This window comes from Kouleothrix sp. (genome assembly GCF_046328425.1).
In the GTDB taxonomy this organism is placed as follows: Bacteria; Chloroflexota; Chloroflexia; order Chloroflexales; family Roseiflexaceae; genus Kouleothrix.
Genome location: NZ_JAXLWP010000023.1, coordinates 57,517 through 115,187, shown reverse-complemented (window position 1 = coordinate 115,187; position 57,671 = coordinate 57,517). Strand labels below are relative to the sequence as shown.

47 protein-coding genes and 3 tRNA genes (2 of these 50 only partly in view) are annotated in these 57,671 nt (G+C 65.7%); 30 read left to right on the top strand and 20 right to left on the bottom strand.

Annotation, left to right across the window (positions count from 1 at the left end):
* The 4 genes from U0177_RS20545 to U0177_RS20530 all read left to right on the top strand — a co-directional run.
* On the top strand, positions 1–1,572 hold the 3' portion of the coding sequence (locus U0177_RS20545; RefSeq protein WP_409572536.1) for a GAF domain-containing protein. It extends 1,374 nt beyond the left edge of the window; 1,572 of the gene's 2,946 nt are visible here — the last part of the coding sequence; its start codon lies beyond the left edge, outside the window; its stop codon occupies positions 1,570–1,572.
* Between the two features lie 471 nt (positions 1,573–2,043).
* Positions 2,044–5,307, top strand: a complete 3,264-nt coding sequence (locus tag U0177_RS20540) for an excinuclease ABC subunit UvrA (RefSeq protein ID WP_409572535.1) — start codon at positions 2,044–2,046, stop codon at positions 5,305–5,307.
* A 174-nt stretch (positions 5,308–5,481) separates the two neighbouring features.
* Positions 5,482–6,414, top strand: coding sequence for an AIM24 family protein (locus U0177_RS20535; RefSeq protein WP_409572534.1), 933 nt, complete (start codon positions 5,482–5,484; stop codon positions 6,412–6,414).
* A gap of 106 nt (positions 6,415–6,520) precedes the next feature.
* Positions 6,521–7,411 carry an AIM24 family protein gene (locus tag U0177_RS20530; RefSeq protein WP_409572533.1) on the top strand — a complete coding sequence of 297 codons (891 nt, stop codon included), beginning with the start codon at positions 6,521–6,523 and terminating at the stop codon, positions 7,409–7,411.
* An 87-nt stretch (positions 7,412–7,498) separates the two neighbouring features.
* Here the strand turns inward: U0177_RS20530 and U0177_RS20525 are convergent, their stop codons facing one another.
* The 4 genes from U0177_RS20525 to U0177_RS20510 all read right to left on the bottom strand — a co-directional run bounded on the left by U0177_RS20525 (position 7,499) and on the right by U0177_RS20510 (position 12,508).
* A complete protein-coding gene (locus U0177_RS20525; RefSeq protein ID WP_409572532.1) occupies positions 7,499–8,203 on the bottom strand; it encodes a hypothetical protein in 705 nt (234 codons plus the stop codon).
* A gap of 195 nt (positions 8,204–8,398) precedes the next feature.
* Entirely contained in the window at positions 8,399–10,933 is a 2,535-nt protein-coding gene (locus tag U0177_RS20520; protein ID WP_409572531.1) for a S8 family serine peptidase, read from the bottom strand.
* Between the two features lie 347 nt (positions 10,934–11,280).
* The gene (locus tag U0177_RS20515; RefSeq protein ID WP_409572530.1) at positions 11,281–12,024 is read right to left on the bottom strand and encodes an EI24 domain-containing protein; all 744 of its coding nucleotides are present in this window, start codon (positions 12,022–12,024) and stop codon (positions 11,281–11,283) included.
* A gap of 241 nt (positions 12,025–12,265) precedes the next feature.
* A complete protein-coding gene (locus U0177_RS20510) occupies positions 12,266–12,508 on the bottom strand; it encodes a hypothetical protein (protein ID WP_409572529.1) in 243 nt (80 codons plus the stop codon).
* Positions 12,509–12,778: 270 nt separating this feature from the next.
* Between U0177_RS20510 and U0177_RS20505 the strand changes: the two genes are divergently transcribed.
* Positions 12,779–12,864, top strand: a tRNA-Leu gene (locus U0177_RS20505).
* A 33-nt stretch (positions 12,865–12,897) separates the two neighbouring features.
* Positions 12,898–12,974 (top strand) — tRNA-Pro (locus tag U0177_RS20500).
* Positions 12,975–13,014: 40 nt separating this feature from the next.
* Here the strand turns inward: U0177_RS20500 and U0177_RS20495 are convergent.
* Together U0177_RS20495 and U0177_RS20490 are read right to left on the bottom strand one after the other, a co-directional pair.
* A complete protein-coding gene (locus tag U0177_RS20495) occupies positions 13,015–13,239 on the bottom strand; it encodes a helix-turn-helix domain-containing protein (protein WP_409572557.1) in 225 nt (74 codons plus the stop codon).
* A 205-nt stretch (positions 13,240–13,444) separates the two neighbouring features.
* Complete coding sequence (locus tag U0177_RS20490; RefSeq protein WP_409572528.1) at positions 13,445–14,308, bottom strand: tyrosine-type recombinase/integrase; 864 nt, start codon at positions 14,306–14,308, stop codon at positions 13,445–13,447.
* 222 nt (positions 14,309–14,530) lie between these two features.
* On the opposite strand from U0177_RS20490, the gene U0177_RS20485 reads away from it, so the two are divergent.
* The 3 genes from U0177_RS20485 (at position 14,531) to U0177_RS20475 (ending at position 17,356) form a co-directional block, all read left to right on the top strand.
* Entirely contained in the window at positions 14,531–15,553 is a 1,023-nt protein-coding gene (locus tag U0177_RS20485) for a DNA-methyltransferase (RefSeq protein ID WP_409572527.1), read from the top strand.
* Positions 15,554–15,561: 8 nt separating this feature from the next.
* Positions 15,562–16,185 (top strand): hypothetical protein, encoded by a 624-nt coding sequence (locus tag U0177_RS20480; RefSeq protein WP_409572526.1) that lies wholly within the window; start codon positions 15,562–15,564, stop codon positions 16,183–16,185.
* 607 nt (positions 16,186–16,792) lie between these two features.
* Positions 16,793–17,356, top strand: a complete 564-nt coding sequence (locus tag U0177_RS20475; protein WP_409572525.1) for a hypothetical protein — start codon at positions 16,793–16,795, stop codon at positions 17,354–17,356.
* Positions 17,357–17,467: 111 nt separating this feature from the next.
* Here the strand turns inward: U0177_RS20475 and U0177_RS20470 are convergent, their stop codons facing one another.
* The 3 genes from U0177_RS20470 to U0177_RS20460 all read right to left on the bottom strand — a co-directional run bounded on the left by U0177_RS20470 (position 17,468) and on the right by U0177_RS20460 (position 18,440).
* Positions 17,468–17,638: a hypothetical protein gene (locus U0177_RS20470; protein WP_409572524.1), complete on the bottom strand. Its 171-nt coding sequence runs from the start codon at positions 17,636–17,638 to the stop codon at positions 17,468–17,470.
* A gap of 27 nt (positions 17,639–17,665) precedes the next feature.
* Positions 17,666–17,869, bottom strand: coding sequence for a helix-turn-helix domain-containing protein (locus U0177_RS20465; RefSeq protein WP_409572523.1), 204 nt, complete (start codon positions 17,867–17,869; stop codon positions 17,666–17,668).
* A 94-nt stretch (positions 17,870–17,963) separates the two neighbouring features.
* On the bottom strand, positions 17,964–18,440 hold the full coding sequence (locus tag U0177_RS20460) for a DUF2975 domain-containing protein (protein WP_409572522.1): 477 nt from the start codon (positions 18,438–18,440) through the stop codon (positions 17,964–17,966).
* A gap of 338 nt (positions 18,441–18,778) precedes the next feature.
* Between U0177_RS20460 and U0177_RS20455 the strand changes: the two genes are divergently transcribed.
* The 9 genes from U0177_RS20455 (at position 18,779) to U0177_RS20415 (ending at position 30,811) form a co-directional block, all read left to right on the top strand.
* Positions 18,779–20,044 carry a TolB family protein gene (locus U0177_RS20455; RefSeq protein ID WP_409572521.1) on the top strand — a complete coding sequence of 422 codons (1,266 nt, stop codon included), beginning with the start codon at positions 18,779–18,781 and terminating at the stop codon, positions 20,042–20,044.
* A 261-nt stretch (positions 20,045–20,305) separates the two neighbouring features.
* Positions 20,306–20,929 carry a diguanylate cyclase domain-containing protein gene (locus U0177_RS20450; protein WP_409572520.1) on the top strand — a complete coding sequence of 208 codons (624 nt, stop codon included), beginning with the start codon at positions 20,306–20,308 and terminating at the stop codon, positions 20,927–20,929.
* Positions 20,930–21,233: 304 nt separating this feature from the next.
* Positions 21,234–22,535, top strand: a complete 1,302-nt coding sequence (locus U0177_RS20445; protein ID WP_409572519.1) for a glycosyltransferase — start codon at positions 21,234–21,236, stop codon at positions 22,533–22,535.
* A gap of 600 nt (positions 22,536–23,135) precedes the next feature.
* The gene (locus tag U0177_RS20440) at positions 23,136–25,064 is read left to right on the top strand and encodes an ATP-binding cassette domain-containing protein (protein WP_409572518.1); all 1,929 of its coding nucleotides are present in this window, start codon (positions 23,136–23,138) and stop codon (positions 25,062–25,064) included.
* A complete protein-coding gene (locus tag U0177_RS20435) occupies positions 25,061–26,143 on the top strand; it encodes a sulfate ABC transporter substrate-binding protein (RefSeq protein WP_409572517.1) in 1,083 nt (360 codons plus the stop codon). The genes U0177_RS20440 and U0177_RS20435 overlap by 4 nt, the downstream gene beginning before the upstream one ends.
* A gap of 21 nt (positions 26,144–26,164) precedes the next feature.
* Positions 26,165–27,001, top strand: a complete 837-nt coding sequence (gene cysT / locus U0177_RS20430) for a sulfate ABC transporter permease subunit CysT (RefSeq protein WP_409572516.1) — start codon at positions 26,165–26,167, stop codon at positions 26,999–27,001.
* A complete protein-coding gene (locus U0177_RS20425) occupies positions 26,991–27,875 on the top strand; it encodes a sulfate ABC transporter permease subunit (RefSeq protein ID WP_409572515.1) in 885 nt (294 codons plus the stop codon). The genes cysT and U0177_RS20425 overlap by 11 nt, the downstream gene beginning before the upstream one ends.
* Before the next feature lie 196 nt (positions 27,876–28,071).
* Positions 28,072–30,069 (top strand): ATP-binding protein, encoded by a 1,998-nt coding sequence (locus tag U0177_RS20420; RefSeq protein ID WP_409572514.1) that lies wholly within the window; start codon positions 28,072–28,074, stop codon positions 30,067–30,069.
* 67 nt (positions 30,070–30,136) lie between these two features.
* A complete protein-coding gene (locus U0177_RS20415) occupies positions 30,137–30,811 on the top strand; it encodes a response regulator (protein ID WP_409572513.1) in 675 nt (224 codons plus the stop codon).
* A 40-nt stretch (positions 30,812–30,851) separates the two neighbouring features.
* On the opposite strand, the gene U0177_RS20410 is transcribed toward U0177_RS20415, so the two are convergent.
* Both U0177_RS20410 and rfbB read right to left on the bottom strand, forming a co-directional pair.
* The gene (locus tag U0177_RS20410; RefSeq protein WP_409572512.1) at positions 30,852–31,775 is read right to left on the bottom strand and encodes an RluA family pseudouridine synthase; all 924 of its coding nucleotides are present in this window, start codon (positions 31,773–31,775) and stop codon (positions 30,852–30,854) included.
* Positions 31,776–32,035: 260 nt separating this feature from the next.
* The gene (rfbB, locus tag U0177_RS20405; RefSeq protein ID WP_409572511.1) at positions 32,036–33,049 is read right to left on the bottom strand and encodes a dTDP-glucose 4,6-dehydratase; all 1,014 of its coding nucleotides are present in this window, start codon (positions 33,047–33,049) and stop codon (positions 32,036–32,038) included.
* A gap of 1,055 nt (positions 33,050–34,104) precedes the next feature.
* Here rfbB and U0177_RS20400 point away from each other — a divergent pair.
* Both U0177_RS20400 and U0177_RS20395 read left to right on the top strand, forming a co-directional pair.
* The gene (locus tag U0177_RS20400; RefSeq protein WP_409572510.1) at positions 34,105–35,082 is read left to right on the top strand and encodes a decaprenyl-phosphate phosphoribosyltransferase; all 978 of its coding nucleotides are present in this window, start codon (positions 34,105–34,107) and stop codon (positions 35,080–35,082) included.
* 48 nt (positions 35,083–35,130) lie between these two features.
* A complete protein-coding gene (locus U0177_RS20395) occupies positions 35,131–35,946 on the top strand; it encodes an isopentenyl phosphate kinase (protein ID WP_409572509.1) in 816 nt (271 codons plus the stop codon).
* On the opposite strand, the gene U0177_RS20390 is transcribed toward U0177_RS20395, so the two are convergent.
* Positions 35,943–36,620: a double zinc ribbon domain-containing protein gene (locus tag U0177_RS20390; RefSeq protein ID WP_409572508.1), complete on the bottom strand. Its 678-nt coding sequence runs from the start codon at positions 36,618–36,620 to the stop codon at positions 35,943–35,945. The genes U0177_RS20395 and U0177_RS20390 overlap by 4 nt on opposite strands.
* Positions 36,621–36,864: 244 nt before the next feature.
* Here U0177_RS20390 and U0177_RS20385 point away from each other — a divergent pair, with 244 nt between their 5' ends.
* Positions 36,865–37,914 (top strand): SPFH domain-containing protein, encoded by a 1,050-nt coding sequence (locus U0177_RS20385; protein WP_409572507.1) that lies wholly within the window; start codon positions 36,865–36,867, stop codon positions 37,912–37,914.
* 326 nt (positions 37,915–38,240) lie between these two features.
* Here U0177_RS20385 and U0177_RS20380 read toward each other — a convergent pair whose 3' ends face one another.
* From U0177_RS20380 to U0177_RS20370, 3 genes are all read right to left on the bottom strand, one after another.
* The gene (locus U0177_RS20380; RefSeq protein ID WP_409572506.1) at positions 38,241–38,627 is read right to left on the bottom strand and encodes a response regulator; all 387 of its coding nucleotides are present in this window, start codon (positions 38,625–38,627) and stop codon (positions 38,241–38,243) included.
* A gap of 238 nt (positions 38,628–38,865) precedes the next feature.
* A complete protein-coding gene (locus U0177_RS20375; RefSeq protein WP_409572505.1) occupies positions 38,866–39,300 on the bottom strand; it encodes a response regulator in 435 nt (144 codons plus the stop codon).
* Between the two features lie 395 nt (positions 39,301–39,695).
* Complete coding sequence (locus U0177_RS20370; RefSeq protein WP_409572504.1) at positions 39,696–39,854, bottom strand: hypothetical protein; 159 nt, start codon at positions 39,852–39,854, stop codon at positions 39,696–39,698.
* 409 nt (positions 39,855–40,263) lie between these two features.
* Between U0177_RS20370 and U0177_RS20365 the strand changes: the two genes are divergently transcribed.
* The 8 genes from U0177_RS20365 (at position 40,264) to U0177_RS20330 (ending at position 50,437) form a co-directional block, all read left to right on the top strand.
* On the top strand, positions 40,264–42,084 hold the full coding sequence (locus U0177_RS20365; RefSeq protein ID WP_409572503.1) for an alpha-amylase family glycosyl hydrolase: 1,821 nt from the start codon (positions 40,264–40,266) through the stop codon (positions 42,082–42,084).
* A gap of 118 nt (positions 42,085–42,202) precedes the next feature.
* Positions 42,203–43,210 carry a LacI family DNA-binding transcriptional regulator gene (locus U0177_RS20360; RefSeq protein WP_409572502.1) on the top strand — a complete coding sequence of 336 codons (1,008 nt, stop codon included), beginning with the start codon at positions 42,203–42,205 and terminating at the stop codon, positions 43,208–43,210.
* A gap of 101 nt (positions 43,211–43,311) precedes the next feature.
* Complete coding sequence (locus U0177_RS20355; protein WP_409572501.1) at positions 43,312–44,304, top strand: LacI family DNA-binding transcriptional regulator; 993 nt, start codon at positions 43,312–43,314, stop codon at positions 44,302–44,304.
* 178 nt (positions 44,305–44,482) lie between these two features.
* On the top strand, positions 44,483–45,955 hold the full coding sequence (locus U0177_RS20350; RefSeq protein WP_409572500.1) for an ABC transporter substrate-binding protein: 1,473 nt from the start codon (positions 44,483–44,485) through the stop codon (positions 45,953–45,955).
* A gap of 210 nt (positions 45,956–46,165) precedes the next feature.
* Positions 46,166–47,005 carry a carbohydrate ABC transporter permease gene (locus tag U0177_RS20345; protein ID WP_409572499.1) on the top strand — a complete coding sequence of 280 codons (840 nt, stop codon included), beginning with the start codon at positions 46,166–46,168 and terminating at the stop codon, positions 47,003–47,005.
* A 1-nt stretch (position 47,006) separates the two neighbouring features.
* The gene (locus U0177_RS20340) at positions 47,007–47,921 is read left to right on the top strand and encodes a carbohydrate ABC transporter permease (RefSeq protein WP_409572498.1); all 915 of its coding nucleotides are present in this window, start codon (positions 47,007–47,009) and stop codon (positions 47,919–47,921) included.
* 247 nt (positions 47,922–48,168) lie between these two features.
* Entirely contained in the window at positions 48,169–48,714 is a 546-nt protein-coding gene (locus U0177_RS20335) for a DUF6174 domain-containing protein (RefSeq protein WP_409572497.1), read from the top strand.
* Positions 48,715–48,754: 40 nt separating this feature from the next.
* Positions 48,755–50,437, top strand: coding sequence for an alpha-glucosidase (locus U0177_RS20330; RefSeq protein WP_409572496.1), 1,683 nt, complete (start codon positions 48,755–48,757; stop codon positions 50,435–50,437).
* A gap of 66 nt (positions 50,438–50,503) precedes the next feature.
* Here U0177_RS20330 and U0177_RS20325 read toward each other — a convergent pair whose 3' ends face one another.
* Positions 50,504–51,154: an MOSC domain-containing protein gene (locus U0177_RS20325; RefSeq protein WP_409572495.1), complete on the bottom strand. Its 651-nt coding sequence runs from the start codon at positions 51,152–51,154 to the stop codon at positions 50,504–50,506.
* Between the two features lie 200 nt (positions 51,155–51,354).
* Between U0177_RS20325 and U0177_RS20320 the strand changes: the two genes are divergently transcribed.
* Positions 51,355–53,853, top strand: a complete 2,499-nt coding sequence (locus tag U0177_RS20320) for a glycoside hydrolase family 3 C-terminal domain-containing protein (protein ID WP_409572494.1) — start codon at positions 51,355–51,357, stop codon at positions 53,851–53,853.
* 226 nt (positions 53,854–54,079) lie between these two features.
* On the opposite strand, the gene U0177_RS20315 is transcribed toward U0177_RS20320, so the two are convergent.
* From U0177_RS20315 to U0177_RS20300, 4 genes are all read right to left on the bottom strand, one after another.
* Positions 54,080–54,155, bottom strand: a tRNA-Arg gene (locus U0177_RS20315).
* Between the two features lie 35 nt (positions 54,156–54,190).
* The gene (locus U0177_RS20310; protein ID WP_409572493.1) at positions 54,191–54,775 is read right to left on the bottom strand and encodes an ANTAR domain-containing response regulator; all 585 of its coding nucleotides are present in this window, start codon (positions 54,773–54,775) and stop codon (positions 54,191–54,193) included.
* A gap of 135 nt (positions 54,776–54,910) precedes the next feature.
* Entirely contained in the window at positions 54,911–55,978 is a 1,068-nt protein-coding gene (locus U0177_RS20305) for a serine hydrolase domain-containing protein (RefSeq protein WP_409572492.1), read from the bottom strand.
* 6 nt (positions 55,979–55,984) lie between these two features.
* Positions 55,985–57,671: the 3' portion of a right-handed parallel beta-helix repeat-containing protein gene (locus tag U0177_RS20300; protein WP_409572491.1), read on the bottom strand. Its footprint extends 26 nt past the window's final position; 1,687 of the gene's 1,713 nt are visible here — the last part of the coding sequence; the start codon falls outside the window, past its right edge; its stop codon occupies positions 55,985–55,987.

Genomic DNA, 57,671 nt, shown 5'->3' with positions numbered 1-57,671 from the left:
AATGCGCAGCTGTTCGACACCGAGCAGCGGCGGGTGCGCCAGCTTGGCCACGTCAACTCCATGTCGGTGGCGATCACCGCCCAGCTCGACGCCAGCGCCAACTTACGCATTGCGGCGGCGGCCGTCGCGGCGATCTTCGGCATCGAGCAGTGCGGCATTGTGATGCTTGGCGACGAGCGGCGCGGTGGCCTGCGCGTGGTGACGCACAGCGCCCAGCCCGCCAGCTCCGGCGCGCAGTTGCGCTTCCCGCTGCCGCTGCACGACTTGGCCGCGCTCGACATCCGCACTGTCCAGGTGATCGGCGCAGGCACTCACGACGAGCAGCTCGCGCCGGTGCGCGAGCTGCTGGCACACGGCCACATCGATACGCTGGTGCTGGCGCCGCTGCTCAACGCCGGCCGGCGCATTGGCACGCTGGTGCTCGACCTGACCGGCCGCGCGCGCCAGTTCGGCCAGGCCGAGCAGACGCTGCTCGAGACGGTGACGAGCCTGCTGGCGCAGGTGCTCGAGAACGCCAGGCTGTACCGCGAGGTGGCCGAAGAGCGCAGCACGCTCGACGCGGTGCTGGGCGGCGCGGCCGACCCCATCCTGCTGATCGGCACCGACGACCGGCTGCTGCTGGCCAACCGCGCCGCGCACGAGCGCCTGGGCATCCAGGATCACGCCGAGCAGCAGCCGATCGACCGGCTGATCGGCCAGAGCGATCTGCTGCACGCGCTCAGCGGCCAGCGCAACGGCCACGGCCCGCACCCGCTGAACGAGGTCGTGCTGCCGCAGGGCGAGACGTTCAGCATCAGCGTGGCGCCGGTGCGCGGCGCCGACGACGAGCTGATCGGCCGGGTGACGGTGCTGCAAGATATCACCGCGATCAAAGAGCTGGAGCGCCGCGAGCAAGAGCGCCTGCGCAGCGTGTTCCGCCGCTACGTCTCGCCCCAGGTGGTCGAGGAGGTGCTAGCCGGCGGCGGCGACATCGGCGCGCCAGTCGAGCGCGACCTGGTGGTGATCTTCGCGGACATCCGCGGCTACACCGCGCTCACCGAGGGCCTGCCGCCGCGCGTGCTGGTCGAGCAGGTGCTGAACCGCTACTTCACGGCGATGACCGACGCGCTGCACCGCCACGGCGGCACGATCGACAAATTCCTGGGCGACGGGCTGATCGGCGTGTTCGGCAGCCCGATCGTGCGCGACGACGACGTGCAGCGCGCGCTGCTGGCGGCCGTCGACCTGCAGCGCGCCTTCGCCGAGCTGCGCAGCCGCTGGCGCAGCGAGCTGCGGCGCGACATCGGCATGGGCATTGGCATCGCGTATGGCCGCGCGGTGGTGGGCAACATTGGCTCGGAGCAGCGCATGGATTATACGCTGATCGGCGATGTCGTGAACACCGCCAGCCGCCTGAACGGCATTGCCCACGCCGGCCAGATCATCGCCACCGGGCAGCTGATCGACGCGCTGCCGCCGCACTGGCACGCGCCATGGCCCATCCGCAAGAGCGAGCCGGTGCACCTCAAGGGCAAGCAGGAGCCCGTGCCGATCTACGAGATCGAGTACGAGGCCAAGGAAAACGCGCACTAAGAGCAGCTATCACACCTCCGAACCGGGTTTGACGAAAGACGGAAGACGAAGGACGGCGCTGTTTCGTCTTCCGTCCTTCGTCCTGAAACAAGGGAAGGCGAAAGACGGCGCTGTTTCGTCTTCCGTCCTTCGTCCTGAAACATCGGATCGAACCTGCGGTAGCCTGCACTAAGGGTCTCGGAAAGTCCACATCATCGCCTAAGCCCCCACACCACCTCGCAATGTCGGCTGCAATCAGGGCCGAATCTTTCCGCATTTTCTGCTAGACTCTAGCAGGCCAACCGCGCGGCGGATGCGTCCAAAGCGCGCGCGGCTGCGTAGTACCATGCGGCGCCAGGCAGCTTTGACGGCTTCCAGCGCCAGTGCTATACTTGTTTCTCGCACACCCGTTCAGATTTACGACGCCGCATCGGAGCGCAGGCGCCCGCAGAAGCGGCGTTTTATCTTGTAGAAGAGCCAGGAAGAGCAGCTATGTCGAAGGACAAGATCGTCATCAAAGGCGCCCGCGAGCACAACCTGAAGAATGTAGACATCGAGATCCCGCGCGATCAGCTCGTAGTGCTGACGGGCGTCTCGGGCTCGGGCAAGTCGTCGCTGGCCTTCGACACGCTCTACGCCGAGGGCCAGCGCCGCTACGTCGAGTCGCTCTCGGCCTACGCGCGGCAGTTCCTGGGCCAGATGGAGAAGCCCAAGGTCGACTACATCGGCGGGCTCTCGCCGGCGATCGCGATCGAGCAGAAAAGCGCCTCGAAAAACCCGCGCTCGACGGTCGGCACCGTCACCGAGATCTACGACTACATGCGCCTCTTGTTCGCGCGGGTGGGCAAGCCGCACTGCCACCAGTGCGGCCGCGAGGTCGGCTCGCAGAGCGCTGAGCAGATCGTCAACCGGGTGCTGACGCTGCCGGCGCAGACGCGCTTCATGGTGCTGGCGCCGCTGGTGTCGCAGCGCAAGGGCGAGTACAAGGACGTTTTTGCCGAGGCCAAGGCCGAGGGCTTTGTGCGCGTGCGCGTCGACGGCCAGATGATGGATCTGAGCCAGGAGATCAAGCTCAATAAAAAGGTCAAGCACACGATCGAGGTGGTGGTCGATCGCCTGGCAATGCCGACAAAAGATGGGAGACGAAAGACCAAAGCTGAGTCATCCGCTGCAAGTGACACATCTTCGTCCTCCGTCCTCCGTCCTTCGTCCCTCAAGGGCAAGGCGCAGGAGGTCGAGCAGGACGAGTGGGGCGCGTTCGTGACACGGCTGACCGACAGCATCGAGCAGGCGCTGCGCGTGGGCGAGGGCATGGTGCTGATCAGCATTCAAGCCAGGAGCCAAGAGCCGGCTGATGCCGAGGCAAACGGCGATCGGTCTGCGGCGCTCGGCGCTGCTGCGGCCGAGGAGTGGCTGATGAGCGAGGAGAACACCTGCACCAGCTGCGGGATCTCGTTCCCCGAGCTGTCGCCGCAGATGTTCTCGTTCAACGCGCCGCAGGGCGCCTGCCCCAGCTGCAGCGGCCTGGGCACGCGGCTCGAGCTCGACCCTGAGCTGCTGGTGCCGAACCCGGCGCTGACGCTGCACGACGGCGCGGTGCCCTACTGGGGCGAGCTGCGCAAGAAGAAGGACTCGTGGGCCTACCGCTGCCTGCAGTCGATCGGCCGCCAGTATGGCTTCGAGCTCGACACGCCGTGGGAGCAGATGCCCGAGCGCGCCCGCCAGGTGATCATCCACGGCAGCGGCAAGGAGAAGGTGCGCTTCAGCTGGAGCGACTCGAGCGGCTCGCGCGGCGAGTTCATGCGGCCGTGGGAGGGCCTGGCCAGCGAGATCACCCGGCGCTACCACCAGACCGACAGCGACTGGACGCGCGAGATGTACGCCTCGTACATGAGCGAGCAGCCCTGCCCAGCCTGCCGCGGCGCGCGGCTGCGCCCCGAAAGCCTGGCCGTTACGGTCGGCGAGCTGAGCATCAAGACGGTGTGCGAGCTGAATGTGAAAGAGGCGCACGACTGGGCACTGAGCCTTTCCGGAGATGACGAAGGACAAAAGACCAAAGACGAAGGTATGCGCAATCGAAAGGAATCTGATTCTATAGGTAGCAATGGCCACGGAAACGGCCAGCTGCTCGATGCATCCTTTGCCCTTCGTCCTGCGTCGGCCGGCCCGCTGACGCCCTACCAGCTCGAGATCGCCGGCGAGATCCTGAAAGAGATCCGCGAGCGCCTGGGCTTCCTGCTGAACGTCGGCCTGCACTACCTGACGCTGCACCGCCCGGCGCCGACGCTCTCGGGCGGCGAAGCCCAGCGCATCCGCCTGGCCTCGCAGATCGGATCGGGGCTGGTGGGCGTGATGTATATCCTCGACGAGCCGAGCATTGGCCTGCACCAGCGCGACAACCGCAAGCTGCTGAATACGCTGATCAAGCTGCGCGACCTGGGCAACACCGTGATCGTGGTCGAGCACGACCTCGAGACCATGCAGGAGGCCGACTACCTGATCGACTTCGGCCCCGGCGCCGGGGTGAAGGGCGGCGCGGTGGTGGCCGCCGGCTCGCCCAGCCAGGTGGCGCAGGTGCGCGAGTCGCAGACGGGCGCGTACCTCGCCGGCAAGCTCGAGATCGCCATCCCGGCCACGCGCCGCACCGCACGCCTGCTGGGCGACCACCCGGAGGTGGCCGATCTGCGGCCGCGCGGCAAGAAGGCGCCCAAGGCCGCGAAGCTGCCCGACAGCCCGGAGTGGCTCGAGATCGAGGGCGCGACGATGAACAACCTGCGCGACGTGAGCGTGCGCCTGCCGCTCGGCACGTTTGTGTGCATCACCGGCGTGTCGGGCTCGGGCAAATCGTCGCTGATCACCGAGACGCTCTACCCGGCGCTGGCAAACCGCCTGAACAAGGCCCAGCTCAAGCACGGCCCGTACCGCGCGCTCAAGGGCCTCGAGTACCTCGACAAGGTGATCGACATCGACCAGCAGCCGATCGGCCGCACGCCGCGCTCGAACCCGGCCACGTATGTCAAGCTTTTCGACCTGATCCGCGACCTGTTCGCCAAAACCAACGAGGCCAAGCTGCGCGGCTACGAGGCCGGGCGCTTCTCGTTCAACCTGAAGGGCGGGCGCTGCGAGGCCTGCGAGGGCAACGGCGAGAAGCGCATCGATATGCAGTTCCTGGCCGACGTGTGGGTGCGCTGCGACGTGTGCAAGGGCAAGCGCTACAACCGCGAGACGCTGCAGGTGAAGTACAAGGGCAAGAGCATCGCCGACGTGCTCGAGATGGACGTGCAGACGGCGCTGGAGTTCTTCGACAGCGTGCCGCGGATCAAGCGCATCCTCAAGACGCTGCACGACGTCGGGCTCGACTACATCGCGCTCGGCCAGCCGGCCACCACGCTCTCGGGCGGCGAGGCCCAGCGCGTGAAGCTGGCCAAAGAGCTGGCGCGCGTCGCCACCGGCCGCACCGTCTACATCCTCGACGAGCCGACCACCGGCCTGCACTTCGCCGACGTGCAGCGGCTGCTTGAAGTGCTGCACCGCCTTGTGGACGCCGGCAATACCGTGGTGGTGATCGAGCACAGCCTCGACGTGATCAAGACCGCCGACTGGCTGATCGACATGGGGCCGGAGGGCGGCGACGGCGGCGGCATGGTCGTCGGCGAGGGCACCCCCGAGCAGATCGCCCGCGTCGAGGGCTCGCACACCGGCGAGTTCCTGCGCGAGATCTTGCTGGCCCCCCGCGCCGAAGAGATCGCCGCCTGACGATATCTGCCGGGCTTGGGCCGCGCCGCCGCTGTTGCCTCACAGCGGCGGCGCTGCATACGGCCGCGCCGCCGCGCCTCATCCGCCGCTTAGATTCTGCTCATCTCCACTTTATCTCCCACCCCTAGGCTCACGATCAGGAACATTCGCGCCCGCAACCGACCGGAGGTCTCGATGAAGCATTGCCCGAGCTGTGGCCGCCCAGCAGACGACAGCCAGAAGTTTTGCACATTCGACGGGGCGCTGCTCGCCGCCGCGCCCGCCCCAGCGCCCCAGGCGCGCCCCGCGCCCGACCCCCTGGAGCCGATCCAGCGCATCCAATGCCAGTGGTGCCAGTCGATGAACGAGAAGACCGCGCTGAACTGCCGATCGTGCGCCGCGCCGCTCGACATCGCCGACCTGGTGAGCGAGTCGGGCTGGCGCGAGGCGCCGCGCATCCGCGACATGGCCGAGATCCACTTTGGCAGCAGCACGTGCCAGGTGGAGGGCGAGATCGTGCCGGTGGCCGAGCTGAGCCTGGCCCACGGCGACGGCGTGTTCTTTGAACACCACGTGCTGCTGTGGAAAGACGACAACACGCCCATGGGCGTGCTTCCGCTGCAGGGCGGCATGAAGCGCGTGCTGGCGGGCATGCCGTTTATCGTCAGCGTGGCGCAGGGCCCTGGCCGGGTGGCGTTCTCGCGCGACCAGACCGGCGAGCTGGTGGTGCTGCCGCTGCACCCCGGCATGGAGCTCGACGTGCGCGAGCACGCGTTTCTGCTGGCCTCGCACCATATCAACTACTCGTTCGTGCGGGTCAAGGGGCTGCGCAATATTTTGTTCGGCGGCCAGGGCATGTTCATGGATCGCTTCGTGACGTCGAACGAGCCGGGGCTGCTGATCCTGCACGGCTACGGCAATGTGTTTGAGCGCACGCTCAAGCCCGGCGAGAGCATCCTGGTGGAGCCGGGCGCGTTTCTGTACAAAGACGCGACCGTGACGATGGATGTGCAGCCGCAGCAGCTGACGACCGGCTGGTTCGGCGGCCAGAGCATGAACCTGGCGCGCATGACCGGCCCCGGGCGCGTCGGCATCCAGTCGATGTATGTTCATCATTCGACGGAGTGATTGTCGTTTCCTTCACCCTCTGCGCCCTCCCCGCGACGCGGGGAGGGCGCAGGGCGAGGCGCACGCAACGCCGGCTGTGCAAGCTACGTAGCGAAAAGAGCCAGCATTGACAGCATCAAGAACATACACCTGCCCCTGGTGCAATACCGTCAGCGATGGCACGGCGCTCAGCTGCCCCGGCTGCGGTGTCTCGGTCGACGTGCGCAAGATCGTCACGCGCTCGGGCTGGACCGAGCTGCCCGGCCGGCGCGACATGGCCAAGATCCAGTTCGGCGACTCGTTCTGCCAGATCGAAGGCACGTACGTGCCGGTGGCCGACATGAGCCTGGCGGCGGGCGACAGCGTGTACTTCGCGCACCACGTGCTGCTGTGGATGGATACGCAGGTGCAGATCGGCGCGCTGCCGCTGAAGGGCGCCTGGAAGCGCATGCTCGCCGGCCTGCCGATCATCATGGCGCAGGCCCAGGGGCCGGGCCATATCGCATTCTCGCGCGACGCGCCGGGCGAGCTGATCGCGCTGCCGCTCCAGCCGGGCCAGGCGATCGACGTGCGCGAGCACCTGTTCCTGGTGGCGACGAACCACGTGACCTACGACTGGTTTCAGAGCAACATCTGGTTCACCACCAAGAACGGCGACGAGACCGAGACGCACTACCCGCTGGGCATGTTTATGGATCGCTTTGCCGCGCCGCAGCGGCCGGGCCTGCTGCTGCTGCACGCCGGCGGCAACGCCTTTGTTCGCACGCTCGCGCCGGGGCAGGCGATCCTGGTGCAGCCAAAGGCGCTGCTCTTCAAGGACCCGACGGTGCAGATGCAGCTGCACTTCGAGTACCCCGGCACGGCCTCGTGGAGCCCGTGGATGTCGTGGAGCCACCGCCACCTGTGGCTGCGGCTGTTCGGGCCGGGCCGCGTGGCGGTGCAGTCGGCCTACGAGCCTGGCGAAGACAACGGCCGCACGATTGTGCGCCACTCTGGCGCGTCGCAGCGCCAGTGGTGAGCAGCTCGGCGCCGCGCTCGCCTGCCGCAAAACAACAAAGACCTCGCTTCCCTTACGGGAGCGAGGTCTCGGTTTATACCACCCCTGTTAGTTATTGTGCCGCCGAATATAGTCGAGCACGCTCTGCGTCGCCGGGTCGGCCGGGGCGGCGCCAAGGCCGCTGTGCTGGCGGATGTAGCTCAGCACGCTCTGCGTCGCCGGGTCGGGCGCGACAGTGGCAGCGCCCGGCGCCAGCAGCAGCGCCTGGTGCGCCTGGATGTAGCTCAGCACGCTCTGCAGCGACGGATCGGTGGGCGTGGTGCTGAAGCTGCCGTGCTGGCGGATGTAGTCGAGCACGCTCTGCGTCGCCGGGTCGTTCGCTACCACAGGCAGCAGTGCCTCGTGCGCGCGGATGTAGCCCATCACGCCCGGCGCGGCCGGGTCATTCGCCACCGCAGGCAGCAGTGCCTCGTGCGCGCGGATGTAGCCCATCACGCTCGGCGCGGCCGGGTCGTTCGCCACCGCAGGCAGCAGTGCCTCGTGCGCGCGGATGTAGCCCATCACGCTCGGCGCGGCCGGGTCGCTCGCCACGGCAGGCAGCAGTGCCTCGTGCGCGCGGATGTAGCCCATCACGCTCGGCGCGGCCGGGTCGTTCGCTACCACCGGCGTCGCCGGCGCGACGCGGCGGGTCATCGAGTACGAGATGCCCAGCGCGACCGCGACGATCAGCACAAGTACGGCCAGCGCCTCGAGCAGGTGGCGTCCGCGCGATGTGCGCAGCAGCGGCGGGTTGAACTGCATGTTCGTTTTCATAGGGCTGTCCTTTCTTCCACGTGTGCGATTTCGTTCTAGCCCTATTACACCACGCGCGGCCGGCCGAGTGGGGCAGCTTAGCAGGACAAAAAGCAGTACAAAAAAACGCCCGCGCGCGGCCAGCCGAAACAAGCGCACAAAAATGGGGGCGGCACCGCCGCCCCCGAGCACAGCCCCAGCCGATTGAAAAGACGCTCAGCGCCGCGCCAGCGGCACGTACACCAGCGCGCCGCCGGCCGCTGCCACCCCCTTCACGCGCACGCTCACCGGCGCGCCATCGCCCTGAAGGTCGGCGCCGTCGGCCGCGTGGTAGTCGGCGTTGACAATCGGCGCGCCGGCTGGGGCATCGGCATCGACGCGCACCACCAGCGTGCGCAGGATCGTCGCCCCGGCCGCGAATGGCGCGACCGACCACTTCACCGTCTTGTTGCTGAGCTTGCCGCCATTCGAGGCGCTGACAAAGCTGGTGTACTCGGGCAGCGCGTCGCTGATGGTGGCGGCCTGCGTCACCGCGCGGTTGGCGCTCAGCGAGAGCGTATACGTAATCAGGGCGCCGGGCGCCACCTCGACCGCCGGGCTGGCGCTTTTGCTGATCATCAGCTGGCCGGCATTGCTGAGCGCGCCGCCCACGGCCAGCGCGTAGGGCTGGCTTTTGATCGGCACGTTGTAGCCCTTCACCTGGATGGTGTAGCGGCCTACGGCGGGCTTCTCGATCACCAGGCCCTCAACATTATTCAGGTGATCGCCGCTGCCGCCATTGCCGAAATAGGTAGTGTTGCCGGGGCCGGTCACTACCAGGTCGAGGTCGTTCACCAGCTGGCGCTTGGCGGAAAGCGAGGCGGGCGGATCGCTCCAGGCTAGCATGATCCGCAGCGGCTGCGAGCTGTCGAGCACGTCGAGCGAGCGCGCCGCCGACGAGGTGTAGTCGACAGTTTCGCCGGTGCCAATGCCCTGGGTGTGGTCGTCGACCCAGAGCGTGTAGGGCGGGGCGGCGGAAAGAAAGGCCAGATCGGCGCGGCCCCAGCCCTCGGCGTTGTTCGGCCGATCGGCGGGGATCTCGAGGTACTTGCCGGTGCCGTACTGGCCGGGCGCAATGTTGGCGGTGGTGTTCAGCAGCACCGCCTTCACAGCGGCGGCGGATGGGCCGGCGATGCCGCGCATAGTAAGCCACTGGCGCACCAGCGCGCCGGCGCCGGCCACCATCGGCGTCGACATCGAGGTGCCACCGGAGTAGACGTAGTCGCGGTTATACTCGCCCCACAGCGCGCCGGCGCTGGCGTCGTGCGAGCGGTTCGAGATGATGTTGGTGCCAGGCGCGACGAGATCGGGCTTGGTGCGGCCGTCGTCGGCCGGCCCGCGCGAGGAAAACGCGGCAAGGCCGCTGGCGTTGTTCGACACGGGGTCGGAGGCGATCGGATCGGCCGAGAGGCAGAAGTTCTTGCTGAAGTAGACCCACAGCAGCTGGCTCGCGCCGCCGCTGGTGCGGTCGCCCTCGGATGCGCCGACGGTGACGACGTTCTTGGCGGTGCCGGGCGCGAGCAGCGAGTCGGGGTCGACGACGCCGTCGCCATTGAAGCAGAAGTTAAACTCGCCGCTGGGCGTACCGTCGCGGCCCTCGTTGCCGGCGGCGAAGAAGATCGCCATGTCGGGGTGCTCCCACACGAACTGGTCGGTGCGCTGCGATGCCGAGGGGTAGCCGCCATACTCGGCGGCCAGGTCGCTGGCCGGGCCAGTCGTGTCGCCCCAGCTATCGCTGTGCAGGCGCGCGCCGTCGCCGTAGGCCTGCGCGAACAGCTTGTAGTAGTCGGGGTCGAGGCCGACCAGGTGATTTTCGGCATCGGTCTCGAAGGCCTGGATGACGATGCCGGCCTCGGGCGCGACGCCCGCGAACGAGCCGGTGTAGCTATGCTGGGCCGGCTTGGCGCCGGACTGCACGCCCGCGCCCACGGCCGACCCGGCCACGTGGGTGCCATGGCCGAGCTGGTCGGCGAGGTCGCCATTCTGGGCCATCACGTGGGCGGCCACCAGGCGGCCGGCGAAATCGGGGCTGAGCGTGGCCGCGCTGCCGGTATCGAGCCCCGAGTCGGCGATCGCGATCGTCTGGCCGGCGCCATACAGGCCGCGCGCCTGCCAGGCATTATCGACGTGCATGATCTTGCGCGCGACATCGTTGAGCAGGCGCGGGCTGCCGGCCGGTTCGATCCAGCGCGCGGCCGGCAGCGCGGCGAGCCGCAGCAGCGCGGCCGCGTCGGCGGGGGTATCGGGGCGCAGCGCGGCGGCGCGCAGCTGGCTGCCAAGCTCCTGCTCCTGGCCGGGCCAGGGCAGCACGCGCAGCGCGCCAAAGCCGCCCGCGCCCGCGGCAAGCGCGCGCAACAGCGCGGGCGCCAGCTTATCGGCCGCGGTGAATGGCTGCCGCGCATACACGTGCGGCACGCGCGCGGCAGCGTCGAGCTGCTCGGGGGTGCCGCGCACCAGGTAGGCGAAATCAGGCAGGTATTCGAGGATCGCCGCGCCGGTCGCCTCGAGCGCGGCGCGGTCGGCGGTGGCGATCGGGCCGGCGAACTGGATGATTGCGTAGCCGGCTACGGGGCTGGCCGCGAGGCCGGGCGCAGCCGCCAGGACGCCGGTGCGTTGAAGGTCGAGCTGCGGCCCGCTCGCCGGCCGCGCGGCGACGGCGGCAGCCGAGAGCACAAAAAGGGCAATAATGGAGAACAAACGAAAAGCGCGCATGCATCCTCCCGGCAGGCGTCACAGGTTGCGACAGCACGGCATATCAATCTGGTACAAGCGGCACGTAGCGCTCATGCTACACATATGCGTAGCCGTGCGCCATAGCCCATAGATCCTAATCTGAATGCCCCAACAAAAGATGTGCGCGATGAACGAAGTGTGATCATACCACATCCGGCTGATCGCTTGGATTATGGTGGGGGTTCGGGGCGGCTTCGCCGCCCGCGAATTTCTTTCTTGTGCGGCGCCCGGCTTTGCCGGGCGCCGCACAAGAAAACACAAGTAATCAAACGGAGTTGGTATAAGGAGCTTGGTACGAGGCGCGGAGGGCCTGCGCGGGCGCCGCGTCAGCGCAGCTCGTGCATGGCGTCGCAGAACAGCAGGGTGCCAGCCGCGACACACAGCGGGATGGCCAGCAGGTTGATCAACGGGATGCTGACGAGGCCAAGCGCCACCAGGCCGAAACCAGCGGTGGCGGGCAGGTGGCGGCGGATCGCGCCGAGCTTCGCGCGGAAGCTCAGGCGGCGGCGCTCAAGCGGGTAATCGAGGAAATCGAGGCAGGCGATCGTCGCGCCAAGCGCGATACCGCCGGCGGTCGCGAGGATCTGGCCAGCCACCGGGACAAAGCTCAGCAGCAGCAGGGCGGCGCCGATTGGCAGCACCAGCAGCAGCTTCTTCAGCTCGAAGGCCAGCGCGCGCCCAAGGTCGCGCAGCGCAGCGCCGGCGCCATCATCGGCGGCGGGCAGCACGCCACGGCGCGCCAGCTCGATCTGGTCGGACATGCGGGCGTACCAGGGCGCGCCCAGCACCACGCCAAAGCGCACCAGCACAAACGCCGTGCCGACCAGCAGGCCGGCCAGCAGCAGCAGGCGCAGCAGCGCGCCGAACGCGGCGGCCCAGGCCGGCAGCCCCACTACCATGCCGTCGATCGCGCGCAGGCCGGCGAACAGCAGCGTGGCGTAGAGCGTCGCGCCGACTAATAGGTTCACGACGATCGGCACCAGCACATAGCGCCACAGCCGTGGCGTGCGCCGCAGCAGCGCAAGCGCGCGCAGCGGGTAGGCAAATCCGGAGATCAGCGCTTGAATCATACGCCTCAGGCATTCTTATAGCAATCCTATCGGATTGATCAAAGGAAGGAGATTTTCTTCGGGGGCTGCGCCCCCTGGCCCCTGCTGAGCATCAAACATGAAAAAGTACCGCTCTGCCGAAGGCGAAGGGTGCACGTGCGTAGCTCCTGCTCAAACAACAGCGGGCAGAGTAGCTCTGCCCGCTGAGACGACCGCCAGCCGCGCAGTGTTGCGGGCCGGTTCCGGTGTTTTTGAACGGCGCCTAGATCCCCGAGCCGTACGGCTGCTCGTAGCTGGTGTTGTCGGCGGCGGTGGTGTCGTCGATGCGGCGCGTCGCGCCGGTGGCGGGGTAGCTCGTGCCGGTGGAGAGGCCGCTGTCGGCCAGGCGGCCGGGGATATTCTGCTGGCTGAGCCAGCCCTGGATCTTATCGCGGTTGCGCCAGGCGTACAGGCCGCCGGCCGCTAGCAGCGCCATGAGCGCGCTCGATCGATTTTTTGGAAACATTACTTTAGCTCCTCGTGTGGGCCGGCGGCGCGTCGCACCACGGGCCGGCTTCGGCGATCAGCGCCCGCGCGATACGGGCATACCCTGCCTATGCACGAAGCGTACCACCGCCGGGGTGCGTGCAGAGTCGGCCCTCACCCCCCTTCCCCCCCTCTCCCGCGCGCAGGGGAGCGGGTAGGGAGAGGGGTCGACAGACGTTGCACGAGCCCTGAACAGCGGCCGAATGAGTTTGACTTTAGCGCGGCTCTCGGCTATAATATGCCCCGCGACGCCGAAGTGGCGGAATGGCAGACGCGACGGTCTCAAAAACCGTTGAGGGCGACCTCGTGTGGGTTCGACTCCCACCTTCGGCACCATTCGCCTGTCCTTTAGCATCGCGTAGGTTTAATCGGGGCGTGGCTCAGCCTGGTAGAGCGCAGCGTTCGGGTCGCTGAGGTCGGTGGTTCGAATCCACTCGCCCCGACCATCCTGAAAAAGGAAAACCCAACACGCTGTTCTGTGACTTCTCACGGCAGCAGAACAGCACCGGTTGACGGCCTGGCAGCACTAGCGGCCGGGCCGTTAGCTTTTTTTGCGGGTCGCAACCCGCGTTGGAGAAATGACTCCCAATCCGAACGTCGTACCCGATAATCCCGGCCTACCCTTTCAGCCGGTAGCCACCCCTTCCGGCACCAGCTGGTTACGGTCGGGCGTTTTACATTACGCTCTTTCGCAATGTCAGCGGTGCTCATCCACTCGGACAATTAGGGCTCACCTCCTTTGGTTCAAAGGGATTGCTTAGATTACGCTGCTTAATATACCGTGCGCCTGTAAGTATGTCAACCACTTGACGCGCTAGGAGGGCTTTTGCGAGTCGGGCCGCTATTCCTACCCTACTTTCCACCAGCAGCCCCAACAGCGGCCCGTTCAGCGAGCCAGGCGGGATGTTTTCCGTGTTTACCAGTCGTGGATGTCGGGCAGCTGCTCAACTGCCTCGCGCAAGTCCTCGACTGCCGCTGATACATAGATCTCGGTTTGGCGTACCTGGGAGTGGCCGAGTGACTTTGACACAGCGTACAGATTGCCTGATTTTCGCAGCGTCCACGTTGCAAATGTGTGCCGTAGCATGTGGGTTGTGAACTGCACGCCGCATTTGGCCGAGATCCGGGCCACAATCTTACCCGGCCGGGCTGGGCGCAGCGGCTTCCCATCCAGCGAGAACACCGGCGCGTTGTCGTCGAGCGCCTGCAGCTCGCGCCAGGCCGATAGCACATCGGCCAGGGCGCTATGCATTGGCACGGATCGACCTTTGCCCATCTTGGAAAGCCGGATGTTGATCACCAGGCCAGCCAGGTCAACAGCCGACCAACGCAGGTTGGCCAGCTCGCAGGCGCGCAGGCCTGCATACAGCCCAGTCAAAATAAGGGCTTCATCGCGGCGCGTGCCTCGGCTCTCTCGGGCTTGTAAAAACGCGATGACCCTTTTCACTTGCTCAAGACTTAATGCACGTGGTAACGGCTCCGGCTTTTTGGGTGTTTTGAAACATGCCGCCGGAGAGAGGGAAACATAGCCGGATTCAACGGCCCAGCGAAAGAACGTGCGCAGAGAACAAAACATGTTCGATCGGGCGCTATGGCCTCGATCGGCTTTCAAACGCGCATACTGGCGCAGCTGCGGTGTTGTCAGCTTTTGCCAGTCGAGCGTTTGCGCGCTGACCCAGCGTTGTAGCCGTGCTAGCTCTTGGCGGTGCTTTTTGATTGTCCAGTCCGCACGGCCAGCGAGCTGCAGATCGGCTAGAAACTCTTGGATCGCTTGCTCCATGTCACCCTCCGATGTGTAGGCACGAATACACACGGGATGACAGTGTAAGCGAAAATCGCGCCGCCGGCGCCACCAGGTGCAAATGCATTCCGCGCTTTGGTCTGAGCAGAGTTATTTTTACAGTGCAGTTCTACCTGTTCAGTGTACCAAACAAATTGTATAATATGATTACATATATCTAGGAAACAGGAAAGAATCGCTCAAGATAATGAGGCGGTAATCATGACAGTAGCTAAAAAGCTAGGAAAAAAGCCAAATTACAACGGCCATATTGACGTGAAAACTGAAACTTTTAAGTTACCAGCAGAGGACAACACACCTGAGGGTTTACAGTTGTTACTCTCGGCTAACTCAAGATTTAGGACACAGCCTTGGCCTAGTCCTTATAACGCAACTCATCACCAAATTCATCTTGGAGATGCGCGATCTCTTGATTGGATAGCAGATGAATCAGTTCATTTAATTGTCACATCTCCACCTTATTGGACATTGAAACAGTATAAAGAAGGCCGCGAAGGTCAACTCGGCGATGTACAAGATTACGAACAATTCTTGGTGGAATTAGACAAGGTATGGAGGCATTGTACACGAATTCTTGTACCAGGTGGTCGTATATGTTGCGTAGTTGGTGATGTATGTGTACCTCGGCGTAAAGGCGGAAGACACTTCGTCTTACCTTTACACGCTGATATTCAAGTTCGAGCACGAAGTCTTGGGCTCGATTGTCTTACACCTATATTGTGGCATAAAATTGCGAATGGTTCCACAGAGGCTGAAGGAAACGGAGCTGGATTTTATGGTAAGCCATACCAACCGGGCGCTATTGTAAAGAATGACATAGAATATATTCTTTTTTTACGCAAAGGTGGTGCTTACCGATCTGCTAGCCCTTTGCAGAAAGCCTTGTCCATGCTCAACAAGGAAGAAATGCAAAATTGGCTACGCTCTATTTGGCAAGATATACCGGGAGCATCTACACGATATGGACATCCTGCACCTTATCCTGTTGAGCTTGCCGAGCGCCTCATTAAAATGTTCTCTTTTGCAGGTGATACTATCCTAGATCCGTTTTTAGGAGTGGGTTCTACAGCAATTGCTGCTTTACGCAATGGTCGTAATTCTATGGGTAACGAAATTGAGCCTGCATACTTAGAAATAGCACGCTCAAAACTCCAACAGGAGATTTTAAAGCAACGTCCATTTGGAGCTACGGATGCCACTCTAGAATTATTTAACAAACAATAGGCAATTCTATGAATCTCGAAAACGCTATCGATCTGATTATTCTTAAGCGGCAACGTGATGCTACTAGATTAGCACCTTTAGCGGATTACGCAAAAGAAAAACTACAAGAGTATGGATTACCAGGAGTTCGTGGTGGTACAGGTGGAGAACTTCTAATTGCTGGTCTTGCAAGAAAGAAAGCTTGGGATGTAGCTTATAACTTTTCAGGAAAAGACCGACTAATAATATCTTTAAAATCCATATGGGCTAATCCTGGTGGTACGGTTCCAAATCGAATCGATGATTTAATGGGCGAAACTGCAAACGTTCAGCAAATGTCACCCGAGATCGTCACCGGCTATATCCTTCTTTTCGACTCACAAGTCGATACTATTCGACGAGAAGATGGCCTTTACTGGTCGGCTTTCTTCGAAAAGGCGATTAAGAGAATTGCAATTCGAAAAGCTCCTTTATGGAATCAGGGTCTATTAGAAGGTGCTTTGTTCATCAAATTTGACTCTAAACAATCATTTGGCAAACGAATTCTTGAACCAGAAAAGGTATCTCACGAGGAAGACGCCTTTTTTCTATCTCTCCTAAAAGAATTGAAGCTACGCGAACCTGCTATACCATTTTCGAAAACTATATTGTAACTGCAAACTCGTCTCAACTCAAAGGACTCGGTGTTCGGGTAGCTATCAATGCGGAACAGATCATCGGCGCCCAGCGTGACTATCTCATCATCAAGATGATCTAAAAGTGTCAAGATTATCGCACCACAAGATTATTTCTTACAGTACAGGCATAGCTGTAATCGACCAGATCTGTAAAACAATTGCTTCATACAACCCGGTTTTCGTAGCTCTGAGAGGGTCGTTTTTAGGGTTCAAAACAACATTTGTTACAGCTATGTTGTTTTGAAATATTTACATTTGAAGGCAAAAGAATATGTATATCGAATGAAAAGAAATATAAAATTGACAAATAAAGGTAGCCCGAAACATCATAGATCAACCTGCTCGATTAGATATATACAACCTCGACTCAATGATTAACAAAATCGTTTTATTCATAAATAATGCGAACGAGTAAAAACCATTAAAAACACCCGAATATATCCCGCGATTTAACAAACAAATTACTCAATATAACAATAAAACTCAACATTAAATGAAATATTTCAGAGTATCCTATTTGCATCAATGAATCGTGATTATAATCATAATTGCTTACTAATTCCATAATTAGGAGCATTTCGCAATGCTTGATATTAGTAGACTTGAGAAATTAATAACTCTTCATAATACGAGATTATTTGAACTTAAAAAGCGACTAGCAATACAAGGCATAGAATCCGATCCAGCCATTCGAATTGAAATAACAGAAATAGAAGAAAAAATTCTTCAACTTAATTATGCAATTTCATCACTAAATTCGGATAAAAACAGCTCATCCTTAAAAGGACTTTCTATTGAGGATATCATAAAAATATCTGAGGTTGTATCAAAAAACTTAGCTAGGGATAAAATAAACAAATGGTCAGATGAATATACACAAATAGAGCATAAGAGGCAAAATCATCGTATTATCACCGTCTTTACAACACTGTATTTTACGTTTTTAATTTCAAGTTTTCTCAGTGCCATTTTCTTCCTATTTACAGGTGAAGGAATAAAAGATAAATTCATGTTAATGATAAGCACCTTCTTCACCGCCTATCTTCTAAGCACTTTAAGGAGCGTCATAGATATGTCCAAAACAAATATTATTGACCGAGATTTATTTATAGACACCTCAATAATAGAACCAATAAATTACGATTAAAGTAATTGTCCAGTAACAAAACACCCCTATGATTTTTAGAATTAGTAAAATAGAGTAGAATTAGATGCACAGTAGTATATCAACGAGTACATAGGCACATCGCAATTATAATCACACCACAACAGAAGGCGGGCACAGCTCCACACGAAACGGCGCGGTGTTCGGGTAGCTGTCGATGTGAAACAGATCGCCGGCGCCGAGCGTGATTGTTTCGCCGGCCGCGGCTGTCAGCGGCGCGCGGTTGAGCTGTGTGAACACGCGCACCTCGGCCGTTGGCGTCACCGTCCAGCCTCCCGGGCTGCAGGCGCGCTATTGCTTATATTCCAGAATGTCCCCCGGCTGACACTCTAGAGCGCTGCAGATCGCGTCCAACGTCGATAGACGAATGGCTCGTGCTTTCCCATTTTTGAGTATCGAAAGATTCGCCATCGTGATGCCGACCTTCTCGGCAAGCTCGGTGACGCTCATTTTCCGCTTCGCCAGCATGACATCGATGTTAATAATAATTGCCATAGTGCTCTCGTTAGCTGCTATTTCCGGCGTTTCGGCCTGGCGCCGGCGCTGGGCCTTGGCGGCAGTACGCTGGAGCGCTGGCTTGAAGCATCGGCTACACCGTTAAATCATTCTCGGATTTTATATCCACGGCGTTCTGCAAAATCTGCTCAAACAGCGCCGCCGCAGTGGCAATCACGATCGAGCCGAAGGTGATCAGGATGCCTATGAAAACTCCACCGGCCCGGTCATCGCTACTGCCGAGCACGATGAATAGCTCTCCTACCACAACAAAACCAATAATCGATATCGCGCAATATTTGATCGTTCGCAGCGCCTTCACGGCCGGCTGCGAGAATACCTTATTTTGTGCGGCGTACCCCAGCACCTTGAATGCGTGGTAGAGCGCCACAAAAAATGGAATAGACGCGATATATGCGTACGCCAGGAAAGGATCGTTGAAGTATACCTGGAAGGTGGTGGCGTGGGCGTTCCTGCCCTCGATCTGCGGTTCCCAGAGCATGAGCGCAACAGCAGCAATGCCGATGAGGATAATAACGAGCTGAAGAAAGAGCGTCGAGCTTCGTTTCATAGAGCGCACCTCACCCTGTGGTAGATGCTCGTATCCTACCAGAGCGTTTATCGTTTGTCAATATATTATTATCGTTTTACAATGGCCGCCTATGGCAGCGCGGTACTCTCGATGCTTTTGCGTGCAGGCAGGCGCGAGGCAGCCGGCGCCCCAGAGCCGTAGGGCATACCGAACGCCAACCGACGCGCGATGGCCGGACTACGAGCCGGCCGTTTTGTTTTGCGCCGATGCGCAGGAACCTTCCGCGCGGCTGTTTCGTCTGTATCGGTGAAGCGCAACCTCGCAGATTGGCAGCCAGTCGATTCCGCGACGCCGGCTGATCCACAGGAAAGGGAAGTATGCCTACGCTACCAACACTCATATCGCGCGGGCGCCTGCTCGCCGCACTGCTTATCGCCGGGGTGCTGGCCGGCTGCGGCGCGCCAAGCGCTGTGGCGCCTACCGCTGCCCCGGCGGCCACGGCCGCGCCCACGGCCGCAGCGCCAACTGCCGAACCCACCGCCGCGCCGGCGCCTGAGCCTACTGCCGCCGCAGCGCCAACCGCCGAACCCACCGCCGCGCCAGCGGCCGGCGTGCTGCCCGCGCCGCTGTACGTTCTGAACAGCCAGCAGCAGATCGTGCGGCTGGAGGCCGACGGCAAAACTTCGGCCCAGGTGACGAACGAGGACGCGCCGATCAGCGGCTTCGCGGTGTCGCCGGCCGACAGCACGCTGCTCTACGTCGTCGGCCAGCCTGTGCCGAACAAGCTGGTGCGCGCCGACGCGCACGGCGGCGCGCGCGCCGAGCTGCTCACGGGCCAGGTATCGCAGCCGGTGTGGTCGCCCGACGGCCGGCGCTACGCGTTTAGCTGGGGCGACGGCCCGCAGGGCGCCGGCGTGTATAGCGCCGAGGCCCAAGGCGGCGCGCCCAAGCTGCTGGTGGCCAACCTGGCGCGCGCCAAGGATGGCTCGAAGCCCGGCCAGCTGCGCACGCCGATCGCCTGGTCGCCCGATGGCCAGCGGCTGCTGCTGATGACCGCGCCCGACAACGGCCCCGACGCGCCGGGCGGCGACATTGGCGTGGTGGGCATGGCGGTAGCCGGCGGCGACGGCGCGCTGACCGAGCTGGTGCGCCCTGGCGGCGACCCGCACAGCTGCTACAGCGCAGCCTGGAGCGCCGACGGCGGCCAGGTCTACTGCGCGAGCTACGGCATGACCGGCGGCGCGCCGGCGCTGTGGCGCATGCCATCGGCCGGCGGCGAGCCGGGGATCTTGATCGCCTCGGAGGGCACAAACCAGGCCGACGTATTCAACCCGATCGCGGTGAACGATCAGCTGTACGCGTTTGTCGGCGTCACCGCCGACGCGAGCCAGCCGATCGCCTACCACATGCAGCGGCTCGACACCCAGAGCGGCAAGGCCAGCACCGTGCGCGCCGAGGCGCTCGACATCGACGCGGTGCTGTGGTCGCTGTGGGCGCGCGACGGCAGCGGCGCGGTGACGCAAAAGCCCGAGCCGGGCGGCAGCAGCGGCAACACGCTGATATGGACTCCCGCCGAGGGCGCGCCGGTGCAGCTGGGCATCCGCGGCGCCGGCACGCCGCAGTGGGGCGCGCCCGGCAGCTAGCGCGGCCAACGAGAAGCCCGATCGCCCAAGCCCCTTTCCGGCAGTGCCGGGAAGGGGCTTGTTTGCGCCCCCCGGCCCTAGGCTTTAGGGACTATGAGCTCGACATATTGACTCTTTATTTAGTATATGATATATAGTATATCGTTATATATAACTCACGCAGCCGGCTGGCTCAGCCTCCGCAGAGCGGCACGACCCTCGTGTACCGTGCGGGAAGACCGCGCGCAGTGCACGGGAAAACCACACACAAGGGAGAACATTATGACAACTCAGGCCGACACGCTCAGCGACCTCCCGAACCGCAACGCGCTCAACCAGGCGCTGAAGCAGCAGATCGAGGCGGGCAACCCGGTGGCACTTGCCTTGCTTGACATCGACTCGTTCAGCGAGGTCAACTTGGATTTCGGCCAGAGCACCGGCGACGCGGTGCTCCGCACGCTGGCGGGCATCCTCAGCGCGCAGCAGCCCGGCCAGGCATACCACTTCTCGGGCGACGAGTTCGCGCTGGTGCTGCCGGCGCACTCGCTCGAGCAGGCATTTTTGCGGATGGAGGGCCTGCGCCAGCTGGTGTACGGCAACGAGCGCTTCGCGCTGGCCGACGGCCGCAAGCTGGCGATCACAATTGGCGTGGCGCAGTTCCCGCGCGACGCCAAAGACACGCGCGGGCTGGTGCAGGCGGCCGACGCGGCGCTGGCAAGCGCCAAAGAATCCGGGCGCAACCAGGTGAGCCTGCCGCCGAACGAAGAAATGGTGATGAAATCGTGCTACTACGCGGCCTCGAGCGTGCGCCGGCTGAAGCTGCTGGCCGAGCGCCTGGGCCGCAAAGAGTCGCCGCTGCTGCGCGAGGCGCTCGACGACCTGTTTCGCAAGTACGATGTGCCGTAAACCAGCTGAAAACTATCTCGGCTAAGATCTCGTATAATAGGTACGGCGTACGCGATCAGGCCCAAGGGCTCCGAGCAGTTGCTGCCGGACACCACGGGGGCGGCACCGGCAGGGCACTGCCCGCCAGGCCCCGCGTAGCGCCCGTGCCAGAATGGCGCGAGGCCACACGCCGCGACCGGGCGAATATGTAACGCCAGCGCGGCGGCCGAGACTATTCCAACATACCCGAATGATGCAGCGCTGCGCCACCGGCGGCCCGCAAGGGCCGCCTGGCAAATTGCGGCTTATGACAATCAGGAGAACCATGCGAATCGCGATGTTGAGCATTCACAGCAGCCCGATTGCCGCGCTGGGCGGCAAGGAGGCCGGCGGGATGAATGTATATGTCCGCGAGCTGAGCCGCGAGCTGGGGCGTCGCGGTATCGCCGTGGATATGTTCACGCGCAGCCAGGACCCATCCGCGCCTACCGTCGTCGACCTTGGCAGGAACGTGCGCGTGATCAACCTGCACACCGGCCCAAGCGCGCCCTACGACAAAAACTGGGTGCTGACCTACCTGCCCGAGTTTGTGAGCCGGGCGCGCTGCTTCGCCGACGGCGAAGACCTGACCTACGACCTGATCCACAGCCACTACTGGCTCTCGGGCGAGGCCGCGCTGGCGCTGCGCCGCAGCTGGGGCGTGCCGGTGGTGCATATGTTCCATACGCTCGGCGCGGTGAAGAATACGATCGCGCGCGGCGCCGAGGAGCGCGAAACCGCCCAGCGCGTGGCGATCGAGCGCGGCCAGATCGCCGCGATGGATACGATCGTCGCGGCCACGCCGCTCGACCGCCAGCAGATCATCGCGAGCTACGCGGCCGACGCCGAGCGCATCCGCGTGGTGCCGTGCGGCGTCGACCTGCGGCACTTCCAGCCGCGCGATATGGCGGCGGCGCGCGCCGAGCTGGGGCTGCCGGCCGCGCCGCACCGCCTGGTGCTGCTGGTCGGCCGGATCGAGCCGCTCAAGGGCATCGACTCGCTGATCCGCGCGATTGCGCTGCTGCGCGATCGCCGCCCCGAGTGGCGCGACCAGCTCGGCGCGGTGGTGGTGGGCGGCGGCGCCGAGGGCGCGCCGGCGCAGTGGAACACCGAGCAGCGCCGGCTCGACGCGCTGCGCACCGAGCTGGGCGTGCGCCAGGCCATCCACTTCGCCGGCGCGCGCGACCAAGAGCAGCTGCCGCTGTTCTATGCCGCCGCCGATATTGTGACCATGCCATCGCACTACGAGTCGTTCGGCATGGCCGCGCTCGAGGGGCTGGCCTGCGGCCGCCCGGTGGTGGCCACCAGTGCCGGCGGCCCGGCATATATCGTCGAGCACGGCACGAGCGGCCTGCACGCCCCGCCGAACGATCACGTGGCGCTGGCGGCGCAGCTCGAGCGCCTGCTGAGCGACGACAGCCTGCGCGCCACGATGGGCCAGGCGGCGCGGCAGCGCGCCCAGCGCTTCGGCTGGGCGGCGGTAGCCAACGACATTCTGCGCGTCTACGACGACACGATCGAGCGCAGCACGCTGGCGCGCGTCGCTACGGCGCTGCCGCGCGCCCAGGCGCTGGTGCCGCGCGGCTAGCCAGCCGCCGTATGACTCATTTACACGAGCTACGTGGTGTCCTCCCGCGTGGGAGGTTTGGAGGGCGCAAGCCCTCCAATATCACTCTTCTTTGGCTGGTCGCGGCCACGGCGGTGGCCACGACCAGCCAAAGAAGTTTTTGGGGGCGGCATTGCCGCCCCCGAACCCCGACCATGGAACTCGTGTCAGTTAGGAGTGCGATAGCCGGGCTGCCAACGCGGCCCGGCTTTGTTGTACCCGCCTAACTGTTACCCTGGCACTACCGTTTTTCAAACCAGGCACCGCTATGCTGAGTGTAGCGAGGGCGCCTGTCCCAGCAGCAATGCATTTCACACCACACGGCGTACGCGGTCGCAGGCGTCGCGGGCGGCTTCCGCCTGCGGCGGCATCGTTCGTACCACCTCTCGTGCCGCGACGGTGGCGCAGGGCGCCAGACGCGGCAGCACAGCGAAAACGTGCGGCCCTGCCGAAGGCAAACCGGCCGCGCCCGAGCGCGTTCGCGCCTTTGAAGCAGCAGCCCGGCCCGCATGTCGCGCGCATGTCACCGTTTTGTCACCAATTTGGAACCGCCGCCTAACCAGCTACAGCCGAGAGGTATGTATGTCGATACTGCTCGAACAGCTCAGCAAGCGCTACGACGGCCACCCGGTTGTGCATAGTGTCTCGCTCGAGATCGCCGACGGCGAGTTCTTCGTGCTGCTTGGCCCGAGCGGCAGCGGCAAAAGCACGATCCTGCGCATGATCGCCGGGCTCTCGTCGATCGACCATGGGCGCGTGGTGCTGCGCGGGCGCGACGTGACGCGCCTGCAGCCGCAAGAGCGCGGCGTGGGCTTTGTGTTCCAGAACTACGCGCTGTTCCGGCATATGTCGGTGGCCGAGAATGTCGAGTTCGGCCTGAAGATCCGCAAGATCGCGCCGGCCGAGCGCCGCCGCCGCCGCGACGAGCTGCTCGAGCTGGTGGGGCTGGCCGGCCTGGGCGCGCGCATGCCGCGCCAGCTCTCGGGCGGGCAGCAGCAGCGCGTGGCGCTGGCGCGCGCGCTGGCCTACGCCCCCGAGGTGCTGCTGCTCGACGAGCCGTTCGGCGCGCTCGACGCCAAGATCCGCGTCGAGCTGCGGCGCAACCTGCGGCGCATCCAGCGCGAGATCGGCACCACCACGATCTTTGTCACCCACGATCAGGAGGAGGCGTTCGAGCTTGGCGACCGCCTGGGCGTAATGAACGTCGGGCGGCTGCTCGAGGTCGGCCCGCCCGAAGAGCTGTACCAGCACCCGCAGACCGAGTTCGTGGCCACGTTTCTCGGCACCGCCAACCTGCTGGTGGGCCGCTGCACCGACGACGGCGTGCTGGTCGGCACGCTGCACTTTCCGCTCAGCACGGCCGCGCGGCCCGGCAACGGCGACCGCCGTGTGCAGGTGCTATTCCGGCCCGAGGATATCGCGCTCGCGCCCAGCGCCGAAGAGCTGGCCGGCCCAACGCTGGGCGCGGCCGAGGTCGAACAGATCACCTTTGCCGGTTCGTTCGAGCGCCTGCGCCTGCGCCTGCCGCCGATCGCCGGCGTGCGCCCGATCGCGCCCGAGGTGCCGTATGGCAGCGACGCGGTGCTGCTCGAAGCCACGCGCTCGCAAGACCAGGCGCGCGGCTTTCCGCTGGCGCCGGGTGCGCGCGTGTGGGTGGGGGTGCGGCGTATGCACGCGCTGGCGCACCCCGGCCTGCGCATGCTGCTGCTCACCGACGGCACGCCCGCCACCCAGCCGGCGCTCGAGCTTGGCGCCCAGCTGGCGCGCCTGGCGCACGCCCGCACGACGATACTGGGCTACAGCCGCGAAAACAGCCCGGCCTTCGGCCAGCAGATGCAGCAGATCCGCGAAAGCCTGGGCAGCGGCCTGCCCGCGCTCGAAACCCGCCAGGCCGATCTTCCAGCCATCCCCGCCGCGCTGGCCGAGGTCGAGCGCCAGAGCTACGACCTGGCGGTACTGAGCAGCCACCAGGCCGGCGACCTCGACCTGGCCGCCCAGCTGCTCCAGCGCGGCGACCAGCACCTGCTGCTGGTGCCAGACGCGCAGACGCTGCCCGAGCGCGTGCTGATCTGCGTAGCGGCCGGCGAGCCCGGCAAAGACGACGTGCTGTTCGCCGGGCGGCTGCTGCGCCACTTCGGCGCGGCGGCCGGCGTGCTCTCGGTGCTGCGGGCTGCCGCCGCCCCGGCCGAGCACGAGCGCGCCGAGCGCTTCATCGCCGCAGGCGTGCGCACGCTGGCCCTGCTGGGCGTGCCGGCGCACAGCGTGCTGCGCCAGGGCGCGGTGATCGAGCAGATCGCCGCCGAGATGGCCGCGGGCGGCTACGACATGCTGGTGCTGGGCGCGCCGCCGCCGCGCGACGACGGCCGTGCGGTGCTGGCCGGCGTCGTCGGCGAGATCTTAAGCGCGATGACTGCGCGGCCGGTGCTGCTGGTGCGCTCGGCAAGCGTCGCCCGCCGGCGCTGGCATATCGTCAGCCGCCAATCGATCGATATGCAGGAGATAAACCGATGAGATCAACACGTCTGAGTTCGCCGCTTCGCCTGGCCGCGCCCGCGCTCGCCCTGATGCTCGTGCTGGCGGCATGCGGCGGCGCCACGCCCCAGGCGGCCGCGCCAACCGCCGCCCCGGCGAGCGCGGGCGCCAGCGGCGGCACCACGCTGATACTCGGCGCCTACACCACCCCGCGCGAGGCGTACGCCAAGCTCATCCCGGTGTTCAAGCAGCAGTGGAAGCAGCAGACCGGCCAGGATCTGACGTTCCAGGAATCGTACCAGGGCTCGGGCGCGCAGTCGCGTGCGATTGTCGAGGGCTTCGAGGCCGACATCGCCGCGCTCTCGCTCGAGGCCGACATCGACCGGATCGCCAAGGCCGGCCTGATCACCCACGACTGGAAGAGCGGCCCGTACAAGGGCATGGTCAGCGACTCGGTGGTGGCCTTCGCGGTGCGCCAGGGCAACCCCAAGGGCATCCACGACTGGGCCGACCTGGCCAAGCCCGGCCTGCAGATCCTCACGCCCAACCCCAAAACCAGCGGCGGCGCGCAGTGGAATATTCTGGCGCTGTACGGCGCCGCCAAGCGCGGCGCGGTGGCCGGCGTGCCGAAAGACGACGACGCCGCCGCGACCGCGTTCCTCAAGGCGGTGCTGAAAAACGTGACCGTGATGGACAAGGGCGCGCGCGAAAGCATTACCAACTTCGAGCAGGGCGTCGGCGACGTGGCGATCACCTACGAGAACGAGGTGGCGGTTGGCCGCATGAATGGCCAGACCTACGAGCTGGTGATCCCGCAATCGACCATCCTGATCGAAAACCCGCTGGCGGTTGTCGATACCTACGCCGACAAGCACGGCACGCGCAAGGCCGCCGAGGCGTTCGTGCAGTTCCTGCTCAGCAAAGAGGCCCAGACGATCTTCGCCCAGTATGGGCTGCGCTCGGTCGACGCCGAGGTGGCCAAGGCCACAGCCGCGCAGTTCCCAAGCGTGCCCGACCTGTTTACAATCGAGTATTTCAACGGCTGGAAAGAGGCCACGCCCACGTACTTCGGCGACAGTGGCGTGTATACCAAGGCGATCGCCGAGGTGCAGCAGTAGCGCCAGCTGGAAAGAGATGCCATGACCGAACGTACCGTGCGCGGCCGGCCCGCACCCGCATCGCGCAGCGCCCTGGCCGCGCGCGCCACCGCGCTCACCTACCTGGCGGTGCTGCTGATCATCCCGCTGGCGATCATTGTGCAGGATGGCCTGCGCGGCGGCGTGGGCAGCCTGCTGGGCGTGCTGACGCAGCCGGTGGCGCGCAGCGCGCTGTGGCTCAGCCTGTGGACGGCCGCAGTGATGGCGGTGATCAACGCCGTGATGGGCACGCTCACCGCCTACGTGCTGGTGCGCTACCGCTTCCCCGGCCGCGCGCTGCTGAGCGCGCTGATCGACCTGCCGTTCGCCATCCCGACGCTGGTGGCCGGCGTCATGCTGGTGGTGCTGTACGGCCCGCAGCGCGCGCTGGGCGCCTGGCTCGGCCAGAACCTGGGCTTGCAGATCATCTTTGCGCCGCCCGGCATCATCCTCGCGCTGCTGTTCGTCACGTTCCCATTCGTGACGCGCGCGGTCGAGCCGGTGCTGGCGGCGCTTGAGCGCGACCAGGAGGAGGCCGCCGCGACAATCGGCGCCGGCACGCTGACGATCTTCCGCCGGGTGGTGCTGCCGGCGCTGGCCATGCCGATCGCCACCGGCGCGCTGCTGAGCTTCGCGCGCGCGATCGGCGAGTTCGGCGCGATCGTGGTGGTGGCCGGCAACATCCCGCTGCGCAGCCAGACGGCGGCGGTGTACGTGTTCGGCGAGATCGAATCCGAGAACCAGCGCGCCGCTACCGCAATGTCGGTGGTGATGCTGCTGATCGCCTTCGGCCTGGTGCTGCTGGTCGATTACCTGCAAAGGCAACCCCATGATGCATGATCGTGCCGGCGCTCGCGGAGACGCAGACGCAGCCGCAAAGACGGCGCCCGCGCCTCCCGCTCTTCCGCTCGCGCGGCCGCGTCGCGCCTGGCTGAAGTGGCTGCTGATCGGCATTGTGGTGGTGTATGTCGGCGTGCTGATCGTGGTGCCGCTTGGCGCGCTGCTGGCCGGCGCGCTGGCCGGCGGGCTGGGGCCGGCTGCGGCGGCGCTCGCCGAGCCGGCGGTGATCTCGGCGTTCGGGCGCACGCTGCTGATCAGCCTGATCGTCGTGCTGGTGCATGGCGCCTGCGGCACCGCCGTGGCCTGGGTGCTGGTGCGGCACCGCTTTCGCGGGCGGCGGGTGCTGAACGGCCTGATCGACCTGCCGTTCGCCGTCTCGCCGGTGGTGGCCGGCTACATGCTCATCCTGCTGTTCGGCCGCCGGGGCGCGCTGGCGCCGCTGGTGAGCGCGCTGGGCATCCCGGTGGCGTTCGCGCTGCCCGGCATGATCCTGGCGACGCTGTTCGTGACGCTGCCGTTCATGGTGCGCGAGCTTATGCCCGTGCTCGCGGCATTTGGCACCGAGCAAGAGCAGGCCGCCGCGACGATCGGCGCCAGCGGCTGGCAGACGTTCTGGCATGTCACGTTCCCGGCGCTGCGCTGGGGCTTTATCTATGGCATCACGCTCACGTTCGCGCGCGCGCTGGGCGAGTTTGGCGCGGTGCTGGTGATCGGCGGCGGCGTGCAGGGCCGCACCGAGACCGCCACGCTCTACATCTTTCGCGCGCTCGACGACCGCCAGTATATCGGGGCCTACAGCGCCGCCCTGCTGCTCGGCGCGATCTCGCTGGCGCTGGTGCTCGGCTCGGATCTGCTGCGCGGCAAAGAGCGCTAACAGAGCGATCATCCACAGCGGTACTTTTTCTTCTGGACGTGTCCATTTCCGCGCGCAGCGCGGAAATGGACACAGAAGACAATCAAGTCAAGTACCGTGCTGCCGCAGGCGAAAAGCACGGCTGGAATGACGCGGCTGGATTATGCTATAGTGCCCATTGCTCACTGCTCACTGCTCCGCTGCGTGTACGCTGCCTATGAACCGACTGCGCCTCAGCACTGTGCTGGTAATCATCAACGTCGGCGTGCTGCTGCTGGCGGTAACCGGCGTGGCGCTGGCGGCCGGGCGGCTGCTCGAGCAGCTCGCCGACACGCAGGCGCTCGCGCGGGTTGCGCAGGCCGGCACGACCGCGCGCCAGGAGATCGCCCGCGCCGGCGCGGGCGCGCTGACAAATGCCCAGCTGCTGGCCGAGCGCCCGACGCTGCTGCGCCTGCTCAACGCCGGCGACAACGCCGAGCTTGGGCGCTTTCTGGCGCAGTTTGGCCGCACCAGCGGGCAGGGCGGCTGCGCGCTGCTGCGCGACGACCGGCTGCTCGCCGCGAGCGACGCTGGCGTGCCCTGGGATACGATCGCGGCGCGCCTGGGCGCGGCAAACCCGTTCTTTTTCCGCGCCGGCGCGGCCGACCCGCCCATACTGGTGGCGCGCGCCGATGTTGCCGGCATGGCCGGCGCGCACGTGCTGGTCGTGCAGCCGCTCGACGCCGCGTTTGCCCAGGCGCTGGGCGACGACCTGGGCGTCACCATCACGATCGCCGACCCAAGCGCCGGCGCCGACATCACGGCCACGCGCAACGACGACCTGGGGCTGTTCCAGGCGCGCGTGCCGCTGGCCGCGTCCGACGGCGCGCCGGCCGGCACGATTGTGGCCAGCCTGCCCACCACCAGCGTCGAGCAGTCGCTCGGCCAGCTCAGCCGCAACCTGCTGCTGATCGCGCTTGGCGTGGCAGTGCTGGCCGGGCTCACGAGCTTTTTGCTCGGCCGGCGGCTGGCCAAACCGCTCGAAACACTCACCGGCGCGGCGGCGCGGATCGGGCGCGGCGACCTGGCCACGCCAATCGCGGTCGCCCCCGGCGGCGAGATCGGCACGCTCGCCAGCACGCTCGAAGAGATGCGCTGGCAGCTGCTGCGCCTGACGGCCGACCTGCACCGGCGCCAATCCGAGTCGCAGGCGATCATCACCGGGATCATCGAAGGCGTATTCAGCGTCGACCGCGAGCGCGCGATCAGGTTTGTCAACCCGCAGGCCGCCGCGCTGCTGGGGCGCGCGCCGGGCGACATAGTCGGCCGCTTCTGCGGCGACGTGCTCAACCCGCGCATGCCCGACGGCACGCGGCCGTGCGCCGAGCACTGCCCGATCATTCACGCGCGCTTCCGCGACGGCGCGCAGGCTACCGAGCACGTGCTGCTGCCCGACGGCCGCCGGCGCACGGTCGTGATCACCAGCGCGCCATTCGCCGCCGACCAGCAGGTGCAGGTGCTGCGCGACGAGACCGAGCGCGAGATGGTGCGGCGCCTGCGCGACGCGGTGCTGGCCAATATTTCGCACGAGTTCCGCACGCCGCTCTCGGCCCAGCTCGCCTCGATCGAGCTGCTGCTCGACCAGCTGCCAACCCTGAGCACCGAGCAGATCGGCCAGCTGGTGCTGTCGCTGCAGCGCGGCACGCTGCGGCTCACCCAGCTGATCGATAACCTGCTCGAGAGCGCGCGGATCGAGTCCGGCCACTTCGCCATCCGCCGCCGGCCGGTCGCGCTCGACGAAGTGATCGAAGACGCGCTCGAGCTGACGCGCCCGCTGCTGGTGCAGCGCGGCCAGCACGCCAGCATCGAGCTGCCGTTCCCGCTGCCGCCAATCGAGGGCGACGCGCCGCTGCTAACGCAGGTGTTCGTGAACCTGCTGGCCAACGCCAACAAGTTCGCGCCCGATGGCTCGTCGATCGCGGTTGGCGGCGCGGTTGGCCCGCGCGATGTGACGCTGTGGGTGGCCGACCAGGGGCCGGGCATGCCGGCCTCGGCCGCCGGCGCGCTGTTTGGCCGGTTTGTGCGCTCGCACGGCGACGAGCCCGAGCAAAACGGCGTGGGCCTGGGCCTGTGGATTGTCCAGTCGATCGTCGAGCGCCACGGCGGCGCCGTCGCGGCCGAGAGCAGCGGCCAGGGCACGCGCGTACGCGTGACGCTGCCGATCGCAGCCGGTTAGCCGCCCCGCGCGGCCTCGCCGCAACCGTACACAAAAAACAAATCAGCAGTACACGCTAGGAGCAGCAATGAAAATACTGGTGGTAGACGACGACCTCGAGCTGCTGGGGCTGATCGCCTTTGCGCTGCGCCAGGCCGGCTACCTGGTGATCGAGAGCGCCGACGGCGGCGCGGCGCTGGCAGACTTTGCGCGCGAGCAGCCCGACCTGGTGATCCTCGACGTGAACCTGCCGACGCTGAGCGGCTTCGAGGTGTGCCGGCGCATCCGCGCCGAGGCCGCCACGCCGATCATGATGCTGACGGTGCGCAACAGCGAGGAAGACCAGGTGCACGGCCTCGACGGCGGCGCCGACGACTACCTCACCAAGCCGTTCAGCCCGCGCACGCTGCTGGCGCGGGTGCGCGCGCTGCTGCGCCGCGCCGATATCGACCGCCCCGCGCCGCTGAGCGCCGGCGACCTGACGCTCGATGTCGAGCGCCAGTCGGTGAGTGTGCGCGGCTCGCCGGTGCGCCTCACCAGCCTGGAGTTCCGGCTGCTGCAGTACCTGCTGGCCAACGCCGGCCACCCGATCGCCGCCGACCGCCTCGCCAGCCACGTGTGGGGCTACCGCGGCCTCGGCGACAAGCAGCTGCTCAAGCAGCTCGTGCACCGGCTGCGCCAGAAGATCGAGCAGAACCCCGCCGAGCCCGAGTACGTGGTGACGGTGGCAGGCGTAGGCTATGTGCTCCAGCCCACGGCCTAGACCCGCCTCCGCACGCCTGGCCACTCAGCGCGCTGCGCGCTCAGGCGCCGCGCGCCCAGTCGGGCAGCGGCGCGAGCAGCTCGAGCAGCCGGCCGCCGGCCGGGTGTGGTAGCGCCATGCGCTCGGCGTGCAGCCGGTGAAACGGCACGGGCGCGCCATCCCAGGCCGCCAGGCCGCCGTAGCGCGCGTCGCCAACGATCGGGAAGCCCAGGTGCGCCAGGTGCAGGCGGATCTGGTGGGTGCGGCCGGTGAGCGGGAAGGCGCGCAGCAGCGTGGCGTCTTCCAGGCGCCGCTCGACGCGGAAGCGCGTGCGCATTGACTTCACGCGCGAGCCATTCGGCAGCACGCGGCCGATCTCGTCGGCCGGGTACACCCGAAACAGGCCGTGGGCGCTGCGGCCGTGGCCGCTGAGGATCTCGAACTCGTCGGGCGGCGCGCCTGCGCACAGCGCCAGGTACTCCTTATGCACCAGGCCGCCCACAAACGCGCGCTGGATTGCCGGGTTCATCGCCGGGTTCTTCGACGCCAGCAGCACGCCGGTGGTGTCGCGGTCGAGCCGGTGCGCCAGGTGCGTCGGCAGGGCCGCGCCGTCGCGCGCCAGCAGAAACGCGCGCAGCGCCGCGTGGAGGTTGCCCTCGGCGTCCCACGGCGTCATGTCTACATACGTGCCCGGCGGCTTGTTGAGCACCAGCAGGTCGCTATCTTCGTACAGGATCTGCTCGGCGGTGATGGCAACCTCAGCGTAGGCGCCGCTCAGCGGCCGGTGGATCGCCAGCATCATCCCGGCCCGCGCCGGCACGTCGGCCTCGCGCGTGCGCGCGCCGTCGATCCACAGGCCGCCGCGGTCGATCAGCCGGGCCGCGTCGAGCGTGCCGGCCAGCGCCGCCGCCACCAGCTCGCGCAGCGGCCGCCCGTCGTCGGCGGGGTCGACCGTAAGGCGAATAGTTGGCGAGTCGTCGGCCATATAACGTTAGAGCTTACGCATCTGTATCGGTGTGCGACTGTTCCGCGCTCTGTGCGGTGCTCTTCTCGGTATCGTGTGCAGTTTTTCCCTGCTCCATGCGGAAAAACCGCACACAGAATATCAACAAGTACCGTGCTGCCGCATTCTTAATCTCGCACCGTGAGGAGGCCAAAGAACGCACATGCGTAACTCCTAACGGTGAAGAGACAAGCAGGCCGGCTGCATATCGCTCGGCAGCGCCTGGCTCGCTCCCTGGCGCGCTAGCTCCGCTCGACGTACTGCTTGCGGTAGTAGTCGAGGTACTCGCCGCTCTTGATCGGCCGCCACCAGGCCTCGTTCGCCACAAACCAGCGCACCGTCGCCTCGAGCGCCTGGTCGAAAGTGTGGCGGCTGCGCCAGCCCAGCGCCTGCAGCTTGGCCGTATCCAGCGCGTAGCGCCGGTCGTGGCCGGCGCGGTCGGGCACGAACGTGATCAGGCTCTGCGGCTTGCCCAGCAGGCCGAGCAGCTTGCGGGCCATGTCGATATTGTGCGTCTCGACGCCGGTGCCGACATTATAGAACTCGCCGAGCGCGCCCTTGTGCAGCACCGTGTCGATGCCCTCGCAGTGATCTTCGACATACTGGTAGTCGCGCATCTGCATGCCGTCGCCATACAGCGGCAGCGGGGTATCGTCGATCGCGTTGGTGATGAACAGCGGCAGCGCCTTCTCGGGGTAGTGGTACGGCCCGATATTATTCGAGCCGCGCGTAGTGGTGACGGGCAGGCCATAGGTGATGTAGTAGGCGTACACCAGGTGCTCGGCGCCGGCCTTGCTGGCCGAGTACGGGCTGCGCGGCTCGAGTGGGTCGCCCTCCTTCGAGCGCGCCGGCGCCGGGATCGCGCCGTACACTTCGTCGGTGCTGATCTGGTGAAAGCGCTCAAGCTTATGCTCGCGCGCGGCCTCGAGCAGCGCCCACGTGCCATTGACATTCGTCGTCACCACCGCGTCGGGTGCCATGATCGAGCGATCGACGTGCGTCTCGGCGGCGAAGTTGACGATCGTGTCGATATCGTGGGCGCGCAGGGCCGCGCGCACCGCCGCGATGTCGCAGATATCGCCGCGCACAAACGCGAAGCGCGGGTTCTCGCGCACGCGCTCAAGGTTCTCGAGCCGCCCGGCGTAGGTGAGCTTGTCGAACACCACCACCCGGTAGTCGTCGTACTTCTCGAGCATATAGTGCACGAAATTGCTGCCAATAAAGCCGGCGCCGCCGGTGACAAGGAGGTTGCGCATACCAGGTTCTCCACATTCATGATTATGAATAGCGTAACTTCGCAGAGTGTAGCATAGTCGGTGGGGCTGTCAAACATAGCGAGCTGACGCGCGCCTTACGCGCTGTAGTGTCTCTGCGGTCGCTGCATACCCGGCCTCCCGCGTCCAAAACCCTGCCGGTTTTCCTACAACCTTTCCGGCTGAAAGAATGCCGTACCAGCTTCACTGCCGTACGCTCATGCCTCAGGGCAAACCGACGCGTCATTCTGTACCACAAGGCGCACCTCAGGGCAAACCGACGCGTCATTCTGCATCTCGAGGCATGCGCCACTCAGGCTGAGCATACAGAGGCATTCTTTACGGGGTCTGGGGCGAAGCCCCAGCGGCGAGGTGCAGGAGGCCGGCGGCGGCCTCCTGCCGCGGGGCGCGGGGGCGCGCAGCCCCGGCTCACCCGAGAGGAGAAGGCGCGCATCGTGCGCGCCCTACGGGAACGAAGGCCGTGCCAGCGTCAACGCCGTACGCGCCTGCCTCAGGGCCAACCATCACCCGTACTCGAGCTCACAAGGCATGCGCCACTCAGGCTGAGCATACAGAGGCTTTCTTACGGGGTCTGGGGCGAAGCCCCAGCGGCGAGGTGCAGGAGGCCGGCGGCGGCCTCCTGCCGCGGGGCACGGGGCCGCACAGGCCCCGGCTCACCCGAGAGGGAGAAGGCGCGCACGGTGCGCGCCCTACGGGAACGAAGGCCGTGCCAGCGTCAACGCCGTACGCGCCTGCCTCAGGGCCAACCATCACCCGTACTCGAGCCACAAGGCATGCGCCACTCAGGCTGAGCATACAGAGGCTTTCTTTACGGGGTCTGGGGCGAAGCCCCAGCGGCGAGGTGCAGGAGGCCGGCGGCGGCCTCCTGCCGCGGGGCACGGGGGCGCGCAGCCCCCGAAGCAGCCTGGGGCGCGGGGGCGCAGCCCCCGAAGCAGCCTGGGGCGCGGGGGCGCAGCCCCATTGACGCAGGCGCAGCCCTCAGGTAGAATGCAACTCGCGGCGCGCCGGCGCGCCGCCACACACGAAACGAGAACAGAATGGCTCACTCGCTGGAACTCAAAGAGACGCGCGCGCGCGGCGCGGCCGTGCTGGCCGAGCTGCTGCGGGCCATGCGCCCAAAAGAGTGGATCAAAAATATCTTTGTGTTCGCGGCGATCGCCTTCGCGCGCGATAGCGCCAACGGCACCCCGCTCTGGCAAGAGCTCGACAAGCTGCTGATCGTCGCGGTCGCGTTCGTGCTGTTCTGCATGGCCGCCAGCGCGATCTACCTGATCAACGACCTGGTCGATATCGAGAAGGACCGCGCCCACCCCAAGAAGAAGAGCCGCCCGCTGGCCTCAGGGCGCCTCAGCCCGGCGCTGGCGCGCGTCGCTGCCGTGCTGCTACTGCTGCTGGCACTCCCCGGCGCGTTTCTGCTCGACTACATGCCCGGCCAGGGGCTGCTGCGCGACATCGACTTCGGCGTGGCGCTGCTGAGCTATGTGCTCATCCAGGGCGTGCTGTACTCGTACTACCTCAAGAACATCGTTATTCTCGACATCTTCACGATCGCCGCGGGCTTTGTGCTGCGCGCCGTGGCTGGCGCGCTGGTGCTCGACATCCAGATCACCTACTGGCTGCTGATGTGCATGGGCCTGCTGGCGCTGTTCCTCGGCCTGGCCAAGCGCCGCGCCGAGCTGATCCTGCTTGAGCACGGCGCCGGCGAGCACCGCCGCATCCTCGCCGAGTACTCGCTGCCGATGCTCGACCAGATGATCTCGATCATCACCGCCGCCACGATCATCGCCTACACGCTGTTCACCACCACCGCCGAGACATTGCCGCGCCACCCGTTCCCGATCATGCTGATCACCGTGCCGGTCGTGATCTACCTGATCTTCCGCTACCTCTACCTCATGTATAAGCACGGCGAGGGCGGCAGCCCGGCCGACCTGATCATCAAGGATGTGCCGTTTATCGCCGCCGGCGCGCTGTGGGGCGCGCTCGTGCTGGCGATCCTGGCGCTGGCGCACTAGCTCCCCGCAGAACACCGCCGGCGTCTTTCTGATAGGTGCCCGCAACCCATGCTCACATTCGTCAAATTCGGCGGCTCGGTGATCACCGACAAGACCGGCCAGGAGGCGCCCGACCTGCCGGTCATCCGCCGCCTCGCCGCCGAGGTGCGCGCCGCGCTCCGTGCCGCGCCGCCCGCCGACCGGCTGATCATCGGCCATGGCAGCGGCTCGTTTGGCCACACCTACGCCCAACGCTACGGCATCCACACCGGCCTCGCCGCCGGCGCCGACTGGATGGGCTTCGCCCAGACATCGGCCGCCGCGCTGCGCCTGAACCGGATCGTCGTCGACGAGCTGCTGGCCGCCGGGGTTCCGGCGATCGCGTTTCAGCCCGCCGCCACGCTGCTGGCCGAGCGCGGCCGCCTGGCATCCTGGGATACTGCCAGCGTCGCGCGCGCGCTGGAGCACCGCCTGGTGCCGGTGGTCCACGGCGACGTGGCCTTCGACCGCGCCCAGGGCTCGGCGATCGTCTCGACCGAGCAGCTGCTCGAGGCGCTGGCGCGCGACCCGGCGCTGCGGCCAGGGCGGGTGGTGCTGGTGGGCGAGGCAGGCGTGTTCACCGCCGACCCGCGCGCCAACCCGCAGGCCGAGCGGATCGCGCGGATCGACGCGCGCAATATCGCGGCGGTGCTGGCCGGCACCGGCGGCTCGCACGGCGCCGACGTCACCGGCGGGATGCGCAGCAAGGTCGAGCTGATCTGGCGGCTGGCCCAGGCCAGCCCCGGCCTCAGCGTGCAGCTGATCGGCCCGGCGCCGGGCTTGCTGGCGCGCGCGCTGCTCGGCCAGGCCGAGGGCGAGGGCACGGTGATCGCCGACTCGGCCTAGCCGTCGGCCAGCGTGGTGATCGCCGCCACGCGCTCGAACATCAGAAACGACAGTGGCAGGCCGATCACCGTGGCGGCCGCCAGCCACGCCAGCTGCATCCACAGCAGGCTCAGCCACCAGCCGATCAGCACGAAGTACACCGCCCGCACCGCGAAGTGCGCGCCGCTGCCCAGGCCTGCCGCGCTCAGGCCGCGCCGCTCCTGGCGCAGCGTCATCACCTGCGGCAGCCGGTTGAACATCCACATGCCAAGCGGTAGCCCGATCACCGTCAGGTTCAGCAGCCACGCCGCCAGCAGCCACAGCTGCCCGGCCCACAGCCCCACGAACACAAACCATAGCGCCCGCGCCAGCAGCGGCAGCGCCGCCGGGGTTGGCGGCACCGCCACGTAGATATGCTGCACCACCGTCGCCCCGCCCGCCCCGGCGGCCGCCAGCGCCGGGGCGTAGCCCTGCGGCGCGCGGCCCGCCAGCGCCGCGCCGCAGCCCACGCAGAAGCGCGAGCCCGGCGGGTTGCCGACGCCACAGGCCGGGCAGGCCGGGCCGCGCCGTATCGGCGGTATCGCCGCCGGCGGCTCGGCCAGCGCCGCGCCACAGCCAATACAGAAGCCCGCGCCGGCCTGGTTGCGCGTGTCGCAACGCGCGCAGAGCACGGCTTCAGCCTGGGAGGGTTGCATAGCTATTCCTTTCGATCAGCCCGGTTCTCTGGCGCATTCGACGCCGCGCGCCGCGCCAGTGTTGCGCGCCTGCCGCCGAGCACAAACCACGCAGCGACCGATCGCAAATCGCTACGATCGGCGGCCGCATTCCGGCATACAATCGAAAACACGCCCGCAACCCGCGCGTACCCGGCGCGTATAGATCAGCGTTACTACAAAAACGGACGAGCAACATTCACGCCCTACAAAGGAGGACACCGCAATGGCCCTGCTCGACCTGGTCGAATACCTCGATCCCACCGGCAATGTGCTCGCGGCGCGCGTGCCGCCCGATGGCTCGGGCGAGCTGCGCTTCGGCTCGCAGTGCGTCGTGCGCGAGGGCCAGCTGGCGTTCTTCGCGCGCGATGGCCGCTTCCTCGACATGCTCATCCCCGGCCGGCACACGCTCACCAGCGCGAATATTCCGCTGCTGATCGAGCTGCTGAAGCTTCCGTTCGGCAGCAAGAGCCCGTTTCGCGCCGACGTGTACTTCGTGAACCTGCAGCAGCATACCGACCTCAAGTGGGGCACGCCGCAGCCTATCCCCATGCGCGATTCGCAGTTCGGCATCGCGCGCATCCGCGCGTTTGGCACCTATATCATCCAGGTGGCCGAGCCGCGCAAGCTGCTGACGTCGGTGGTCGGCACGCGCGGCCGCTTCACCGTGCTCGATGTCGAGGAGCAGCTGCGCAGCTCGATCATCGCGCGCGTGGCCGATGTGATCGCCGAGTGGATGCGCGAGCGCAAGCTTTCGGTGGTAGACCTGGCGACCGAGTACGACGAGCTTTCCGAGGCGGCGCACGCCGCGCTCAAGCCCGACTTCGCCGGCCTGGGGCTCGAGCTGACGCGCTTCTACATCAATACGATCACCATCCCCGAGGAGCTTGAGCACCGGCTCGACCAGGTCGGCGGCGTGGCGGCCATGGGCGGGCTCGACGGCTACACGCGCTTCAAGGCCGCCGAGGCGCTGGGCGACGCGGCGCGCGCTGGCGGTGGCAGCCTCGCCGGCGCTGGCGTGGGCCTGGGCGTAGGCATGAACCTGGGCGCGCTGATGGGCAGCGCGCTGGCGCCTGCACCCCAGCCGCCTGCACCCCAGCCGGCCGCCCAGCCCGGCGCCAAGCACTGCCCGCAGTGCGGCAGCACCGTGCCTGCGAGCGCGAAATTCTGCAACGAGTGCGGTGCGTCGCTGCGCACGCCGGCCTGCCCGAAGTGTAGCTCGGCGGTGCAGCCGGGGGCGAAGTTCTGCATTGAGTGCGGCACCGCACTGAGCTAGCCCGCCCCAGGCCCGATCTGCGGGGAAGCGCAGGACGCGCCAGGAGTTTTTTTTGGCTGAAGGCGCGCCGTGCCAATAGCAGCGCCTTTCGATCATGCCTCAGGGCGCGCCGGCACTTCATTCCAACTCCATTTGATTACTTTCTTGTATGCCCTGCCCGGCTTCGCCGGGCAGGGCATACAAGAAAGGGGGGGGGGGGAAGCCGCCCCCGAACCCCCACCATACAGCAAGTGTTCAAGCGTATTCTGCTCGGGACAGAAATGAGGAGCCAGCTACCCTGTGGGTATCGGCAGGCGCACAAGGTTTGGGCCGCGGCCGTACTGCTGCTACGAAGCGCTCGCGTCGCCGATCGCGCCAAGGCAATGGCGGATCGTCGAGAAAAGCGTGCTGAACGAGGCAGGCTTGGTCATAAACGCGTCACAGCCAACTTCATACGAGATCCGGCGCTGGGCTGATGTCTCGTAGGCCGTGAGGATAATGATCGGAATGCGCCGGGTTGCCTCGTCCTGCTTAATCACACGCGTGGCTTCCCAGCCGTTGATCCCCGGAAGCCCCACATCCATCAGGATCAGGTCGGGCCGCTCGTTCTGCGCTATGCTAATCGCGTTCGCGCCGTCGATGGCCTCGAGCACACCATAGCCCTCCCATCGCAGGCGGCGTATCACTACATCACGACTCAACGCGTCGTCTTCTACTACTAGAATCGTTGCCATAAACGATGCTCCAGTGCGCAACAGCACCACATCAACTTGTTATCGGACGTACTGCTCCACACGCTGCGCTTACGTGAATATGTGTACAGATAGCGTATGGCATGAGCCAGATGCGGCACACAGGCAGTATATCATGGTGGCGATATATTTCCTTAAAAAGTGTGTGAATCATTTGTTACATATACAGTTCGCGTATTCACCTTGCGCAGCGCAGGTTTGCAGTGCCTGCGGCCTGCCATCATAGCCTGATGCCAATGCGCGCGCTTGCGTCGTTGTCGTCTGCGCGCGGGCGCCTGCCATCCTTGGCTGCGTTGGCCAGGCAATCCTGGATGGCGCTGAACAGCTCAGCGAAGACGATCGGCTTTGCCACAAAAGCATCGCAGCCGGCCTGGCGCGCGATGCGGCGCTCGGCGGGCAAGGCATACGCCGTCACAATGATAATCGGGATGTGCCTGGTGCTAGCGTCGCGCTTGATGATCTGCGTAGCGTCCCACCCGTCCATTCCCGGCAGACCGACATCCATCAGGATCAGGTCGGGCTGCTGCCCATGCGCCAGAAAAACCGCCTGCGCGCCATCTGCGGTTGTGACCACCTCGTAGCCCTCCCAGCGCAGCCGCCGCGTCAGCACATCGCGGTGTAAAGGGTCATCTTCAACCACCAGTATCTTCAACATGACCTTGCTCCATGATCCATGCACTAGCACAATGCCACGCCGGCATGGTGCGACCGGCGTGGCAGTATGGTACGGATTTCGTGTTTGTCAGGTGGGATGCGCCCCGGGCTAGGCACGTCTCGCTATTGAGTATAGCATGAGTTTCGTGCTATCGGCAGGCGCATTCGGCAGCATGCATGGGGCGCCGTCAAACTCCGGCGCTCTTGCGCTCGCCCGCCGCTGGGTGAGGCCGGGCAGAGGCTGGGGTGCTCGGGGCGACGCCGAAGTCGCCCTTGCAGCACCCAAGCCTGAGAAGCTGGTTGAAAGGGGTGGGTTGGAAGGAAGCCGCGCCTCCGGCGCCGGGGCCCTGCCGCTGGAAGCGACACGATGAGCGCGGGCGGCGCTGGCGAGCAGGCTCAGTAGCTGCCCTTGCTGCTCGTGGGTGCGGTGGGCGCGGCAGGCGTGGCGGCCCCGCTGGGTGCAGCTGGCGATGCCGTCGCCGCGCCGCAGGCCTGCAGCAGCGCGACGCAGATCGCAAGCCCAAGCAGCAGAGTACGCCGGCGCAATCGAGCCATATGAGCCTCCATTTCACAACTTCTACGATAAAAATACTGTTATGATCAGCCTACGAGGCACTTGTGAACTTTGTACTTCTCGCCTGAAGCGATCTATTCGCCCAGCTGCGGATGCGCTAGCGCAATAGCAGGCTATCGACAGCCCGGCAAGCCCGTGATACACTCGCCGCGGATTCGATCATCGCATGGCTAATAGACTTCATCGGAAATAGGGGAGCCGGAGGGGCTTTGCCGCTCCAAACCTCCCTGGTGGGGCGTGGATGGTAGCAAAGCTACTATCCACGCCCCACCAAGAGAGGATTTCTTGGGGGCCGCAGGCCCCCAAACCCCACGATTGTTATTTCCAATAAAATCTAATAGGCTGGAAAGCAGATCTGAGACACGCCTACGCCACTGAGGAGGAGTCGCTATGGTTGACGCGGTCTGGTCGCTGCCCCATCACGACGGTTCGGCGATGTACGTCCCCGAGCCCAACATCACACTCGGCGGTACCGTCGACGTCTTCCTGCGCGTCCCACGGGCGAGCGATGTCACAAGCGCGTGGGTGCGCGTGATCAGCGACGGCGAGCCTGAGCTGGTGCGCGCGGTGGTCGATCGGCAAGACGCGCACGACCAGTGGCTCCGCGCCACGCTGCCGGTGGTCAACCCGGTGGTGAGCTACCGCTGGCTGCTCGACGGCGGGCCGTACGGCTACCAGTGGCTGAACGGCACCGGGCTGCACGGGCACGACGTCGCAGATGCGGCCGACTTTCGGCTCAGCGCGTACGGTCCGCCCCCCGCGTGGGCAACCGCCACGATGTACCAGATTTTCCCCGACCGCTTCGCCAAATCGGCCGACCGCCCGGCGCCGGCGTGGGCCAGGCCCGCGGCTTGGGATGATCCGGTGATCGGCGAAGGGCCAGACACGCCGCGCCAGCTTTTCGGCGGCGACCTCGACGGCATCGCGGCGCACCTGGATCATATCGCGTCGCTTGGGGTTGGGACGATCTACCTGACGCCGTTTTTTCCAGCCGAGTCGAACCACCGCTATAACGCCTCGACGTTCAGCGTCGTCGATCCACTCCTCGGCGGCGACGCGGCCATGGCGCGGTTGGCCGCCGCAGCACGCGCCAGGGGCATCCGCCTGATGGGCGACCTCACGACCAACCACTGCGGCGATACCCACGAGTGGTTCCAGGCGGCGTTGGCCGACGCGGCGGCCCCCGAAGCATCGTTCTTCTTTTTCACCAGCCATCCGCACAGCTATGCCGGGTGGTGGGGCCTGCGCGAGATGCCGATCTTCGACCACCGCAGCGCCGAGCTGCGCCGCCGGCTCTACGACGGCCCGGACTCGGTTGTGGCGCGGTGGCTCGGGCCGCACGCGCTCGACGCCTGGCGGATCGACGTAGCGAACATGACCGGCATTCACGGCGGCATCGACCTGGGTCACGAGGTGGCCACAACCATCCGGCGCACAATGGCGCAGGCCGCCGCCGAGTCGTTCCTGCAGGCCGAGTCCAATCACGATGCCAGCCGCGACTTGCTTGGCGACGGCTACCAGGGCACGATGAACTACGCGGCCTTCGCGCGGCCGCTGTGGCAGTGGCTGCTGCCGCCGCAGGCCCGGCCGTACGCGCACGCCAAGTACCCGCTGCTGCCGAACCTGCCGGGCCGCCTGGCCGTGCGGGCGATGCGTGAGCTATCGGGGGTTACGCCCTGGCAGGCCACCCTGCACGCGATGAACCTGATCGGCTCGCACGACACGCACCGGGTAGCATCGCTGCTCGGCGACGCGCGACTGGTCGACGTCGCGTTCGGCATGCTCGCCGCCTACCCTGGCATCCCCATGATCTACGCCGGCGACGAGATCGGCCTGGCGACCATGGGGCCGGAGTACGCGCGCGTCCCTATGCCCTGGGCGCACCCGGAACGCTGGGATCAGCGGCGGCTCGCGACAACGCGTGCCCTCTTCCAGGCGCGCGCCCGGAGTGTCGCGCTCCAGCGCGGCGGCCTACGCTGGCTGTCGATCGGCGACGACGCGCTGACGTTCCTGCGCGAGGCGCCAGGCGAGGCGGTGCTCGCCCACGCCGCGCGCGCGAGCCACGCGCCCGTGCGGCTGCCGGCGGCGCTTGTGGGCGCGAAGCTGGTGGGGCTGGCCGGCACGGCAGACCTGTGGGCCGACGGCGAGGGTATGATCACGCTTCCCGCAGACGGGCCGGCGTTCGGCATGTGGCAGCTCAACGGCATGTAAGCTCGCAATGTAAGAGCTTTCATTTCCCCTCTTGACAACTTTTAACCCCTGGTGTATGATGTAAGAGCTTTCATTACAGCTCAATCACATAGCCTTGTGCAACGAGTAGTGTCGTCCTATGGCAGCTGCGACAATTTACGACGTATCAAAGCGTGCTGGTGTCAGCATCGCGACGGTCTCGCGGGTGCTGAATTCTCCGGATCTGGTAGGCCCGGAGACGCGTGCGCGTGTGCTCAATGCGATCGACGAGCTTAACTTCGTGCCCAAGTTCGAGGCGCAGACGCGTGCGCGCAGGGATATTGGGCGCATCGGCGTGCTCACGCCGTTCTTCACGTCGGACTCATTCGTCGATCGCTTACGCGGCGTTGTAGCCGCGCTGGCGGGGCAACCCTACGAACCGGTGATCTACGATGTTGCTTCGGCGGCGCAGCGCGACGGCCACCTGGCCAACCTGCCGCTTACTCGCCGCGTCGACGGCGTCATCGTGATCGGGCTGCCATTCGACGACATCACGGCGCGGCGCCTGCAGAAGTTTCGCCTGCCGACGGTACAGATCGTCTCGGCGAGCCAAAAGTTCAACCAATCGATCAGCAGCGTTGTTCACGACGACACTGCCGGTGGGCGCATAGCCGCAGAATACCTGCTTGAGCGCGGCTACCGCCGTTTCGGTTTCGTCGGCGACACAAACATTCCCGAATTTGTCGGCGTATCCGAAGATCAGAAGCTTGGCACATTTCGGCGCACTCTGGCGCTCGCCGGCTTCAATTTGCCCGATGCATACGTTCGGCTGGCGCCGTTCGGCATGGAGAACGCCAGGCAGGAAGGGCAGATACTGCTCGATCTGCCCGAGCCGCCAGACGTGATCTTCGCCGGCAGCGACACTCAGGCGATCGGGGTTATCAGCGCCGCTCGCGAGCGCGGGCTGGCGGTACCGGGCGACCTAGCTGTGATGGGCTTCGACGATATCGAGATCTCCGACTTCATTGGACTGACCACAATCCGCCAGCAGCTCAAAGAATCCGGCCGTCTGGCGGCTGAGCTGCTACTAGCCCACATCACCGAAGAAGAAGCACCTGCGCGGCAGATCGAGCTCCAGTTTACGCTGATGCGGCGCATGACTGCTTAGAAATTGCCTGGAAAGGGACGCGCGAGGGGCATAGCCCCGACTCCTCCTTTGCAGGCAGTCTCTTAGTGTACCCAAAATCCGGGCATGCGAGCGGAGATTCTATGTCTGATGCGACGATCTACGATGTCGCGAAGTCGGCAAACGTCAGCATTACCACAGTCTCGCGAGTTCTGAATTCGCCCAACCAAGTGAATCAAACCACGCGCTCGCGCGTGCTCGCCGCCATCGATCGGCTCCATTTCGTACCAAAGGCCGAGGCAGCTGCGCGCGCGCGCAAGGGCACCGGCAGGATCGGCGTATTGGCGCCGTTTATCACCTACCCGTCGTTTGTGCAGCGCCTGCGTGGCGTCACGGCAGTGGCCGATGCTGACTACGAGCTGGTTATCTACAATGTCGACTCGGCATCGCGGCGCGATAACTACCTTGCTACGCTGTCGGTCACGCGCCGGCTCGACGGCCTGATCGTGATGGCGCTGCCATTTGACGATGAGGCCGGCGAGCGCCTGCGGGCGCACCACCTTGAGACGGTGCTGATCGAATGCGTGCACCCGTTCTTTAGCAGCGTCGAGATCGACAACATCGCCGGCGGCGCGCTGGTAGCGCGCTACCTGCTCGCGCGAGGTCACCGGCGCTTTGGCTTCGTCGGCGATGCCAATGTGCCCAACTACGCGATCCACACCAGCGAGCAGCGGCTGTACGGCTTCCAGCAGGAGCTGGCCAAGGCCGGGCTGCCGCTTGGCCCCGAGTATATTCGGCTGGATGACCATGGCCTTGATCGGGCGCGCCAGCAGGCTCACAGGCTGCTCGACTTACCGGAGCCGCCCACGGCGATCTTCGCGCCGAGCGATACGCAAGCCATGGGCGTGCTGAAAGCCGCGCGCGAGCGTGGTGTCGCCGTGCCCGACGAGCTGGCGGTGATTGGCTTCGACGACGTCGAGGTAGCCGAGTACATCGGCCTCACCACCGTGCGCCAGCCGCTCGAAGAATCCGGCCGCGTGGCGGTCGAGCTGCTGCTGGCGCGGCTAGCCGATTCGGCGCGGCAGACACAGCGCGTGATGCTGCCGCTCGAGATCGTGCAGCGCGAGACGACCTGAACATCAACGATAGCCCGGCTGCTGCTATTAGCGGCGCGGTGGTTCGCAATATCGCTTCCACTTTTTCTGCCGGCTCGGGTGGCTTTGGATACGGAAAGGAGGTGAGGCCGATTATTAGCGCTGATCCTGGGTGTGCTCTGACGTGGATGTATCAAACATTGTTAGGAGGACAGCTTTAATGCACAAGAAGAGTCTCTCGCTCATCCTGCTGGCGATGCTCGCCAGCATGATCCTTGCCGCCTGCGGCGGTGGCACCGCCGCTGCGCCGACACAGGCACCCGCTGCGCCGGCCGCCCCCGAGGCGACCAAAGCCCCCGAGCCGACTGCCGCGCCGGCCCCCGAGGCGACCAAAGCCCCCGAGCCGACCGCCGCGCCGGCCGCTGCTACGGCTGCCCCGGCGAACCAGCCCGGCTACACAATCGTCGTGCCGCAGGGCCTGCGCACCGATCTCAAGGGCACCACGATCAAGTGGATCGCCGGCGCCGATGGCCCGCAGGCTCCGCTTGACGATGCAGACGCGAAGAAATTTACCGAGGCCACCGGCATCAATGTTCAGGTGATCCGCGGCGACCAGAGCGCAACCGACCGCCTGGCGACCTACCGCCAGCAGCTCAGCGCTGGCTCGGCCGACATCGACGTCTACCAGATCGACGTGATCTGGCCTGGCATCGTGGCCGAGTTCGCCGCCGACCTGAGCGCCGCCTTCCCGGACGCGAAGAAGGATTTCTTCCCGGCGATCGTCGAGAACAACACCGTGAACGGCAAGCTGGTTGGCGTGCCGTGGTTCACCGACGCTGGCCTGCTATACTATCGCAAGGACCTGCTCCAGAAGTATGGCATCAGCAACCCGCCGGCCACCTGGAAAGAGCTTGAGGACGCCGCGAAGAAGATCCAGGACGGCGAGCGCGCGGCTGGCAACAAGGACTTCTGGGGCTTTGTGTGGCAGGGCAAGGCCTACGAGGGCCTGACCTGCGACGCGCTGGAGTGGCAGGTTTCGAACGGCGGCGGCTCGATCATTGAGCCCGACGGCACCATCAGCATCAACAACCCGGCGGCGGCCGCTGCGTTCGACCGCGCCAAGAGCTGGATCGGCACGATCTCGCCTCCCGGCGTGACCGGCTACCAGGAAGAAGAGGCCCGCGGCGTGTGGCAGGCCGGCAACGCGGCGTTCATGCGCAACTGGCCGTACGCCTTCTCGATCGGCCAATCCGACCCCAAGCTCAAGGATAAGTTCGACGTGGTGCCGCTGCCGAAGGGCGACGGCGACAAGGCCCGCAACGCCGACACGCTCGGCGGCTGGCAGCTGATGGTCAACAAGAACTCCAAGAATATCGAGGCGGCGACCGAGTTCGTCAAGTACATGACCAGCGCCGAGCTGCAGCGGTCGAACGCGATCGAGCGCTCGCTGCTGCCGACGCGGCCGGCTGTCTACGACGACCCGGACGTGCTCAAGGCCAACCCATACTACGCCTCGCTGAAGCCGGTCTTCTCGGGTGGCGCCGTCGCGCGGCCCTCGACCGTTTCGTCTGACCTGTACAACGATGTCTCGACGGCCTACTTCACGGCGGTGAACCAGGTGCTGACCGGCCAGAAGGACTCCAAGACGGCGGTGGCGGATCTCGAAACTGATCTCAAGAAGATCCTCAAGTAACGCCTCATCCCAAAGCCCCGCTCCCGCCTGGCGGGGGCGGGGCACCGTAGTCTGGGGAAGGAGCGGTCCAACCTCGGGCAAACCAGCCATAGGGAGAAGCACATGGGCCAGCAGGTTGCAGACGTGAAGCAACCCCCAGTGACGCGTAGGCGTCTGTTTGCGGGACCACAGAGCGCCGAGGCGCGCCGGCGCGAACGCCTGGGGTGGATCTTGACAGCGCCAACAATCATCTTGATTTGTCTCGTCGCCCTTTACCCGGTGCTGCGCACTTTCTACCTGAGCTTCACCAATGCGCGCCTCAGCAGCGCGCGCGCGGTCAGCTTCGTCGGCATCTCGAACTACACCGACCTGCTAACCGACCGTACATTCTTGCAGGCAACCTACAACACTGCGATCTTCACGATCATCTCGGTGGCCTTCGAGACAGTCCTGGGCCTGATCGTTGCGCTGACGATCCACTCGAACTTCAAAGGCCGTGGCCTGGTTCGCACCGCTATGCTGATCCCCTGGGCCATCCCAACGGTCGTCTCGGCACGTATGTGGGCCTGGATGTACAACGACGTATTCGGCGTGATCAACGATCTGCTAGTCACCCGGCTGGGCGTGCTCGACCACAAGCTCGCCTGGGTCGCCGACCCGGTGCTGACGCTGCCCTCGCTGATCGCGATCGATGTCTGGAAAACCACGCCGTTTATGGCGCTGCTGCTGCTGGCCGGGCTGCAGGTCATTCCCGACGACATCTACGAGGCCGCCGATATCGACGGCGCATCGAAGTGGCAGCAGTTCTGGACGATGACGCTGCCAATGCTGCGGCCGGCGCTGGTGGTGGCGCTGATCTTCCGTACGCTCGACGCGTTCCGCGTCTTCGACCTGCCGTTTGTGGTGAAGGGCACCGCGCCGGAGTCGATTACGCTCTCGATCCTGGCACGCCAGACTATGATCGACCTGGCCCGGCTTGGCCAGGGCGCGGCGCTCGCCGTGGTGATCTTCATCTTTCTGATGATCATCGTCGCCGTATATGTACGCCTCGTGCGCGTGGAGGTGGAGTGAAATGGCAGCAACCACAGCATCACTCAGGCAGGAGCGCCGCAGCCGGAGGACTAGGGAGATCGTGGGGCGGGTTGCCTTCTGGGTTCTGATCGTCATCATCCTGGTGTATACGCTGTTCCCGTTCTACTGGGCGATCGTCTCGTCGCTCAAGCCCTCCACCGAGCTATTCGATACGCCGGTGGCCTACTGGCCGAAGAACCCAACGCTCGACAACTACCGGGCGGTGTTCGCGAACCCGATCTTCCCGCTGGCGCTACGCAACTCGGTGATTGTGACCGTCAGCACAGTGCTGCTGGCGCTGGTGGTCGGATCGCTGGCGGCCTACGCGCTGGGGCGGCTGCGCTTCCGTGGCCGGACGTTCATCCTGTACCTGACGCTGTCGATGACGACGTTTCCAGCGATCGCGATCCTCGGCTCGCTATACCAGATGATCGTCGGCGCCGGGCTCTACAACCGGCTCGCGGCGCTGATCTTTTCCTACACGGTGTTCTCGCTCCCATTCACCGTGTGGGTGTTGACAAGCTTCTTCCGTGCGCTGCCGAGCGAGCTAGAGGAGGCCGCGTTTGTCGACGGCGCGACGCCGCTGCAGACCTTCCGCATGGTGCTGCTGCCGCTGACAGCTCCGGCGCTGGTGACGACCGGCCTGCTGGCATTCATCGGCGCCTGGAATGAGCTGCTGTTCGCGCTGACATTCACACAGGATTACGGCGACCCTGAACATTTCTTCAACATCAGCACGGGGGCACGCACGGCGATTGTGGCGGTGGCGACCTTCCAGGGCAAGACGCAGTTCGAGCTACCGTGGGGCAGCATCATGGCCGCATCGGTCACGCTGACAATCCCGCTGGTGCTGCTGGTGCTGATCTTCCAGCGCCGGATCATGGCCGGCCTGACCGCAGGAGCAGTCAAGGGCTGACACCGCACAACGAACATTCGTTTCTGGCTGAGCGGGCGAAGGGCGAAGGACCAAAGACGAAACTGCGATCCGTCCTTCGTCCTTCGCCCTTCGGCCATGAAAGCAAAGTACCATGCTGCCGCAGCGCAGAACAAGCCGATATCGCAGGCGACCGCGTAACTCGTGTAACTGACAAGCAATTCCGCCGAGCTGGGCCAGGAGCCACCAGCGCTGCAGCACCAATCCCGGCGCACAGCAAGGGCCACGTATGTCTGCCACCTCACGCCGGCTGCTGATTGGCGGCATGGCCGCGCTGCTGGCCACGCTGCTGATCGGCGTTGCCGTGCTGGCACAGCCGCTCGTGCCATTCCAGTATCAGCGCGCGCGCCAGCGCTGGGAGCAGCAGCGGGTGCGCCACTACGAGGTAGACGTGTCGTGGGCAAACGGATGGAACTACGGCAATGCGCGCGTAGAGATGCGCGACGGACAGGTCGTCAGGGCGATCGACCTGGACACCGGGCAGCCGCTTCTCGCACATAAGCGCAATTCCGCCAGCTACTTCGGCTCGATCGACAACCTGTTCGAGATCATCCAGACGTATGTGCAGCCCCAGCTGAACTGGCGCAACCTGCTCGCGCACTATGTCCCGGCGCTGGCAAGCCGGCTCGTCCCGTGCGCCGCTCCGCTGCCTAGGGTAAGCTACGATCCGCACTTCGGCTTCCCGACCGACCTCTGGTACAATGACAGCTGGTGCGCTAACACATTCTTCAACTACTCAAACGTGAGAATCGCGCGCTTCAGCCCGCTGCCCTGAATTCTGCTTGGAAACCTTCACTTTATATAGGAGCAGCGCGATGGAAACGCTCAAATGGTGGCAACAGGCGGTCTTCTACCAGATCTACCCGCGCAGCTTTGCCGACGGCAACGGCGATGGCGTTGGCGATTTCGCGGGGATGATCGCCAAGCTCGACTACCTGCGCGAGCTGGGGATCGACGCGATCTGGCTGTCGCCGCACTACCCCTCGCCATTTCTCGACTGTGGCTACGATATCTCCGACTACACCGCCGTCGCGCCCGAGTATGGCACGCTCGGCGACTTCCGCGCGTTCCTGCAGGCCGCGCACGCGCGCGGCATCCGGGTGGTGATCGACGTGGTGCTCAACCACTCGTCCGACCAGCACCCCTGGTTCGCCGAGTCGCGCGCCAGCCGCAGCAGCCCCAAGCGCGACTGGTATATCTGGCACGACGGCAAGGACGGCGGCCCGCCGAACAACTGGGCCTCGATCTTCGGCGGGTCGGCCTGGGAGTACGACGCGCTGACCGGGCAGTACTACTACCACGCGTTTCTGAAGGAGCAGCCCGACCTGAACTGGCGCAACCCCGAGCTTAGGCGGGCCATGTGGGATGCCGTGCGCTTCTGGCTCGACCTGGGGGTCGACGGGCTGCGGCTCGACGCGATCGCCACGATCTTCGAGCACCCCAACCTGCCGGATCACCGGCTGCCCAAAGCGCCCGACCAGATCATGAACGCCAACCTGCTCGACCAGGCCGACTACTGGCAGCTGCTGGCCTTCCAGCTCAAGCAGCCGGGCCTGCACGAGCTGATGCGCGAGCTGCGCGCGCTGGTCGACAGCTACCCCGGCGAGCGCGTGCTGGTCGGCGAGGATGAGGATGTGGCGTTTCACGGCGCCGACGACGAGCTGCACCTGGTGTTCAACTTCCCGCTGCTGCGCGCCGCGCGCCTGACGCCAGCGCATATTCGCGCGAACCAGGCGGCGCGGCTGGGCGCGCTGCCGCGGGGGGCCTGGCCCTGCAACACGCTCGGCAACCACGACGCGCCGCGCATGTGGAGCCGCTACGGCGACGGAACACACGACGATGCGCTGGCGCGCCTGCACCTGGCGCTGATGCTCACGCTCAAGGGCACTCCGTTCCTCTACTATGGCGAGGAGATCGGCATGCCCGACCTGCGGCTCGCCGAGCTTGGCCAGCTCCGCGACACCTCGGCCCTGAGCATGTACCGGCTGCTGACCGAGCGGCAGGGCGTGCCGCACGCGCAGGCGCAGGCCGAGGTGCTGGCCATGACGCGCGATAGCTGCCGCAGCCCAATGCAGTGGAGCGGCGAGCCCAATGCCGGCTTCAGCCCAGCTGGCGTACAAACCTGGCTGCCGATCAACGCGAACTACGCGAGCGGGGTGAACGTCGCCGCGCAGGCCGAAGATGCCGGCTCGCTGCTCAGGTTCTACCAGCGCCTGCTCCGACTTCGCAGGGCGGTGCCAGCATTGGTGGCCGGCGACTACCAGGCGCTGCAGCCGTTCAGCGATGCCTACCTGGCGTTTCTGCGCCACGATGCGGCTACGGGGCAGCGCTGCCTGGTGGCGCTCAACTTCTCGGACGAGCCTCAGGCGGTTGGCTCTGAGCTTGGCGAGCGGCAAGCGCGCCTGCTGTTCTCCAGCCACGCGCGCGACGAGCAGCAGCTCGCGCTCGACGCGCTCGCCCTGGCGCCCTTCGAGATCGTGATCGCCGAGATCGGCTAAGCACGTGGGCGTATACCAGCTCCGCTTCATTACTTTCGTGCTGCGATGCCGCGGCCGAACCCGCGCCTAAGCCTGCTTCGCCAGCAGCCGCGCCAGCTGCGTTTCTTTATACTGGCGGGCGCGAACCGCGATCGGGGCAGCGAGGTGGCGGCGGATGGTGGCTTCGTCGTTTTCGGGCTCGAAGAGATCGCGAAAGAGCTCGATCAGGCCGACGTGTACGCCAGCGTAGGGCTCGTAGCGCACGGCATCGCCGGCCTCGATCGCACCCGTACGAACAACACGGCAGTACGCGCCCGGGCGCTCGGCCGCGCGAAACTGTTTGAGAAACGCTGGGTCGCCCATGCGCCGCGCCAGCGTGACACACGGAATGCGCGGCGCCGTCACTTCGAGTGTGACACTACCAATATGCAGACGATCGCCGATCGACATGCTGGCGCTTTCCAGGCCGGCGATCGTTATGTTCTCGCCAAATGTGCCCGGCGCCAGATCTTGCTGAAGCGCGCTGCTCCACCAGGCATAATCGGGCACGCCATAGATGTAGATCGCCTGGTCAGCGCCTCCGTGGTTCGCGGTATCACACATGGTATCCTCGGCCAGGCCAAGGGTGGTGACCAGAACAGCCGTAGCGACCGGGCGCTTGTAAATGCCGGTCACGCCCGATGCTTTCGCGTTAGCCATTGGCTCGGCACGGCCGCAGTTCACGCTAAGAACATGCATGCGTCTTCCTCCTTATCGCCCATGCAGCTGCCTTGCTCGGCTCCCTCGATCGGGCACTTTCGCTGCAGCAGCATGGTACCACCCATTTTGGGAAGCGAAATTGCCACAACCTACACTGATCTATGGTTTGGCGGTTTCGGCCTCGCCGAAACCGCCAAACCGCAGCAACAATCCCTCTCTGCCATCTACAAGGAGATGCTATGAGCACCGGCACAAACCACGGCACGCCTGCCGACGCGGACGCGCGCGTCGACACGCTCCTCAACGCGCTGACTCTGGACGAGCAGGTTGCCCTGCTGGCCGGCGCCGATCACTGGCGAACCGTGCCGATCGCGCGGCTGGGCATTCCGGCCATGAAGGTCACCGACGGCCCGGCCGGCGCGCGTGGCGGCGGCCCGCTGATCGGCGGCAAGCGCACCGCCGCCTTTCCAGTCGGCATCGCCCTCGGCGCGAGCTGGAACACAGAGCTGCTGCGCGAGGTCGGCCGGCTGCTGGCGCGTGAGGCCAAAGCCAAAGGCGCGACGGCGCTGCTCGGCCCGACCGTCAACCTGTTCCGCAGCTCGCTCAACGGCCGCAACTTCGAGAGCTACGCGGAGGATCCGCACCTGGCCGGGCAGCTTGCCGTCGCCTACATTCGGGGCCTGCAGGAGCAGGGCGTCGCAGCGACGGTGAAACACTTCGCCGGGAATGAGTCCGAGTATCAGCGCGGAACGATCAACAGCGACATCCCCGAGCGCGCCCTGCGCGAGCTCTACCTGCTGCCATTCGAGCTTGCGGTGAGAGAAGGGCGCAGCTGGGCGATCATGAGCGCGTACAATCGCCTGCACGGCACCTACTGCAGCGAGAACACCTGGCTCTTGACCAGCCTCTTGCGCGAAGAGTGGGGCTTCGACGGCCTGGTGATGAGCGACTGGGGCGGCACGCACTCGGCTGGCGCGAGCGCCCGCGCCGGCCTCGACCTCGAGATGCCCGGCCCGGCGCGGGCGCGCGCCGGACTGCTCGCCGAAGCGCAGGCGGACGAGGCCACCCGCGCCGCCGTGCGCGCCGCGGCCCGCAATGTCTTGCGGCTGCTGGAGCGCACCGGCGCCTTCGAGCAGCCGCAGGATGTACGCGACGAAGCCGAGCGCGACGAGGAGTATGCCGATAGCCGCGCCCTGATTCGCCGCGCGGGCGCCGAGGGCGCGGTGCTGCTGAAAAACGCCGGCGGGCTGCTGCCCCTGCCGCCAGGCGCCAAAGTCGCAGTGATTGGCCCGAACGCGGCCACGGCGCAGGTGATGGGCGGCGGCAGCGCGCAGATGAACGCTCACCGGCGCGTTTCCCCGCTGGACGGCCTGCGCGAAGCGCTGGGCGCGGCCAATGTGGCGCACGCCGTGGGCTGCGACAACGACAAGTTCCTGCCGGTCGCAAGCGCGCCGGTGCATATCGAGTACCGGGCCGCGAATAGCGAGGAGGTTCTTGCGCGCGAAGACAGGCCGATCGGCGAGGTGATGTGGTTCACGCCGCCGGCGGGCGTTCCGGCCGAGTTCCGCGCCCGCCTGACGAGCACGCTCAGCATCGCCGAGCCTGGCGAGTACGAGCTGAGCCTCGCGAGCGCGGGCCTGAGCCGCCTGGCGATCGACGGCGAGGGCGCGATCGATAACTGGGCCAACTTCCAGGCCGGCGGCACTTACTTCGGTTTCGGCAGCGACGAGCAGCGCGCGCGCCGCTTTCTGGCGGCGGGCGAGCACACCGTGACGATCGAGTTCACGCCAAAGAACGTAGAAGTCGGCATCGCCTCGCTGAGCGCGGTGCGGTTTGGCTTCCGCAAGCCGCTGCCCGACGATAGCCTGCAGCAGGCCATTCGCCTGGCCTCCGAAGCCGACTATGTCGTAGTCTGCGTTGGCACGAACGGCGACTGGGAGACCGAGGGCGTGGACCGCTGGGGCCTGGCGCTGCCCGGCCGGCAGGATGAGCTGGTGCGCGAGGCCGCGCGAGCCAACCCCAACACGATCGTCTTGCTGCAGACGGGGGGCCCGGTTCTGATGCCCTGGCTGAACGACGTCGGCGCGGTGCTGCAGGCCTGGTTCCCCGGCCAGGAGGCCGGGCACGCCATCGCGGACGTGCTGCTCGGGCAGGCGGACGCTGGCGGGCGGCTGCCGCAGACCTTCCCCGCGCACCTGGCGGACGACCCGGTTCACCCCGAGGCGCCCGATCGCCAGTACCCCGGCGCCGACGGCCAGGTCGAATATCGCGAAGGGCTGTACATCGGCTACCGGCACGTCGACCGCGCGGGCCTGGCGCCGCTGTTTCCGTTTGGCTTCGGGCTATCGTACACTACCTTTGAGCTTGGCGCGCCGCGTCTCAGCGCGGAAAGCCTCGATCCGGGCGGCGAGCTGGCAATCACCGTCCCCGTGCGCAATAGCGGCACACGCGTGGGCCAGGCCGTCGTACAGCTGTATGTACGCGACGCGGAGGCGCGCCTCGAGCGGCCGGACAAAGAGCTGAAGGCCTTCGCCAAGGTGGCGCTGCAGCCGAACGAGACGCGCGATGTGAGCCTTTCGCTGGGCATGCGCGCGCTGGCGTACTTCGACGACACCCGCCAGGCGTGGGTCGCGGATGCGGGCGACTTCGAGCTCCTGATCGGAACCAGCAGCGCCGATCTGCCGCACAAAGCCCGTGTGAGTCTTAGCCGGGAGTGGTTTCATACCACATCCGGCTGATCACTTGGTTTATGATGAGGGTTCGGGGGCGGCTTCGCCACCCCCGAATTTCTTGTTGGTATGCCCTGGCCGGCAAAGCCAGGCAGGGCATCGCAAAACAAAAGTGCTCAAACGGAGCTGGTGCCAGCCCGTGGGCGCCTGGGATGAGCGCGGGCAAAAAGAAGCTCGCAACGCCGAACGCGGCACCTCGCGCCGTGCGAAATGCCGCGTTCCGATGGGGATAGGGTGGTACCCTCGGGCCGACTCGAACGGCCGACACGCGGTTTAGGAAACCGCTGCTCTATCCACTGAGCTACGAGGGCTTACGCTGTTCCGTGGCTGCAGCCGGCGCGCCGGCCTACGAGCCAAGCAGCTCTTCAGCCTCGATGATCGCCTGCGCGATATCCTTCATCTTGGCGCGCTTGTCGCGGGCGCGCTGGCGCAGCCGCTCGTACGCGTCGCGCTCGCTCAGGCCCAGCCGCTGCATCAGAATGCCCTTGGCCCGCTCGACGAGCTTGCGCGCCTCGAGCGACTCTTCAAGCTCGACAACCTGGCTGCGCAGGGCCTGCAGCTCTTTGTAGCGCGCCAGGGCGATGTTGATCGCCGGCGACAGCTCGGCCTCGTTCACGGGCTTCACCAGGTAGCCCAGCGCCCCGGCGATCTCGGCCTTGCGGATGGTGTCGCGATCGGTGTAGGCGGTGAGCATCAGGATGGGCACCGGCCGCTGGTTGTTGATCCGCGCGGCCGCCTCGGTGCCTTCGACCTCGGGCATCCGAATATCCATGATGATCAGGTCGGGGCTGAGCCGGGCGGCCAGGTCGATTGCCTCGGCGCCGGTGCGCGCCACGCCAATCACGTCGTAGCCTAGCCCTTTCAACTGCTCTTCAAGCGTCAAGGCAACTAGCTCGTTGTCTTCGGCGATAAGAATGCGGACAGCTGCCATGAAAATCTGCCTTCCCCATGTATGCACGATCACAATTGAGGGAGTGTGAAGCGGCGTATCGTAATCAAAGGCAATCATACCACAAAAGATTTTAATTGTGGAGTAGGGCGTATTTCAAGCATTGAAGAATCAGTCTTAAGTATGATTGTTCGGGATATTTTTAAACAAATTACGCGCGAGCGCAACGATTTGCGCCGTAATATCGTGATGCCGCGCCGGCGTGCGCTGCGGGTACACGCGGTTGCTCAGCACCACGACGCAGAGCTGCTCGGCGGGCACGATCACGATCGCCGGGCCAGTGAAGCCGGTGTGGCCGATCGTGCCAGGCGGCGCCGCGCCCATGAAGTTCGGCCGGTCGATCATCCAGCCCAGCCCGCAGGCTGCGCTCAGGCTCGGCGTGTGGTTGGCCGTGGCCAGCCGGATCGTTGGCTCGCCAAGCAGCCGCGGCGCCGGGCCGCCCGGCAGCCAGGCCGCGCAGAAGCGGCCCAGGTCGCCGGCGGTGCTGAATAGCCCGGCGTGGCCGGCCACGCCGCCGAGCGCGTGCGCGCTTTCGTCGTGCACGCTGCCGTGCACCAGGCCGCCACGCCACTCGGCGTCGTGCTCGGTTGGCGCGATACGCGCGCGCAGCTGCGGCGGCGGCACAAAGCACGTGGCGCTCAGGCCCAGCGGCGCGAGCACCAGCTCGGCGAGCGCGCGGTCGAGCGGCGCGCCGCTCAGGCGCGCGACGACCTCGCCCAGCAGCAGCGAGTTGACATTGGTGTACGCCACTGTGCTGCCGGGCGGGTGCGCGGGCTCTAGTCCGTACACCGCCGCCCACAGCCCTGCCGCGCCGGCGTGGCGCAGCGCCGAGAGCCGGATGTCGAGCCCCGAGGTGTGCGTCAGCAAGTGCCAGATCTGCACATCGCGCGGCTTGAACTCGGGCAGGTAGCTGGCAACCGGCGCGCGCAGATCCAGCCGGCCGGCTTCAAGCAGGCGCAGCGCGGCGGTGGCGGTAAACATTTTGGTGAGCGAGGCGACATCGTAGATCGTATCGAGCGTGGTGGGGCTGGCGGAGGCTGGCTCGTAGACGGTGGCGCCATACGCTGCGGCGTGCAGCAGCGCCTCGCCGCGGGCGATCAGCACCACCGCGCCAGGGAACACGCGCCGGGCGATCGCGCCGTCAACCAGCGCATGTATCTCATCGGCGGGCGAAGGTGTAGGCACAGGCGGCTACTGGCTCGGCGCGCAGGCTGGCCGCTCGGTGAGCCACGGGCCAAACTCAATATTGTCGCCAACCGACTCGCCGCGCCCATCGGCGTGGCGCTCGGGGTCGTACGGCCCGAGCGGGCTGCCCCACCAGTTGTTGCGCATATCCAGCGCCATCTCGCTAGTGGCGCCACGCCCGATGCCATACTCGAGGTACACCGGAATGATCGGCGGGGTGTGCTTCTCGATCGCGTTGTTGTTCACCGCCAGCGGCAGCAGTGGCGCCTGCGCCACCTCGCCGCGCAGGCTCAGGCCATCGGTGCCGCCCACCAGCGTGTTGCAGGTGAGGGTGCCGAGAAACGGCGATGGCCCGGCGACGGCGCGCGGGTCGAGCCCGCCGGTGTAGCCGCCCTCGTGCACCAGCAGCAGGTCGGGGCCGCCGTCGCCCACCAGCAGGTTGCCGCGCAGATCGAGGTTGATGATCTCGGTGGAGGTGGTGTTGCTGATGCGCACCGGCGCGGTGCCGCGCACGAGCATGCGGTTGCCGCCGATGCGGTTGTTCGTCAGAATTACGCCATTGCCGCTGGCGTAGCTGGCTTCCAGCGCCGAGCCGTAGGGCATGTCGTTGCCGGCGATCTCGCTGTCGCGCATTTCGAGCCGGCTGTCGCGCACCTGCACATGGCCGCCGTTATCGTTGATCCGCACGTGGTGCATGGTGAGGTTGCCGCCGCTACTCTCCAGCACGGTGCCGCCCGCGCCGCCGCCGCGGATCTCGGTGTTCTCGAGGGTAATATTCGCGCCTGGCCGGCCGACAATGCCCTCCCATCGCTGGGGCGTGAGGCCCACAAAGCGCACCGGCCGGTCGGGCTGGCCAAGCGCGTACACGGTGCCGTCGGCGAAGAGCGACACGCCCGGCGCCAGGCGCACCTCGACGCCCGGCTCGATCAGCAGGGTTGCGCCTGCCACCAGGCGCTGGTCGCGCCGCAGCACGATCGGGCTTTGCGCCGCCGTCCAGCGCACCGTGCCGCGCAGCACATCCATTGGCACGGCGGTGGGCGCTGGCACTGCCGTTGGGCGGCGCGTGGGCGACGGCGCGGGCGGGCGCGTTGGCGGCAGGCTGGTGGCGGTCGGCTCGAGCGTGGGTGTGCCACCGCCGTTTTCGCCAAAGACCGGAACGGTTGGCGTGGTATTGGCCGGCCCCGAGGCGGCGGTTGGCTGGCCAAATGTCGCGATCGGCGTCGTCGCCCGTGCTGTCGGCTGGGCACCTGGCGTCTCGGCAGCAGCGACCGAGCGGGTGGGCGCAAAGATCGGCAGCTCGGTCGGGCTGGCGCTGGTATCCGGCTCGGCCGCACTGGTCGGCTCGGCGATAGTCGGCTCGGCGATAGTCGGCTCTGCGGCAGTAGCGGGCGAGCTTGTCGGCGGAGGGTAGGCCGCGCCCGCCCCGTCGCCCTGGGCCGTAGCGTTAGGCGCCGATGTAGCGGCGGGCGTCGCGGCGGCCGCGCCAGGGGTAGACGCATCGGCGGTGGCGCGCCCGGCCACAGCTGTGGAAAGCGGCGTGGTAGCTGCGCTAGCGGTAGGCGCTGAGCTATTCGGCGAAACCGACGGAAATACGACAGCCAGCAGGATCGCGGTTCCCAGAAACAGCAGCGCCGCGATCAGCATTATGGTGTCGCGCGTCAGGCGGATCGTAATCGTACGACCGGATTGGCCG

Coding starts and splice junctions, on each gene's coding strand:
- U0177_RS20475 (WP_409572525.1), top strand. CDS start 16,793: ATGCTTGATATTAGTAGACTTGAGAAATTAATAACTCTTCATAATACG.
- U0177_RS20350 (WP_409572500.1), top strand. CDS start 44,483: ATGCACAAGAAGAGTCTCTCGCTCATCCTGCTGGCGATGCTCGCCAGC.
- U0177_RS20380 (WP_409572506.1), bottom strand. CDS start 38,627: ATGGCAACGATTCTAGTAGTAGAAGACGACGCGTTGAGTCGTGATGTA.
- U0177_RS20490 (WP_409572528.1), bottom strand. CDS start 14,308: ATGGAGCAAGCGATCCAAGAGTTTCTAGCCGATCTGCAGCTCGCTGGC.
- U0177_RS20515 (WP_409572530.1), bottom strand. CDS start 12,024: ATGATTCAAGCGCTGATCTCCGGATTTGCCTACCCGCTGCGCGCGCTT.
- U0177_RS20480 (WP_409572526.1), top strand. CDS start 15,562: ATGAATCTCGAAAACGCTATCGATCTGATTATTCTTAAGCGGCAACGT.
- U0177_RS20370 (WP_409572504.1), bottom strand. CDS start 39,854: ATGGCTCGATTGCGCCGGCGTACTCTGCTGCTTGGGCTTGCGATCTGC.
- U0177_RS20410 (WP_409572512.1), bottom strand. CDS start 31,775: ATGGCCGACGACTCGCCAACTATTCGCCTTACGGTCGACCCCGCCGAC.
- U0177_RS20325 (WP_409572495.1), bottom strand. CDS start 51,154: ATGCATGTTCTTAGCGTGAACTGCGGCCGTGCCGAGCCAATGGCTAAC.
- U0177_RS20360 (WP_409572502.1), top strand. CDS start 42,203: ATGGCAGCTGCGACAATTTACGACGTATCAAAGCGTGCTGGTGTCAGC.
- U0177_RS20385 (WP_409572507.1), top strand. CDS start 36,865: ATGGCCCTGCTCGACCTGGTCGAATACCTCGATCCCACCGGCAATGTG.
- U0177_RS20355 (WP_409572501.1), top strand. CDS start 43,312: ATGTCTGATGCGACGATCTACGATGTCGCGAAGTCGGCAAACGTCAGC.
- U0177_RS20450 (WP_409572520.1), top strand. CDS start 20,306: ATGACAACTCAGGCCGACACGCTCAGCGACCTCCCGAACCGCAACGCG.
- U0177_RS20400 (WP_409572510.1), top strand. CDS start 34,105: ATGGCTCACTCGCTGGAACTCAAAGAGACGCGCGCGCGCGGCGCGGCC.
- U0177_RS20335 (WP_409572497.1), top strand. CDS start 48,169: ATGTCTGCCACCTCACGCCGGCTGCTGATTGGCGGCATGGCCGCGCTG.
- U0177_RS20395 (WP_409572509.1), top strand. CDS start 35,131: ATGCTCACATTCGTCAAATTCGGCGGCTCGGTGATCACCGACAAGACC.
- U0177_RS20485 (WP_409572527.1), top strand. CDS start 14,531: ATGACAGTAGCTAAAAAGCTAGGAAAAAAGCCAAATTACAACGGCCAT.
- U0177_RS20540 (WP_409572535.1), top strand. CDS start 2,044: ATGTCGAAGGACAAGATCGTCATCAAAGGCGCCCGCGAGCACAACCTG.
- rfbB (WP_409572511.1), bottom strand. CDS start 33,049: ATGCGCAACCTCCTTGTCACCGGCGGCGCCGGCTTTATTGGCAGCAAT.
- U0177_RS20455 (WP_409572521.1), top strand. CDS start 18,779: ATGCCTACGCTACCAACACTCATATCGCGCGGGCGCCTGCTCGCCGCA.
- U0177_RS20510 (WP_409572529.1), bottom strand. CDS start 12,508: ATGTTTCCAAAAAATCGATCGAGCGCGCTCATGGCGCTGCTAGCGGCC.
- U0177_RS20535 (WP_409572534.1), top strand. CDS start 5,482: ATGAAGCATTGCCCGAGCTGTGGCCGCCCAGCAGACGACAGCCAGAAG.
- U0177_RS20520 (WP_409572531.1), bottom strand. CDS start 10,933: ATGCGCGCTTTTCGTTTGTTCTCCATTATTGCCCTTTTTGTGCTCTCG.
- U0177_RS20330 (WP_409572496.1), top strand. CDS start 48,755: ATGGAAACGCTCAAATGGTGGCAACAGGCGGTCTTCTACCAGATCTAC.
- cysT (WP_409572516.1), top strand. CDS start 26,165: ATGACCGAACGTACCGTGCGCGGCCGGCCCGCACCCGCATCGCGCAGC.
- U0177_RS20525 (WP_409572532.1), bottom strand. CDS start 8,203: ATGAAAACGAACATGCAGTTCAACCCGCCGCTGCTGCGCACATCGCGC.
- U0177_RS20440 (WP_409572518.1), top strand. CDS start 23,136: ATGTCGATACTGCTCGAACAGCTCAGCAAGCGCTACGACGGCCACCCG.
- U0177_RS20465 (WP_409572523.1), bottom strand. CDS start 17,869: ATGGCAATTATTATTAACATCGATGTCATGCTGGCGAAGCGGAAAATG.
- U0177_RS20320 (WP_409572494.1), top strand. CDS start 51,355: ATGAGCACCGGCACAAACCACGGCACGCCTGCCGACGCGGACGCGCGC.
- U0177_RS20420 (WP_409572514.1), top strand. CDS start 28,072: ATGAACCGACTGCGCCTCAGCACTGTGCTGGTAATCATCAACGTCGGC.
- U0177_RS20445 (WP_409572519.1), top strand. CDS start 21,234: ATGCGAATCGCGATGTTGAGCATTCACAGCAGCCCGATTGCCGCGCTG.
- U0177_RS20310 (WP_409572493.1), bottom strand. CDS start 54,775: ATGGCAGCTGTCCGCATTCTTATCGCCGAAGACAACGAGCTAGTTGCC.
- U0177_RS20340 (WP_409572498.1), top strand. CDS start 47,007: ATGGCAGCAACCACAGCATCACTCAGGCAGGAGCGCCGCAGCCGGAGG.
- U0177_RS20415 (WP_409572513.1), top strand. CDS start 30,137: ATGAAAATACTGGTGGTAGACGACGACCTCGAGCTGCTGGGGCTGATC.
- U0177_RS20365 (WP_409572503.1), top strand. CDS start 40,264: ATGGTTGACGCGGTCTGGTCGCTGCCCCATCACGACGGTTCGGCGATG.
- U0177_RS20495 (WP_409572557.1), bottom strand. CDS start 13,239: ATGAGCACCGCTGACATTGCGAAAGAGCGTAATGTAAAACGCCCGACC.
- U0177_RS20435 (WP_409572517.1), top strand. CDS start 25,061: ATGAGATCAACACGTCTGAGTTCGCCGCTTCGCCTGGCCGCGCCCGCG.
- U0177_RS20375 (WP_409572505.1), bottom strand. CDS start 39,300: ATGTTGAAGATACTGGTGGTTGAAGATGACCCTTTACACCGCGATGTG.
- U0177_RS20390 (WP_409572508.1), bottom strand. CDS start 36,620: ATGCAACCCTCCCAGGCTGAAGCCGTGCTCTGCGCGCGTTGCGACACG.
- U0177_RS20460 (WP_409572522.1), bottom strand. CDS start 18,440: ATGAAACGAAGCTCGACGCTCTTTCTTCAGCTCGTTATTATCCTCATC.
- U0177_RS20425 (WP_409572515.1), top strand. CDS start 26,991: ATGATGCATGATCGTGCCGGCGCTCGCGGAGACGCAGACGCAGCCGCA.